Here is a 49,535-nt window from a genome sequence, read left to right on the forward strand (position 1 = left end):
CTCTAAGGCATAGAATAGCCATAGGGTACACTGGTATTTTTGAGAATCTACAGCCCTCTAATCTACATCATTCCGGCGACGCACCCGCCCGGATTGCGAGAACAAGGTCGTCGCCTGGTCCAAAGGCGGTGCCTTCACCGAGCACGTCTGCAAGTCCTGCGGTGGTGCCATGAAGCACTGCACCAGCCACTAGGCTTCGAATCCTTCAAGCCGTCCGGTTCGCCTAAAACCGGACGGCTTGAGCAAGCCGGTTGAAACTACGGTAGGGTTAGACCCCATAGGAAAAGCGCACCCGGCTACGCGATGTGAAATGACTCTGCTAACACTCGTTCCCAACAAACAACATTATGAAAGCCACTCACAAATCTATTCTGGCCGCGCTGAGCGTCGTCATCCTCGTTTCCTTCACCATCGCCAGTTGTGCGACTTCCCACCACAGTTCTGGCGGCGGCACGCATAACATGGCCACCGGTCCCAAAGACCGGATGATGATGCCCGATGCGAACATGCCCGGCAAACGCTGAACGACCTGTCAGCGAGAGCGGGCGCGGTGTGTGATCTCCAAATTTTTGCCTTTCCCAAAAAGCGTGAGCACCTTCTTTTTGCGCCCTCGTCATCCAAGGCCTCAGAGGTTCTGCCCTTCCACCTCTCCGCCCCTTGCGTCAAAAACGGGCGGGCATTTGCCACGCAGCAGACTTCAGGCAGCAGGCGGCGAAACAACTCAACCCTTCATCTTCCGGGTGTTCCGCGTGTCCCGTAGGCCGTCATTCCCGGATTTAGGGCAAGAGAATGGGTGGGCAAAAGATGAACGGACAGATGCTGGGCATCCGAAGCGCCAAAGCTCATCGGTTTCCAGCCGCAAACACCAGCCAGCGTTGTGCCAACGGCCTAGAGAAGTGTGCCGACGCGATCAAAGTACGTGCCGACGGCCTGGAGCGGCATGCCGCCGGGGTCAAAACGAGTGACGATGGCGTCGGGGCGGCGTTTAGATTCGTCGGCGCGCTTCTCCAACCCGTCGGCATAGCTCTGGAAGGCGTCGGCGGACCACTAGATGCCGTCGGGGCGGCTCTAGATGTTGTCGGAATGGTTCTGGCAGCCGTCAGGGTGGCGTTAGGACCCGTCGGCATGCCACTAGATGCCGTCGGAGTGCCTCTGGATGTCGTCGGTGACACCTCCTTATGGTAATTTTAGCCCCCTTTCCCCTGCCTAGGGGCCTCCTGGGGAGCTGGCTGAAACTTCTGGGTCGAATGACCGGACTTGGGAGTCGGGTCATTTTGAGGCGGCGCGCGGGGTCCTGGACACGCGGCTGGAGGCCATCCATGCGCTGACCCTGGCCGTGGTGGGCGTGATGCGCGTGCGGGCTCAGCGCCAGCCTAAATCGCAGCATGTGGTGGATGAGCTGAGCGCGCGAGCGGAGTCGCGCGACGGCAGGGAGAAGGAAGGCACGGCCTGCCTCTCGGCGTGGAAACTGGAGTTCGGCGGCGCTGCCTTCGCACCGGGGCCGGGCATGATGAATGAGGGTTTTCGCGAGCTGTTTTACGGACGTGCCGCTGATCCGGCCGCCACGCCGCCGGTGACGGCACTGCCTTCGCTACGCGAGCTGAAGGAAACGCACTCGGACAAGTCCACCATCGACCGGCGGGACGCGGGTCGGCTCAATGCGAGGCAAGCCACCGTGCAGCGTGACTGCCAGGACTGGTATGCGGAGGCCACCAAGGTCTTCGTCGCAGGCACCGAAATTGGTGATCTGATCCGCTCCGAGGTGCCCACCTCGGACGAGTACGGCACGCCCGGCACGCCAGCCCCGACGCCGACTCCTTGAGAGCAGGTCATGGTCTGATCAGTCACGGACAATGCGTGCCGCATAGGCTCCGTCCACACCGCTGTCTGGCGGGAAGCTGCGCTGCCCTTCCTCCAGACGGAAGCCGGGCACGCTGGCCAGCACGCGCTGCACCCGTTGCTCGGATCAATGCTGCAGTTCAAGGTTCCAAGTTTCAAGTTGGGCGGGGGAGGGCGTGACACAGGCAGCCTGCCAGTTGCGCCGAACCCACCGGCTGGCCCGCCTGCATCGCTACGCGAAGCGTTACGGGCAGGCAGCCGGTCACCCGAACTGGGGGCCGTGCGCGGTGGCGCGAGTCCTTACCTTTTAGCGGCGACCGGAGCTTTGCGTGTCGTCTTGCGAGCACGTGGCGCTGCGGCAGTGGGGTTACACCCCATCGTAATCCGTCTCCTGCTGGCACAACGTGGATGCATGCGAATCAGCAATAACTTGGTTCGCTGAACCAAACACATCCAACCAACACCACCATGACAACACTCGAAATCAAAGGCGACTGGAACATCACCAAGGGCAAGCTGAAGCAGAAGTGGGCCACGCTCACGGACGACGATCTGCAATACATCGAAGGCAAGAAGGACGAACTGGTGGGCCGCATCCAGAAGCGCACCGGCGAGACCCGTGAAGCGGTGGAACACGCCATCAAGGGAACTTCATCCTGCTGCAATTAAGCGGGCAGTTCAAACAACGCACCGATCATGCCGCGTCAGCGGCAATGAACCCGGCAGCATGGGCAGGCCCGTCACCCAGGTTTACCACGGCCAGGAGATCAAACTCAGGCTCGAATGCGCGGTGGGGTAACACCCCATCGCGCAGCCGCGCTCTGCGGCGCAAGTTGAACCATGGCCGCCACCGGCCAGCCATTCCAAACACCATGAAAACATTGTTTACAGCCGAAGCGATTTCCAAAGGCGGACGTTCCGGAACCATTGAGTCGCCGGACCAGTTGCTCAACATCACGCTGGGCAATCCGCTGGAGCAAGGCGCGGAAAAACTGGGGCCGAATCCCGAGCTGTTGTTTGCGGCGGCGTACTCCGCCTGCTTTCACGGCGCGGTGAGGGGCGCGGCTAAAAAACTCGGCACGCCGGTCGCGGATTCCACCGTGTGGGCGCAGGTGAGCCTGATCGAGGATGACGAAGGCGGCTATCGCCTCGCGGTGGAGCTGCGGGCGCAGCTCCTCGGCATCGACCATGCCCAATCTCAGCGCATCATGGAGGAAGCGCACCAAACCTGCCCCTATTCCAAAGCCCTGCGTGGCGACATCGCCGTCACCCTGGTGGTGGTATAACCGTAACAAAACGCGCATGCAAGACCACGTCTATAAACTCCTCGAACTCACCGGCACCTCGACCACGTCCATTGAGGATGCCGTTGAAAAGGCCATCAAACGGGCGCACAAAACGGTCAAGAACCTGAGCTGGTTCCAGGTGATCGAGACGCGCGGCAACATCGTCAAAGGGAAGGTGCAGCACTGGCAGGTGACCCTCAAAATTGGTTTCGCGGTGGAGGATTGAAGGCATGAAACCAGAGCCACCCGCAGTCGAAAAGAATCTCGGCACCGATCTGAAGACGTTTGAACAACTTCCCGCCAAAACCAAGGACCTCGAACTGCTCCAAGATCGAGCGGAGAAGGCGGCCGGCCCGGAACACGTGGCCCTGCATCAAAAGATACGGGACAAATCCAAGTAGGGCGCTGCACGCCAGCGGATGCCACGCTCGCAGGAAATGCCCGACCGGTGGCACATCCCGGCTGCAAGCGTGGAAACTTGCGCCATCATGCGCGGGTGGATTCCGCTACGCCTCTCTTTGATCAACTCATTCTGCATCTCGACCCCGCGCCGCATGATGGTGCTTGGAACATGGCGGTGGATCAGGCGTGGCTGGAGCAGAGCGAGGTGCCGGTGCTGCGGGTGTATCGCTGGAATGAGCCGACGGTGACGATTGGCTATGCGCAGAATCTTGCCAAGCTCGCCGATGCTCTGCCTAGCTGGCCGGTGGTGCGGCGCTGGACGGGCGGCGGTGTGGTGCTGCATGAGAATGATTTTACTTATTCGGTGATCGTGCCGGCGAGTCATGCATGGTCGCAAACGAACCCGCTGGACAGTTATCGGCTCATTCATGAGTCCCTGGCGGCGGCGCTGGCAGATGGCAGCAGGCTTGCGGGGCCGGAGGATTTGATCGAGGCACCGTTTTGTTTCATGGCACCGGCGTTGCACGATGTGGTGCGCGGCAAAGTGAAAATCGCCGGGGCAGGGCAGCGGCGTGGCAAGCTGGGGCTGCTGCATCAAGGCAGCGTGCAGCAGGTGCTGCTGCAGGATGATTTCTGGACACGTTGGGCTTCGCAACTGGCAAAAAACGTACTCGTGAAGCCAGGGATGACTGCTGCGATGATCGAACGTGCCGATGAACTCACCGCGAAGCGCTACCGCCTGAGTTCGTGGCTCAACGAACGGGAGGATCAGTTGGGATGACGCGGATTTTTGTCTATGGCACGCTGAAACGTGGCCGTGAGAACCACCACTGGCTCGCCGGGCAGCAATTCATCGCTGAAGCGCGCACGCAGCCGATTTATCGGCTGTTCGACATGGGAGGCTATCCTGGGATGATCCACGATGACCATGGCGTGGCGGTCGAAGGCGAGATTTGGGAGGTCGATGCAGGTGGTCTGGCACGCCTCGATGTGCTGGAGGACATCGACGGCGGCGAATACGAGCGCGTGCTGCTCGAACTCGAAGGCGATCGCGTCGAAGGCTATCTGTTCCTGCGCGATGTGAGCGGCAGGCCCGATGCGGGTGCGTGCTGGTGATCAGGCCGCGCCAAAGAAGCCGCCGAGCTTCCGAATGCGGGTGGGATGACGCAGTTTGCGCAGTGCCTTGGCCTCGATCTGGCGAATGCGTTCGCGGGTGACGCTGAACTGCTTGCCGACTTCTTCGAGCGTGCGACCTGCGCCGTCGCCGAGGCCAAAACGCTGCTCTAGCACTTCGCGTTCGCGTGGATTGAGCGTGTCGAGCACGTCTTTGAGCTTGTCGCGCAGCAGGTGCATGGCGGTGAGCTCCATCGGGTTGCTCGCCTCTTTGTCCTCGATGAAATCACCGAACTCGGTGTCGCCTTCACCTTCGCCGACTTTGGCCTGCATTGAAACAGGCTGTTGGGAAAGACGCAGCACGGCGTTCACGCGTTCGACGGGGAGATGGATCTCCTCGGAGATTTCTTCCGGCGTCGGATCGCGCCCAAGCTCTTGCAGCAGTTGCTTATGCACGCGCATGAGCTTGTTGATCGTCTCGATCATGTGGACCGGGATGCGGATGGTGCGCGCCTGGTCGGCGATGCTGCGGGTGATGGCCTGACGAATCCACCAGGTGGCATAGGTGCTGAACTTGTAGCCGCGCTGGTACTCAAACTTCTCCACCGCGCGCATGAGGCCCATGTTGCCTTCTTGAATGAGATCGAGGAAGGACAGGCCGCGGTTGGTGTATTTTTTGGCGATGGAAATGACGAGACGCAGGTTCGCCTCGATCATCTCAGTCTTCGCCTTGGTGGAATCACTGACATGCTTGAGGGTGTCGGTGATGAGGGTGCGGTAGTCCGCCGCCGTCATCCAACTGTCGAGTTCGAAGGCGCTCACGGCCTCTTTCGCGGCCTCGCTGCGCGGATGCTCCTTGATGTTGCGCTCCAAGGCACCCAGATCCGTCAGCCGCTGCTGCAGCAGCGTGACGAAGTCCTCAGTGATCTTGGATTTGAAGTAAAACTTCTCGCAGTGGCGGAAGAATGTCGTGCGGGCGGCCTCGAAGTCCTCCAGGCAGGCGCTGTGCTTGCGCGGACCGGCTTTGATGAGGGCTGCAAAGGTGTGGGTGGCCTGCTCATGTGCCTCGTGGGCTTGGTGCAGCAGCGGCTTCAGTTTTTTGAAGTAGGCGTCGCGTTCGTCGGCCTTGCGGTCGCTCACTAGGCGGTCGAAACGTTCGACGCCGTTGCCTAATGCCTCGGCAAACTGGAGGTAGGCCTGGCCGATGAAACCAATCGTGTGCAGGCACTGGCGCAGGCTGAGGTCGGCCTTTTCGATGCGCTTGGAGATGTGGATTTCCTGCTCGCGGGTGAGCAGCGGCACCTGGCCCATCTGGCGCAGGTACATGCGCACGGGATCGTCAAAGACATCCAGCTTGGCCGAGGCGGCGTCGCGTTCGGCGGAAATGCGCTCACGGGCGGCGGTGTGGCGTGCGGCCATGCCATCAACATCGTCGGTGATCTTGATCTCCATCGCGCGCAGGCGCGTGATGAGGGCGTCCATCAGGTCCGGCGTGACGAAGCCGGAAGGCAGGGCCTCATTGATGTCATCCCAGGTCAGATGGTCGTGCTCGCGGGCGGTGCGGATGAGATTACGCAGGCGTGCCTGCACGTCCGGCGAGTGGATGTCGTCGTGTGTGGTGTTCGCAAATTGTGTGATGCTGCCGCTATAGCTGCTCTTCGGCGGCCGACCGCGACGGCGCTTGAGCGGCTGACCATCGGCCCCGGCAGCGATGACGGGCCGTTCCTTGGGCGGATGAATGCGCGGCCTGCCGCGACCACGTTTCGCAGGAACGGCGGCATGGCCTGCGGCGGCGGTGTCACTCGCTTTGCTGGCTGCGGCTGGGGAATGGGATCCGTTAGGAGAACTTTTGGAGACGGCCATACATGCCTCGGGGGTTCCGGGAGCGTCGGTCAGGGAGCGCGACTATCTGGGGAGCCTTTCGCACGGTCAAGGCATTCTTTGAGCAGAGCGCTTAACCCGACCACCTGCTGCTGTAGGTCGTCGATTTGCGCAATGGTGACACCGGGCTGGCGCTGGCGTGCTTTGGACAGAGTGATCAAGCTCCGCAGTCGCACAATCTCCAAAGTGTAGAGCGCCTGCCGTGCCTCCTCGAGTCCGCCCGGTGGGTGCGGACGTGCCTGCAACTGCATGAACGCCGCCTCTTGATGCCGGTCCAGACCGGCCATGAAGGCGGGCTGCGAGGATTCATCCAGCGGATTGTAGCGGCTGTGTACGAGGAGGGTGAGCAGCTCCGTGCCCGGCACATCGCGCAAAATGTCCTCGCAGCCGGTTTCACGCAGCCAGTGCAGCACTTCGGCATCACCCAAGGCCATCTGGCAGAGCAGCACGGCGGTCTTGTGCTGGGAGGCGAGCAGTTTTTTGGCATCATCGGCGACGTTGAGCGCCGCATCCGGTGTGCGCTGCTGCGCGCCGCTTTTCTGCTCGTTGCCAGCTCGTTTGACCATTGCGTTGAGCTGCTCCTCGGAGATTTCGAGCAGCTTGGCGACTTTGTTCACGGCGGTGATGCGCTGGGCCACGCCGTTGAAGATGCTGATCGCGCTGGCCACCTGCTCCGCCATGCGCACGCGCTCGGCCATGCCGTCGCCTTTCGCGCTGGCGCGCATGTGGCGGATCTGATGCTCCAAGAACTCCGGCGCATCCGTGATGATGGTGCGCAGCGCATCTGCGCCGTCCTTGCGGATGAGCGAGTCCGGGTCTTCGCCCTGCGGCAGCGCCGCGACGCGCACGTTGATCCCCTGCGGTGAGAGAATGCGGAAGGCTTTCTCTGTGGCCTCGCGGCCCGCGTTGTCACTGTCATAGCAAAGAATGACCTCGTTGCAGACACGCTTGAGCATTTTCGCGTGATGCTCGGTGAAGGCGGTGCCTTGTCCCGCGACGACGTTTTGCAGCCCGGCCTCGAACACCATGATCATGTCGATCTGGCCCTCGCAGATGATCGCCTGGTCCGCTTTGGCGATGAAGCGCTTCGATTTGTCGAAGCCGAAGAGCACACGGCTTTTGCTGAACACCGGCGTCTCGGGTGAGTTGACATATTTGCCGGTGTTTTCCTTCTTTTCGAGCAAGCGGCCGCTGAAGGCGATCACATCGCCGTTGTCATTGCGGATGGGAAACATCAGGCGGTGTTTCCAGCGAGGGTAGCTCCAGCCGCCACGGCCGTCCTCGTCCTGCTTGAGCGCAAAAATGCCAGCCTCGATCATCGCCTGCTCGGAGAGCTGCTGCTGCGCCATCCATTCGCGGTAAAAGGCCCGGTTCTCCGGCGCGTACCCCATCTGCCAGCGTTTGGCCATCTCCGCGTTGATGCCGCGTGCTTTGAGGTAGCCACGGGCCGGTGCGGCCAACTGATGTTTCATCAGCAGTTGGTGAAACCACTCTGCCGCCTCACGGTTCGCCCGCAGCAGCAGCGTACGGTGTTTCGCTTCCGCTTCGGCATTCGCGTCCCAAACTTCTTCGACGATGCGGATGCCTGCCGCGTCCGCGAGACGCTTCACGGCTTCCACGAAAGAAAGGCTGTCATGCTCCATCACAAAACGGATCGCTGTGCCACCAGCACCACAGCCGAAGCAGTGATAGGTGCCGCGCGATGGACTGACGTTGAACGATGGCGAGCGCTCGGTGTGAAACGGGCAGAGACCCACATAATTTGTGCCCGCCTTGCGCAGCTTCACGGCACGCCCCACCAGCGCCACGATGTCCGTGGCGGCAATCACCTGCTGGATGGTTTCCTCTGGGATGCGCGACATGCGTACGAGTGTGCGGAGCGGCTGTGGTTGGTCAACCATTGCGGTGGGACAGTGCGTCAGTGCGTCAGTAAGCCGGTAACACGGTAGGTTAGCGCTAAGCCAAAGTGCGATGCACCGATCTACTGTCCCACTGCCCCACTGATCCACCGGCACACCACACTTGCTCCACACTCCAACTCCGCTTATAACACGCACACCATGCCAACCGCCCAGCACACCTTCTCACGTCGTCGCTTCCTGACCACCAGTGCTGCCGCGCTGGGCTTTCCCACGATCATTCCGGCCACCGCGCTCGGCAAAGGTGGCCGTCCGGCACCGTCGGAGCGCATCACGGTCGGCGCCATCGGCTGGGGCACCATCGCGGGTGACTGGACACCTTCCTTTTTGAGCAATCCGAAGTGCCAGGTCATCGCTGTGGCCGATCCGATGAAGGAATACAACCACTACGGCTACGACGGCAAGGAAGCCGGTGGACGTGAGGCCGGGCGCAAGATCATCGACGAGGCCTACTCGAAAGCGGAGCATAAGCCGACGAAAGTTTGCACCGCATACGCCGACTTCCGCGAGATGATGGAGAAGGAGGATCTCGACGCTGTGCAGGTCTCCACGCCGGATCACTGGCACGCCTACATGGCCATTTACGCCGCTCGCAAGGGCAAGCACATCTACGGCCAGAAGCCGCTCGCGTTGAACATCGCCGAAGGCCGCCGCATGAGCGATGAGGTGGCGAAGGCTGGCGTCACCTGGCAGACCGGCAGCCAGCAGCGCAGCGATGTCTATTTCCGCCTTGCCTGCGAGCAGGTGCGCAACGGCCGCATCGGCAAGCTCAAGAAGGTGCGGGTGGGTCTCCCCGGCGGCCACAAGAACTGGAACGGCATGGCCGACCAGATCAATCCCGCGCCGCTGCCGCCTGACTTCGATTATGAGATGTGGCTCGGCCCAGCGGAGCAGATGGACTATCGCCCCGCGCTGCTGCCGCTGAACTGGCGGCACAATTTCAACTTTTCCGGTGGCATGATCACCGACTTCGGCGCGCATCACATCGACATCGCGCAGTGGGGCATGGGCGCCGATTTGACCGGCCCCGTCGAAATCAACAACATCAGCGGCAAGATGGACGCCAAGGCGCTCTACAACACCGCCAGCGAGTTCACCTTCGAGTGCGTGTATGAAAGCGGCGTCGTCATGCACGTGGCCAGCGCCGAACATGCGCTGATGCCGGAAGTCGCAGCGTTGCAGGCGGACACGAAGAAGCCGTTCGATCACGTCGGCGTCTTCTTTGAAGGCGAGGATGGCAAGTGGATCTACGTCAACCGTGGCAAGATCCAGGCCAGCAACCCTGACATCCTGCGTGACAAGGCCCACGAAGGCGAAGTTCATCTCTATGAGAGCAAGGACCACACGGACAACTTCCTCTCCTGCATCTACGATGGCAAACCGACCGCCACGCCGATCGAGATCAGCCACCGCAGCATCAGCATCGCGCATCTGGCGAACATCGCCATCCGCAGCGGCAGTGCTGCGCTGAAATGGGACCCGAAGAGCGAGACGATTGCCGACAACGCTGCGGCATCGAAGCTGCTCAGCAAAGAATGGCGCAAGCCGTGGGCACTTTGATCGTCTCGTCTCGTATGTCACACCGTCGTTCGCTTCTCGCCTGCATGATCGCCGTCACGGCGACCTGCTGGCAATGCATCGCATGGGCGCAGGCACCGGAAACGATCAAGATCGGGCCGCAAAAACCGCTGGAGCGGCTGCCTTCCCTTGCGCCTCCTTCGCTGAATCTGCCTGCGGGGCCGCGTGTCGAGACGAAGCCAGAGGCACCTGTCACCAAGCCGTCGTCGGCACCACCGCCGCTCCCCACGAATGACTCACTCGTCATCACGGGCCCGATAGTGCAGGCTTATCTCTACGTGGAGCCCTATCAGACGCGCTTTGAAGTGCTGTTCGATGCCGCCACCATGCTGGCATGGCTCTCGCCCGACGAAGCCGTGCCGAAATCGCTCACGCCGGAGCAGCAGCAGCAGTTGTGTGAAAAGGCGGTGTCGCGTGCCGCCGAATGGTGTGCTCTCAGCACTGCGGATGAAACGCTGCCCGTGCCGCAGCCGCTGGTTAACGTGATCAAGGGGCTGCCGGGCAACACGCTGCCGCTCAAGGAAGATGAAGAGGTCGCGTTGAACCAGGCCATGCTGGGATTCATCTGGGAATTCGCCACACCACCCGGTCCGGATGAGCTGAACGTCACCTGGAAAGGCTGGATTAAAGGCACCACGAAACTGCCGGTGCGTGCGTTCTTTGGACCGTTGAGCGAAGTGGGTGAGATTCATTCCACCGTCAAAATCTATCGCTGGCGCAATCAGGGCCGTCTGCCGCGTCCTTCACCACTGGCGGCGGTGCCGCAGTTCGAGGTTCCAGCACCTACACGCGTGCCAATCGGCGGCATCCTCTGGCTTCTCTTCGGCATTGTTTTTTATGCTTATCTCAAGATCAAAGACCATCGGCTGCCCGGTGGCAGCCTGCCGTTTATTGCCGTCTGGCTGCTGGGGGCCGTGCTTATGAGCCAGCTCTTGGTGATGCCATATCAAACCGGCTCCAGCAGCCCGAAAGTCTCGCAGGTCGATGAGGCGCAAAAAATCGTCTCCCCGCTGCTGCGCAATGTGTACCGTGCCTTCGATCACCATGTCGAATCCGACGTCTATGACGTGCTCGCCCGCAGCGTCGATGGCGAACTGCTGCGCAAACTTTACCTCGAAACCATCCAGGCGCTCACGCTCGATGGCCGTGAAGGCACCCGTGTCACCATCGCTGAATTTTCCGCCACGGTGGACAAAGTCAGCGCCAATCCCAACGGCGAGGGTTTCATCGCCGATTGCAACTGGATGGCCCGCGGCATCGTCGGCCACTGGGGCCACAGCCATCCGCGCGTGAACATCTACAACGCCCGCATCACCATCACGCCAGCGAAGGGCGAGTGGAAGCTCACCGGCCTCGAAGTGCAGGAAGTGCGGCGTTTGTAGCTCTCCATGTCAGCCCGGTCTGATCCGTCCGAACTGACTGATCCGTCGAAAATGCAGCGTACATGGCTCATGCGCCGCCTTCTCCTCCTCATCGCCGTCCCCGCTCTCGCCGCCGATCTCCCGCCGGACAAATCCACCGAAATCCCCGCCAGCGGCAAACGTCCCGTCGTCGTCAAACTGAGCACTGAGCACTCCGCACTGGGCACTCCAGCTCACGACCTCCCCAGCGGCTACAAATTGGAGATCGCCGCCGCCGCACCCCTCGTCACTCATCCCATCATGGGCTGTCTCGATGACCAAGGCCGCCTCTTCATCGGTGATGGCGTCGGCGTGAACTGGAACAAGAAGCAGCTCGAAGCGAACCCACCGAATCGCGTCCTCATGCTCGAAGACACCGACAAGGATGGCAGCTTCGACAAGAGCACGATCTTCGCCGACAAGATGACCTTCCCGCAGGGCGCGTGCTGGCTCAACGGCAGCCTCTACGTCTGCTCCCCGCCCGGCCTCTGGAAGCTCACCGACACCGACAACGATGGCGTCGCCGACCAACGCGAGATGATCGTCGGCGGCTTCGAATACACCGGCAACGCCGCCGACGTCCACGGTCCCTTCCTGCATCCCAACGGCCGCCTCTACTGGTGCCACGGCCGCAAAGGCCATGATGTGAAACAGAAAGACGGCACACTCGTCGATGAATCCCTCGCCTGTGGCATCTGGAGCTGCCAGCCCGACGGCAGCGACATCGCCTGGCACTCCCTCGGCTGCGGTGACAACCCCGTCGAAGTCGATTTCACTCCTGATGGCGACATCATTGGCGTCCAGAACCTCTATTACTCGCAACCACGCGGCGACACGATCATCCACTGGCTCTACGGCGGCGTCTATGAGCGCGGCGACCAGCTCAAGGCCATCGCCCATCTCCCGCGCACGCTCGAAACCATGCCCGTCATGTACAACTTCGGCCACGTTGCCGTCAGCGGCTGCTGCTTTTGGCGCAACTACCGTAGCCACGCTCGCCAGAGCGTGGATCGAGCGTCCCCAGACCACGCTCTAGCGAGCGCGGCTACACCGCAGCAGTTCATGGTCACCCACTTCAACACCCAGCGCCTCGTCCGTATGGAACTCACCCCCGAAGGCAGCACCTACAAGGCCGTCGAAAACGAATTCCTCAAACTCCACAACCCCGACATCCACCTCACCGATGTCATGGAGGACGCCGATGGCTCCCTCCTCCTCATCGACACCGGCGGCTGGTTCCGCATCGGCTGCCCCAGTTCGCTGATGGCGAAGTCGGATCTGCTTGGTGCGGTGTATCGCATCAAGCCCATGAAGGCTTCTCGAATCGCTGATACGAAATCGAACACAGTGGCCCCGAGTCTCATGTTGAATGATCCTCAAGAACAACTTCGTGCCTGTCAGGCGATAGCCGAGTCACCTGTGCCTGATCGCTCACACAATCTCGAGCTGGAACGGCTCTTGGCTGAAGAAATCGATCCATCTCTTGAACATGCGGTCATTTACGCCCTCGCGAAGCTCAATCGGAATAAGATCGACAATTGGGTCATGGTTGCTCTGATGAAACATGCGGCGCCAAAAGGCAGCACCCCTGAATTCATCGCAAAGTTTGGGAAACTTCACTCCAAACTCTTCTTGGCGCGTTCCATTCACGTTGCATTGGCTGGAGGAATCAAGGGCAAGGCTTTGGAAACTGTGCTGCAAGTGGCGCTTCGGAGCCGTTCCGATCCTGTGGTTGATGCGGCTTTGTTCGCTTTGTTCATGCGCCCGGAACTGTCGAATGTCGTCGCTGACGGGCTAAAAGATCGTAGCACGCCATTGAAACCGCACCAGATCGCCAAACTTGAGCAACTAGCCGTGCGGGCCCTCGCTGACAAAGCATCGCAGGATTCAATCACCGAGGTGTTGAACAGTGGGAATCCTGATACCACCCAATCCACGCTTCGCATTCTCGCCGCTCAAACCACCGGCGTCAGCAACGACACATGGATCCCCGCGCTCGATAAGCTCCTCGCCGAGACTCCGACACCGCTCGTGCTCGACGCCATCAAGAAACTCAAGACCCCGCACTTCGACACCGCCCTCCAAGCCATCGCCAACGACACCAAACGTCCGCTCTCCATCCGCTTGAAGGCGCTTGATTCCGCCAAGAGTGTCAAGCTCACCGGCGAAACCTTCACGATGGTCAAAGGCGTGCTTGCCGATGCCACCTCATCTGCCGCTGCGAAGATTCAGGCCGCCGGCATGATCGCCGCCGCACCGTTGCAGAAGCCGCAACTGCTCGAACTTGCGCCACTCTTTGCCACGCTCGGCCCGGTCGAACTCAAATCGCTCCTCGCCATCGTGCGCAAATCGAAGGAACCCGAAGTCGGTCGCACCCTCGCCAGCGAGATCGCCAAAAACCCCGTCATCGCCAGCCAGCAGGAGAGTTTGTACCGCACCGCGTTCAGCGATCTGCCGCCCGACCTCTTTGAAACCATCATCCTGCCCGCCTACAACACCGCCGCCGCCGCCACCGAAGCCAAGAAACGCCAACTCGGCCCGCTGGCCGAAAAAGTCATCGCCAGCGGCAACGCCATGAATGGGCGGAAGCATTTCGACAGCGGCAAAGGCACCTGCATCGCCTGTCACAAGATCGGCGACATCGGCCGCCCCATCGGTCCTGATCTCTCCCACATCGGTGCCATCCGCACCGAGCGCGATCTGCTTGAAAGCATCCTCTTTCCCAGCAACACGCTCTCCCGCGACTACGAGGCTCATGTCATCGAAACCAGCGATGGTCAGCAGACCCTCGGCGTCATCAAAAGCCACACGGCTGAAGGCCTGCTCGTCATCGACATCGCCGGTCAGGAAAAAACCATCGCCCATCAGCTCATCACCGGCGACACGACGCTCCCAACGAGCCTTATGCCCCTGGGCCTCGATCAAACGCTGCCGGAGCCGGAGTTGCTCGATCTCGTGGCGTGGCTGCGCAGTTTGAAGTGAATCGGAATGTAGTCTTTTGGGTGCATCCCTTTGATCACTCCACCTCCGGCACCGGACGATCGAGGGAACCTTTGTTCCAGCGGCCGTCGAGGGTGAAGGAGAGGTGCGGGGTGTAGAGTTGCGGTTCGAGCAGGAAGGAGTCGTGGCCTTTGTCCGAATGCACGGTGATGTGCATGTTTGAGACCTCGGCTTGTTCGAGATGACTGACTAGTTCCGCCTGCTCCTCGGGGTAGAAGCAGAAGTCGCTGTCGATGCTGAAGACGAGGTAGTGCTGCCCGGCGGCGGCGCTGCGGGCGAACAGCTCGGCATACGATGCCACGCCGGCGTCGCGCAGCGGGTCGAAGCGCAGCCACATGTCGGCGATGCGCAGGTAGGTGTTCGCATCGAAGCGTTTCACAAATTTTTTGCCCTGATGCAGCATGTAGCTCTCGACGTTGTGCTGCACGCGATACCACGAGAGCGTGTCGCCGCCATGCTTCAAATCCTGCCGCGCACGGCGCTCAATGGTGTCGAGGTGGACGAAGGTCTTGTGGCTGATCATGCGGGCGAGGGCGAGGCCGTACTCGGGTGGTTCGCCGTCATAATAATCGCCGCCTTTGAAGTGCGGATCGTTCTCGATGGCGAGCACCTGCTCGAACAACGTGAGGCGGGTGAGCACCGTGGTGCGGCAGCCGCTGGCGATGGGAATGACGAGTTTCACCCGCTGCGGGTGCAGGGTGGCGAGATTGATGGCGAGCAGGCCGCCGATGGAGGAACCGATGACGGCGTGCAGCTTCTGAATGCCGAGATGATCGAGCAGGGCGAGGTGCGAGTTCACGACATCGCTGGTGCGCACCGCCGGGAAACTGCTGCCGTAGGGCTGGCCGGTGGCGGGATTGAGCGAAGCCGGGCCGCTGGTGCCGTAGCAGCCGCCGAGGTAGTTCGCGCAGATGATGAAGTAGCGGTTGGTGTCGAGCGCCTTGTCGGGGCCGATGAACAGATCCCACCAGCCGGTGTGGCAGTCCTCCGTCCAGCGGGCGTCGGTGCCCGCGACTTCGCGCGTGATGCCGGCGGCATGCTGGCTGCCGGAGAGGGCGTGGAACAGCAGGATGGCGTTGCTGCGTGTCGCGTTGAGTTTGCCGTAGGTCTCATAGGCCACCGTGATGCCGGGCAGCGTGTCGCCGGACGCGAACACGAACGGTTCCTGCGCGCTTCCGGTGTGGAAAAACTTGGTTTCTTCTATTTTGGCGGCCTTCGACATGTGGCGCGGAAGAAACAGGGTTTTGGAGATGCGGCAAGCTGGATCACTGGATGCTCGATTCTGGATACTCGATGAATGGAGTGGTGGATTATTGGATGAGTGCGGCTTTGGTACCGTCAATGAATCGCCATCCAGCAACCAGTATCTAGTTCCCAGTCATCCAGCCCATGCTCGATCCCTTTGTCACCCTCGAAGAAGCCGGCTTTTCGCTGCGGCGGAGCGGTGGGGTGAACCGGCTGGACGGCTGGTCGCCGGAGTTGATCGCGGGTCTGGACTGGGCGCGCATGTCGGAGCTGGCGCGGGCGATTGCCGCCGAAGCAGGCTGCGAACTGGCAGGTTCGCGTGTGATGCCGGACGGCGCGGTGTTGTTTGGCATGCTGGAAGCGCCGAAGTCCGCGAAACCGCGTCGCGCGATGGTCAAGATCGCCCCATGGAACGAATGGGGCGCCACGCCGGAGACGGTGCAACGTTTTGCGCAGGAAGTGCGCACTGCACGCGACACACGTGGCATTTTGATCGCGCCGTCGGGCTTCAGTCCGGCGGCGTTGCGCACGGCTCAGGAACTGCGCATCGAGGCAGTGGATGCAGCCGGCCTAGAGGCCGCTGTGCGGGCGCTGCCGGGAGATAAGAGCGATTTCCTGTTCGTCATCACCACCGCAGGCGATTTTTCCACGCCATCGTGTCCGGTTTGTTTGAAAAAACTCCGCCGCATCGAGCAGGAGACGCTGGAGCTGCCCTCGCGCACCATCGACACGGACGGGCTGATCGCCGATTTCGTCGTATGCGACAGCCTGGAAGTGGCCGCAGGATGCGAGGTGACGTTTTTGCAGGAGGTGCGGGCGCGTTCGATCACGGTCTCCGGTCATGCGTCGGGTGATTTCGTGTGTGAGGGACCGGTGACGCTGGAGCCGGGCGGCACGCTGTCAGGCACGGTGGCGGCACGTTCGCTCGTCGTGCGTGATGGTGGTGAGCTGCTGGGTCAATTCCGCATTCTGGAAGGCGAACTCGGCTCCTTCGTGAAGCCGTCGGTGCGCTGGCACTGGCGCTGTGCGGGCACGGAAGGACAGGCGGGGTGCGCCGGTGTGATCTTTGAATCACATCAGTGAATGTGAGATCGTTCTTGGCACGCAGGCCCTGAATGTGGAATGTAGCGCGCATGTCTCCCAACTCCTCCGGCCCCGGCGCATTGCTTCGACTGGTGTTTTACGCCGCCGCCTTCGTCATGGCGCTGCTGCATGTGTTTGTCACGTTTCGTGGCCTGAGCAGTGCTGAAGGCATGAACCAGGCGCAGGTCGCACGGCAGCTCGCCCGCACGGGTTCGTATCAGACGCGCGTAGTGCAGCCCTATGCCTGGGCGCAGTTGGAAGCGGCGGAGAAACAGCCGACGCCACTCGCCATGCCGGAAACGGTGCAGCCGCCATTGCAGCCGCTGCTGTGGTCCGTGGCATTTCGCTTTTTGAAGACGTGGCAGGTTTATGATCCGGTCCAGGGTGGGGCGATTTTCATGCTTGATCGAGTGATCGCCTGCTTCGGGGTCGCCTGGTATCTGCTGACGATTTTTTTCACGCATGGTGCCGCACGGCGGCTGTTTGATGAGCAAGTTGCCGCCATCGCCGCCATCGCGCTGCTCGTGTGCGAGCCAGCGTGGGAGCTGATGGTCAGCGGCTCACCGCGTGCGATGCTGCTGCCATTGTTTGCACTGGCGTTCCGTTTGTATGCCGCCGCAGCGGGCCGTGCGGCAGAGAATCGCGGTTCACTCATGGTGCAGGCGCTGTTGGGCATCGTCTGTGCGTTCATGGTGCTTACGCACTGGATGGCGCTGTGGCTCGTGCTGGGCATCCTCATCGGCGTGGCGGCGTTTCTGCCGCGTGGCCGTGCGGGCGTGATCTTGGTGGCGCTGTTCCCCGCGCTCGCGCTGGTCGCCTGGGGCTGGTGGCATGCGCAGCTCTGCGGCGATCCGCTCGGTGGCATCAAGGCGCTGCTACAGGCCCAATCGTCCGCAGTCGCGCATGACTCGCTGCTGCGCGACTTTTCGCCCAGCGTGCCACTGCTGCAGGTGGATGATCTGCTGCGTCGCGTCGGTCTCGGCTGGCAGGAGCAGCTCGGGCATCTCTACGCGCACCTCGGCTATGTCGTGCCGGCGCTGCTGTTTTTCATCGCGCTCATGCATCGCTTTCGCAAGGCGGACGCCGCCTCCGCACGCTGGCTGCTGGCGGTCGTCTTTGCCTGCACAGCCCTCGGCATGGGCCTGCTCGGCCTCGTGGGGCAGGAGAAGGACGACAACGCGCTCTACCTCGTGCTCATGCCCGCCATGACCACCTTCGGCTCCGCGATACTCGTGGTGCTGTGGTCACGGTTTCAGATCAGCGGCGAATTCATGGCGCGCTGGGGCGCACCCATCGCCGCGCTGTTCATCACCGCATTGCCACTGGCGGTGAATCTGCCCGTGCTGATGAAGTTCGGTCTCACCATGGGCGGCAAAATTCCACCGCACTGGCCGCCCTTCCTGCCGGAGCGTGTCTTCCTCGTGCGTCTGCTCACCGAGAAGAATGAATTTATCATCTCCGACTCACCTGCCTTCGTCGCCTGGTATGCCGACGTGCCTTGTGTGAACCTGCCTGTGCAGCGTGCCGACCTCGAACTCATGAAAACAAAAGCCGAGGAACGCGGCGCGAAGCTCGCCGGCTTCATCATGACCCCGGTCTCCGCCAAAGTGGAACGCATCACCGATCTTTATACCGGACCTTACTCTGAATGGCGTGACCTCATCATGCGCGGCCCCATGCTCGCCTTCGACAAGGATTTTGTCCCGAGTCCCGAGTTTCCCTTCAAAATCCCCATCCCGCTCGTCGGCACGCCGATTGGCGACAAAGAAAATTTGAGCCTGTCGATGGTCTTCTACACCGACAAGGCGCGCACGATTCGGAAATAGCGTGTCAGACCTGAATGGCACTCGAAGGAGCGCCCTCATAGTTGGCCGGATGTGTTTGGCGCATGACGCGCCGCAACTTCTGCGGTGACCGCCGCCAAACTATTCGGCTCCGGGTGTGTTCGAAAGCTCCCCAACCAACCGGATTGTTCGGCGCAGGACATCTTCGACCAACTCTGCGCACGGTGCCGAACACATCCAACCTACGCCAATGCGGCCAGCCGCTCGGGGCACGTCCTTATCCGAGTGCCATTCGTGTCAGACCTTCAGAGAATACCCTGAAAAACCGCAACGTGTCCGCCAGATGCGCGTGCCAGTAGTCCCACGTGTGGCCGCCTGAGAACTCCTCATACACATGCGGAATGCCCACCGCCTCCAGATCGCGATGCAGCGTGCGGTTGTGCTCGATCAAGGCATCGTCGCTGCCGCAATCGAAACGCAGATGCGGCAGGCGCTGGCTCAGTTTCTCACAATCAATCACGGCCAGTGGGTCATGGTCGGTGAGATCGAACTCAGTCATCGTTTCTTCCTCGAAACCCTGCCTCATTGATGACCCGGTCCAGCACGCGATGCGCCCCGCCCTTGAACAACCACGCCCAGTGACTGCCATACTCACCGTGCAGCAAGATCACCAGCGGCAGTTACTCCGCCTTCACCTCTGGCAGCACATAAAAGCTGATGTCGGCCCGTCCGTGCAACACCGCAGACTTCACCGTGACGTGATGAATGCCGTCGCCGAGCAAGGTGGCGTCGGAGATCTCGATGGTGCGGAAACTCATGCCAGAATGTCCTTGATCACCTTCGCGCCTTCGACGCCGCTGAGGCGGGCATCGAGGCCCTGGAACTTGAAGCTGAAGGCATCGTGCTTGATGCCGAGCTGATGGAGCATGGTGGCTTGGAGGTCGTGGACGGTGGTGATTTTTTCCACAGCGGCATAGCCGAGGTCGTCGGTCGCGCCATGCACGATGCCGCCCTGAATCCCAGCACCAGCCATCCAAACCGACATGGCCTTGTTGTGATGATCACGCCCGCTGCCGCCCTGCGACATCGGCGTGCGGCCGAATTCACCGGCCCAGACGATGAGCGTTTCATCGAGCATGCCGCGCTGTTTGAGATCGGTGATCAACGCCATGCAGGCGCGGTCGATTTCCTTCGCCTTTTGCTCCACGCCAAGCTTCACACCACCGTGGTGGTCCCAGTCCTTGTGATAAAGCTGGATGAAACGCGTGCCGCGCTCCGCGAGTCGGCGTGCGAGCAGGCAATTCGACGCGAAGGAGCCATCACCAGGTTGGCAGCCGTAGAGTTCGAGCGTTTTGGCTCCTTCAGCGCTCACATCCATCAAATCGGGCACACTCGCCTGCATCTGGAAGGCCATTTCATACTGCGCGATGCGTGTGGCGATCTCGGGATCATCGACGAGCGCATCGTGCTGCTTGTTGATCGCATTGATCGCCGCCACATCGGCTCCTTGGCGGTCACGCGTGACGCCGTTCGGGTTCGTGAGATACAACACGGGATCACCCTTCGCCCTCAGTTGCACGCCTTGATACTTCGACGGCAAAAAGCCGCTGCTCCACTGCCGAGCCGCGATGGGCTGGTTCTGCCCGCCTTGGCCCAGTGATGTCAGTACGACGAAGCCCGGCAAATCCGCCGCTTCCGTTCCAAGTCCATACGTGATCCATGAACCCATGCTCGGCCGACCGGCGATTTGCGAGCCGGTGTTCATGAACATGTGCGCGGGGTCGTGATTGATCGCGTCCGTGGTCATGCTGCGAATGAGGCAGATGTCATCAATGACGCTGCCGATCTGCGGAAACATCTCACAAATCTCGATCTGGTTCTTCCCGAACTTCGCGAACTTGTGCTGCGGCCCGAAGCAGTTCAGCGGCTTGCCTTGAAGCTGCGCGAGCTGCTGTCCCTTCGTGAACGACTCCGGCATCGGCTTGCCATCCATCTCCGCCAGCTTCGGCTTCGGATCAAACGTCTCCAAATGCGATGGTCCGCCCGCCATTGTCAGCCAGATCACGCGCTTCGCCTTCTGCGGCAGCGGCAAGGTTTTTAAAACACCCGGCGTGGGCGCTGCGGAGGCCGGTTTGAGCAACGAAGCCAATGCAACGGCCCCGAGGCCTTGGGAAGTTTTGCCAAGAAAGGCGCGTCGATGAAGTGGGGAGGTCATGTCGCAGAATCAAACGTGGTTCGCTTCATTTTCCATACATCATCGCTCAACCCTCCCTGACAAAGTGTGGCGTCTTAGAACGTTTCGTTGCCATCTCTCATGCGATTTGCCGTTTTCACGCTGCTTTGGCTTTTCTCCTCCTTCGTCACCCTCCGGGCGGACGAGGCCAGTGCGCGGCTCGATGGCATTTTGGAGGCGCATTGGCAGAAAAGGGGCCTCAAACCGAACGCGCCGGCCGCGGACGAGGTTTTTCTGCGACGCGTGTACTTGGATGTGATCGGACGAATCCCGACGCTGGAGGAGGCGCGGGCGTTTTTGGCGGATTCGAGTGCGGACAAGCGAGCGCGGCTCATTGACCGACTGCTGGCCAGCGATGGCTATGCGCTGCATTGGTTCAATTACTGGGCGGACGTGCTTCGTGCGCAGTCCCAGCTCACGCGGCGCGGGCATCATGCCGTGTTTTGCGATCTCACCCGCGATTCACTGCGGACGAACAAACCCTATGATCAATGGGTGCGTGAGATGCTCGCGGCGCGTGGCGACATCTTTGATGCACCGGGCACGTCGTTCTACCTGCGGGACACCGGCATGCCGCTGGACAATTTGGCCAACCTCACGCGCATCTTCCTCGGCACACGCATCGAGTGCGCACAGTGCCACAATCATCCCTTCGACAAATGGTCGCAGATGGACTTCTACCACATGGCGGCGTTCACCTTTGGCAATGAGTTCAGTCACTGGAAGAAAATCCCTCTGTTCCGCGAGGCGCTCAACAAAGTCGGTCCCTACAAAGGTCCCGAGCGGCCCAAAATGGGCGTCGCCATCGAGAACTCGCTCAGCCCACAAACCTACACTGGCATGGTGTGGATGGACCATCCGCTGAAACTGCCGCACGACTATCAATACAGCGACGCCAAGCCGCACGACGAGGTGAAGGCCGCTGTCATGTTCGGCAAAGCGCCGCCGCAGGTCACGGGCGAGGCGCATCTCGACACCTTTGCCACCTGGGTCACCTCGCCGGAGAATCCACGCTTCACCATCGTCGTCGTGAACCGCCTGTGGAAGCGCTTGTTTGGCCTCGCCAACATTGAACCGCTCGATGAGCTCATGGACAGCACTGTGCCCGTCATTCCGGCGCTGCAAAAGGAGCTGGAGCAGCATATGAAGGTGCTGCGTTACGACTTGAAGGCCTTTTTGCGCACGCTGCTGAACACACGAGCTTACCAGGCCGAGTGTGTGCGTGCTGAGATCGCGGCGGGTGAGACCAGTCACTTCATCGGCCCCATTTTGCGCCGCATGAGCGCGGAGCAGGCCTGGGACAGCCTCGTCACGCTGATCAATGTCACGCCCGATGTGCCGAATCGCATCACTCGCGACTACCTGCGCCGCAACCGCGCCATCGGCCGCGACTCCATCGTCGCCCAGCGGCTCATGACCTCCGGCGAGATCTTTGAAGGCGTCAAAACCGCCGCTGCGACCTACGTGCAAAACGCGCAGACCACCCAGCGCCTGCAAAAGGAACTCGAAGCCGCCAAAGCCGCTGGCGACAAAGAACTCATCAGGCAGATCAGCAAGCAGATGACCACCGTCGAGAACAACCAACGTGATGCCGTGCGCACCCATGTCCACATTCCCGCCGCGAAGAAGCTCGCCGCCAAAGAGCAGCGCGTCATCGCTAACTTCGATGGCCCGGATGCTGGCCTGCAAGGCAGTGACTTGTTCGAGAAGGTGTATCGGGAGTTCCGCGATCTGCGGAAGTGGGACGACCTCTTCCCCGCCGATGCACAGCGCTGGAACATTCCGGAGAAAGACCGCGAGAAGTTCAGCCAGGCCCGCTTCATGCAATGCGCCAGCTACCTGCGTGCCTCCGAGATCGAGCAACCTGCCAGCGGTGGCCATTTCCTGCGCGAGTTCGGCCAAAGCGACCGCGAAGTCATCGAAAACGCCTCCACCGACGCTTCCATCACCCAAGCCCTGCAATTGATGAACAGCAGCCTCATCCCCGTCGCCCTCAGCGAATGGAGCGCACTGAGACTTTCGCTGAAAAATGCCCCGGAGCCGATTGAGGCCATCTATCTCGCTCTACTGACCCGCAAGCCCACGAAAACCGAGAAGGCGAAGCTTGCGGGTTTGAGCACGGAGGACGTCGTTTATGCGCTGCTGAACGGGCAGCAGTTTTTGTTCGTGCAGTGAGGTGAGCGTCACTTCTTCAGCAAGGCCGCCACATTGTCGAGAGACACGCTGAATACTTCGATCTGTGTCTTCAAGCGGGAGAGCGCGATCAGCAACCGGCCATCCTGCTCGATGACGTGCGGATATTGCAGCGTCGAAATGCCCGCGCGGAATTTGTGCTGGATTCGCGAGACCGATTCGGGGACCGGCGGCGGTGTGGGGACCTCGAGCAGGGCGAGACGTGTGAATGTTTTTCCGTCCTCGCTTACGGCGAGATGCAGTTCGCGCCGGCTGACCTTCGGGTTCGCGTTCAGCACCAGCACCCGGAAGCCGCGGCTCGTTTGAAGGGAGAAGATTTTGCTGGTTGCGTTGGGGAAATTTGTCAACGCGGGCACCGCCCAGGTGCGGCCCTGATCGGTCGAAGTGGAGTGGAAGAGGCGCGACGAGCCGCCGTTGTCGCGGAAGAGCGCCTGCAGCGTGTGGTCCGGCTGCATCCAGATGATAGGTTCGTCGGGGCGGAAGCCTTTCAGTTCGCCGATCTGCACGACCGGGAAGGTTTGCCAGTCATCGAGCGCCCTGCGACCGCCGATCATCATGGTGACGTTGAACCGCGAGTCGCGCCGGGTGACGATCCAATCGCCGGAAGGAAGCGGCTGCGGGGCAAAGTTGTTGATCGCATCGTCGTAGAGCTTGCCGCGGAACTTCCACTGCCCGCTCTTCTCGTTCCACACGAAGGCCTGCAACTGCAATTCCTTGTCCGCGCCGAAGGCGCCCTTGCCTTTGTAATGCGCGCCGAGCGCGAGCAGTTCGCCGTCGCGCACCCACAGTCCGCGCGCAATGAATGCGTAGGGCGCAGCGGGCGTGCCGGTCACGGATTTCGCCGCGCTCCAGGTCACGCCGTCCTTGCTCGTGGCGTATTTGATTTCCTGAGTCGGCTCATCCTCGACCTTGGGGCCATCGCTCCAGATGCACCAAAACTTGCCGTCGTGATGAACGAGGTAGTTGTGAAGATTCAGGCGCAAATCGAGCAAATCGATCTTGTCCGGCGTTCGCGCATAAGGCCCGGGCGCCGCGTGATTCACGACAGCAGCGGTCCCATTCAAACGCGGCAGATTCGCGTAGTCGATGGCAGCCGGATGCGTGCCGGAGCCGGGTAGATCGAGAATGGTGACTGGTGATTCTGCGAATGAGGCATGCCGGACAGCGAATGACGAAAGGGCGATCGCCAGAATGAGGAACAATTTCACGGGAGGAATACGACTGCCACGGAATTACTTTCTTTGGGTCGGCATTTTGGAGTGAAGTGTCCGAGTTCGAAAGCGGAAGGCGAAGTGTGAACGCCGTCACTTCCCGAGTTCGCTGAGGTAGCGGATGAGGTGGGCGAGGTCCTGCTCGGTGAGGCCGGCAGTGAGACCGTCGGGCATCAGGCTGCCGCCGGTTTGAATTTTTACTGTGTCAGCTTTTCGAACAGTCTTGATAGCGCCAGTGGTCATGTCTCGGATGGCGATGGCGTCGGCGGCGTCGACCTGCTTGAAGCCGGTGATGACGCTGCCGTCTTGCTTTGTGGCGGTGACGGCTTCGTAGCCCTCCTTCACGTTAAGCGCGGGCCACACGACTTCAGTGACGATCATGTCGATAGGCAGTCCGCGTGCGATGGCGCTCAGGTCCGGTCCGATCTTGCTCTGCGCGGCTCCAGGAATGTGACAGGCGATGCAGCCGGTCCGCTCGTAAATCGTTTTGCCTTCGGTGGCGGTGCCGGTGGTCTGCGCGACTTTCACGATGTGGGCGACGTAGTCCTTGGTGTAGACAGGCAGGGCGGTATTGATACCGGCGAGTTTCATGAGCAAGGGCGAGAGCTTCGCGTGGCTGTGTCCGATGCTATTGAGGGCTTGCAGAACGACTTTCGCGGTGGCGGCGGAGAGGGCGTCAGGCCTTTGTAAGACGCGGGTGAGCGCACCGTGGCCTGCGGTGCGCGCGACGATCGGGCTGAGCAACGATGCGGCAGCCTGCGGAGTCTTGACGGAACCAATTCGTTGCAGCACGTGGGTCACCACGGCATCCGGCTCGATGTTGAGGAGCGCATCGAGTGCCTCGGCTCGTTGCGATGCGTTGTCGTCGAAGGCGATGTTGCGGATGCGATCGGTGAACGCGGTGAGCTTCCACATTCCGGCGAGCCTCAACGCCTGAGCGCGCAAGGCGACATCAGGGCTGCCAAGCAGCGGTTCGACCCATTTCTCCGCGTCCGTTGGCTTGTGGGAATTCAATGCGGCGAGGACGGCAGCATTTTTTCCACCGTGCTCGAAGATGAGCGGGAGATCATCCGTGCTCGCGACGGCGGCGAGCGCCTTGAGCCAGGTCGCTTGTTTGGTGCCGTCGCTGCGATGCTTCTCGATCTGCGCGCGGATGATGGCGGTGACGTTTGCGGATGCGACGTTCGGCTTGTAGGCCACGGGCGCACCGGAGAGGGCTTTCAAATCATCCGGGTTATTTTCCACCCAGCCGTTTTGAAGGGCGAAGATGAGGTGCTCGTCCCTGTCGAAGGCAAATTTCCCAACTGCGAGCAACGGCGACCAGAGCGGATTCAGAGCATGAAGAGTTTTGGTGAGCGCGTGCAGGTGGTAGGCGTTGAATTCCTTGTCGAGCGCCCGAGCGGCCACGGTGGCGGAGTGAGGATCGCTCACATAGCTCGCGGCGACAATGGCCTCGAGCCGCACGAGCGCGTCTTCATCGGCGATCTGTGTCTCCAGCAGATTCAGAGCGCCGGGAAGTCGTCCATCGCGGGCCCAGGTGCTCAGCGTTCGCGTGGCGCAGGCGCGGATGCGGGCGTCCTTTGCGCGCAGCAGTTCTTTGAGCAATTGCGGCTGAGGCGACTCATGCGCTTCGTAAAGCGAGAGCGCCTGGAGTTTGCGGTAGTCGTTCTGATTCGGCGCCCATGTCTTGAGTGCGGCGAGCACTTCCTGGCTGTCTCGCCCGATGAGCAGACGCTTCGCCTGATACCACGCCCAGCGCTCTTTCGAATCCACCTGTTCTAGCAGCTCAACGACGCTCGCATGGGACAGTTTTACTGGCGTTACCTTCTCGCCGCGTTTCCACGTCACGCGCCAAACACGCCCGTGTTGCTTGTCGCGATCCGGATGCCGGTAGCTCGCCTGGTAGTGACCGATGATCGGGTTATACCAATCGGCCACGTAGATGCCGCCATCCGGTCCCATGCGGACTTCGACCGGACGGAAGACGTTGCTCTTCGTCTCGATGATGTTTGGCAGCAGGTTCGTGGAGAACATGCCGTTCTCGAGCTTCAGCTCATGCCACTCCAGCAGGTTCGCGTAGTAGCCACCGATGATCACACGGCCCTGCATTTCGCCCGGAAAATGGCTGCTGTGCAGAAACTCCATGCCGACCTGCTTGATCGGCGCGAGGCAGAGATTCATCGCCTGCGCGTTCACCGCGAGGCTGGAGCGCACGAGGCCCGGCGTGCTGAAAAATGCGCCGATGTTTGCGCCGCTCTTGTGAAATGGCTGGCCGTGTTCCGTGGTGACGACGCCCCAGCAATTCGCACTCGCGGAGGAGAACTGGAAAAACGGATCGAGATGCCCCGTGCGCGGGCGCAGACGCCACACGCCGGCGCGGTTCAGCGTCTCCACGCCGAACGGAGTCTCCACGCGCGAGTAAATGTGATGCCCCTGCGTGAACCACAGCTCGCCGCCGAAGCCCCAGTTGATGCAGTTGATCATCTGGTGCGAATCCGCCGTGCCGAATCCGCCGAGCATGATGCGCTTCGTGTCCGCGCGGCCGTCGCCATCGGTGTCCTTAAAATGCAGCAGCTCCGTGCCTTGCGCGACGTAGAGTCCGCCGTCGCCGAATTCGAGTCCGCTGGGCATGAACAGTCCCTCGACAAACTTGCTGAACTTGTCCGCGCGACCATCGCCGTCCGTGTCCTCGCACACGAGCACGTAGTCGTTCGCCTTTTCGCCCGGCTTGATCTGCGGGTAGCTTACCGCGCACGCGACCCACAAGCGGCCGCGCTCGTCCCAGCGCATCTGGATCGGCTTTACGACTCCATCCGCCTCGCTGGCGAAAAGATTCACCTGAAAGCCATCGAGGATCTTGAAGCTCGCGAGTTCCTCTTCGGGCGACAGCGGTTTCGCGGTTGGCGGGTCGACGGGAATCGACGAACGGATGCCGATAGGCTTCACCGGTTTCCCCACGAGCGCGAGTGCGATGTTTTCCTCGGCCTGGCTGAGCAGCGGCAGGAAGTCCTGCATCTCCTGCGGAAAGATGCGCTTCGAGGGATCCTTCCAGTCCTGCGAGTAAGGCTGCGTGGTGCGGTCGCCGCTGAGGAAGGCCCAGTTCATCGGCCGCCAGTAGTCGAACCACAGGCGCTCAAACTCGACGACTTCCTTGCGGACGGAGTCGTTCACGACCGTCGAGAAGCCGAGCCCCAGCGCGATGCGATCGGCGACAAAGCGATGACCCGCTTCGGAAAGTTGATAGCCATTTTCCGTGAGCGGGCCCCGGTCTGCTCCCAAGAGATCGATCTCGATGAATGGAACTCCCAGCTTAGCCGCCAGCTCGCGAATCGCATTCGTGTAACCAGCGAGGCTCTCGTTGTGCATCGCCATCTTCCCCTCGAAAGCCACCGGCGCGACCAGCACCACGCGGCGCGCTTCGTCGGCAAACTCCGCGATCAGCTTCTCATACGCCGCCATGAACTGCGGCAGCTTCTCCACGCCATTGAGCGATTCCATCTGCCCAAACTGCGCGATCACCACAGTCGCGCCGACTTCTTTGAGTTGCTGCCGCCAGTCGCGCTGCTGCCGCCAGCTCGTCGAGCCCGTCTCCGCCTGGATGCGGCGCTCGGCCTCCTGGCGTTTCGCGTCGAGTTGCTCGACATTGCCGCCATCGCGCCACTGCTCGAAGACCGTGTCACCCTCCCAGCCGAAGTTGCGAACCTTGATCCTCAGTTCCGGCTTCGACGCGACAAGGTGCGTCTGCAGGAATCCATTAAAGCGTGTGCGCTCGATATTTGATCCGCCGGTGAGTGCGATGACATCATTGGCCTTGAGTCGAAATGCTCCGTGGGGCGCGGGCTTCACGTCCAACTCTTCGATGGTGATGTTCCGATACCGAATCTCAGTCGCCTCGCTGTGGATCTGAATCGCGATCTTGCCGGTGCGCGGGATGCCCGCGTCTGTCTCCGTGTAATCCACCGCGAGCACATCATTGATCCAAAGCTGGATGCGTGGCCCCTCGGTGCGGATACGGTAGCGATTCCACTCGCCGAGCCCGAGCTTCTTCGCGTTCTCCGCCTTCGAATCGAGCGCCTGCTTGATCAGAGCGCCCGGACGTCCCGCCTCACTCGAGAGATCCACATCCGCCACGCCGAACACAGCGAGAAAGCGGTTCCGCCGCGACTCATCGTAAAGACATCCATCGATGCCCGGCGCGAAGTCCGCCTGATAGCCGCTGACTTCGTGGTGATTCGGCACGCGCTCACTGCGGAACTGGATGCCGCCGTTGTTCTCACCGCGGCGGTATTCGAGACGCAGTTCAAAATCCGCGTAGTCGCGAGTGGTGCAGAGAAACTCGTTGCGCGGCTGCTTTACGTCCGGTTTGCCGGCGATGATCTGGCCATTCTCGATTCGCCACGTTTTCGCCGTGTCGCCCTCCCAGCCGGTGAAAGTCTTGCCGTCAAAAAGCGGGACGGGTGCAGCGGACGATCGAATGATCGTGAGCAGAAGCGCGAAGAGCATGGCGAATGGTTTCATGGTTGATGTTAATTTCACCTATTTCATCCGAAACACGTCGCTTTGCACGACGCCGTGCACCAGCGACCGCAGCCCGTATTTATCTTTGGCGGTGGATTTGACGATGGTTTGGATGGCGGGGGTGTCCACGGCGGTAGCGGGTTGGCCGGTGGCGTAGGTGATGAGGTGGCGGACGACGCCGTGGGCGAGCCGAGCGGGATTTTCGGCAAGCTTTTCACGGAGGGCGGTGATGCCTTTGAAATCCTTGCCATCGGGCGTGGTGCCAGCGCTGTCCACGAGGAGGCCGTTTTTCCAGGTGGGGGTTTTGCGCTGATGGGCGTGCAGCTTGATAACCTCGGGGTCGGGAACGCGATAAGCGGTGCGGTAGGCTCCGGTGACATCAAAGCTCTCCAGCGCGAACCCATACCCGTCGAACTTGGCATGGCAGGCCTGACAGGAGCCTTTGCTGCTGTGGAGGGCGATTTGTTCGCGCAGGGTTGTGGCACCACTGATGTCGGGAGTGACGCTACCGGCGGCGGGCGGGGGCGGTGGGATCTTGATGCCGAGGAGGCGCTCGGCGACCCAGACGCCGCGTTTGATGGGCGAGGTGAGTGTGCCGTTGGCGGTGACCTTCATGGTGGCGGATTGGGTCCACACGCCGCCGTAGGGCGTGTCGGCAGGCAGATCGACGCGGCGGAGATCGAAGCCTTCGCACGCGGGCAGTCCGTAGTGCCTGGCGAGACGCTCATTGAGGAGCGCCCACTTCGGCGCGACGAAATCCACGACGCTGAGGTTCTCGGCGAGCATGTGGCGGAAGGTGGCCTGTGTCTCCATCGTGCTGGAGAGCTTCAAGTAGTCGTCGTATTCGGGATACACGTAAGCGTCGGGTGAGGTGCTGTCCATGGCCCAGAGGCCGAGCCATTGATCGGTGAAGTCCTTGATGAAACGCTCGGCTTTTGGCGACTTGAGGAGGCGCTCGGTTTGCTCACGCAGGGTCTGGGAGTCGCTGAGCTTGCCCTGGCGGGCGAGGGTGAGCAGTTCCTCGTCGGGAGTGGAGTTGTTGAGGAAATACCCGAGGCGGGTGGCGAGGGCGAAGTCGCTGAGACGGCCCGGCTGTTCGATGATGGAGAGGCTGTCCGGCGCGGTCATGAGCTTGACGATGGACTCGGCGAAGAGGGCGCGCGGTTGTTCCCCGTTATCGAGGCGCTCCAGGAAGGACTGCGCGGGACGCGTGGCTTCGGCATCCGTGAGGTCGCGGCGGAAAAAACGTGCCCCGACCCGGCGGATGGTTTTTTCCAGTGACTGGCGAAGCTGCTCGCGATCCACGGCGGCGAGGGCTTTCTTCAGATCCCAGGGCTCAGCCTCGATCAGCTTGCGCATCGGTTCGGAGAAATCTGCCATCAGGAAGCGGTATCCGGGCAAGGGCAGCTCCGGCTCGATGATGTCCACCCATTGCACTGCGAGGCCGGGGCCGGTGCCCAGCTTGCTGGCGAGGTTATTTTTCGGCACGGGCACGCCGAGGCCAAAGGGCACGAGGCGAAAGCTGTCTGTGACGGGCGAGAGGTCGTTGTTCGGAGTGGTGCGGAAGTAAATCTCCGTCTCCAGCACCGTGGGTTTGCCGGGCTGGGCGCTGAGTGTGCCTGCGAGGCTCACCATCTGCGGGTAGGCCCCTGTATGCCCGGCATAGATGCCAAAGGGGAGCGGCTTGTCGGTTTGATAGCCATAGACGGACAGGCGCAGCTTGTGCACGCCGGGCACGCGGATGGGGATATACCTGAAATTGCCCTTTTCGTCCTTGGTGCCGAGCGGCCCAGAGCTCAGGTCGGAATTGAACGAGACCACCGTGCCATCGGGCAATTCCAGAAGATGCCCCGGCGACGCCTGGCTGGGCATGGCAAAGGCTCGCACGGTGCCGTTGGTTTTCGGGTCGGCGGTTTTGGGCGCGGTGAGGAGTGTGTGGATGGTGTCCTCGGCCGTTTTCATGAAGCCTTCCATTCCGGCGGCGGAAAAGGGGAGCGCCTCGCTGATCTTGTCGTAACCATCCACGCGGCCATCTGGCGGCAAATGACGGTTCACCGCGGGGCGGATGCCGAGGATGTCGAGCACCGTGTTGCCCCACTCTTCCCGGGAAAGGCGGCGCAAATGGCTGCGGCCCTCGCGTTGGCGGATGCTGGCGAGTTCGGCGGAAAGCGGACCACGCACCCAATCGAGGACGGCCTGGCGTTGTTTGGGCGTGAGAGGCGCTTCATCATCGGGCGGCATGGTTCCGGCCTCGATTTGATCCGCCATGCGCATCCACAGCTCGGCATCGGTGCTGAGTTGCTCGGGCGTGCGGGCCGCGGCGAAGTTGATGTTTGCCTTCTGCTTCGTCTTGCCGTGGCAGCTCGTGCAGTGCTCTTTGAGCACGGGTTGCACGTTTTTCTTGAAGGAGTCGGCCGGGTCGGCGGCGAGTCCGCTCTGCGTGGTGCTGAGCAGGGACAGGACGAATAAGGAAAGGAGCGATGTTCTCATGGTTCGCAGAGATCAAGCGGATCAAATCAGAGCATCGATGGTTCCCTCGCCCGAGCCGAACTTGCCGGCCTCGACGCCGAAGCGCTGCAGCATGTTGACGAAGAGTTTGGCGAGGGGCGTGTTCTTGCTCACATCACCGGCGATGTGCCGGCCGTGCTTGTAGCCGCCGCCCGCGAGCAGGATGGGCAGGTTGCTGGTGCCGTGGCCGCTGGCATCGCCGAGATTGCTGCCGATGAGCACCTGAGTGCTGTCCAGCAGGCTGCCGCCGCCTTCCTTGGTTTCCTTCAATCCGGTCAGCAGTTCGCGGAAGGCATTCATTTTCACTGTCTCGATGATCTTCAATTTGGCGATCTTTTCCTCGCTGCGGCCGTGATGCGAAAGGTCGTGATGGCCCTGATCGACACCATTGATGGGTGGTTTTGCATCCGAGCCGCGGATGAAGACACTGACCACGCGGGTCGAGTCGGTCTGCACGGCGAGTTTGGCCAGTTGAAACATGATCTTCGCCCGGCCGATGGAGTCGCTGAGATCGGCGAAGGGGCTGGGGTAGCCTTCCGTGGGCTGAGGATCGGTGACCGTGGGCTTGGGGCGATGGATCCAGGCCTCCTCGGCCACCAGTTGCTTTTCCATCTCGCGCACGGCTTCCGCGTAGTCGGCAAGCTGCTGCTGGTCGTGCTTGCTGACGGTGCGTCCCAGGTCGCCGAGGCGCTCTTTCATGTTGTCGAGCAGACTGTGACCGCTGCGCAGGCGTTGAAGTTCCTTTTCCATTTCCGCCTTGGTGCCCGCGAGGAACATTTTCGCGTAAATCTGCGACGGCGTGGTCAGGGCCGGGATGTTTGCCCCGGTCATGGTGTAGGAGAGCGGGCTGCCATTCAGCGTGCTGAAGGTCAGCAGCGGAAAGCGCGTGGCACCGGCGGCATGCTGGGAGGCCAGCACATCCATCGACACCGTGTTGCGAAAGCCCGGCTGGGTGGGGCGCTTGGCGCTGGTGAGGAAACAGGACTCCGACGCATGATCGCCGCCGATGTCCGGATGCGAGATGCCGGAGAAGACGGTGAAGTCATTGCGAAAGTCCTTCAGCACCTGCAGATACTCGCTCATCTCGTAATCCGCCCCTGCCGTGGAGGGAAAGAACGATGGCCCATAAAGGCCAAAATTGGTGCACACAGTGATGATGCGCTTTGGCGGCGTGGGAGAGCCACCTTCGGCAAAAGTCTCCAACCACGGCAGCGCGAGCAGCGTGGAACTGGCGCGAAGAAATTGGCGGCGATTGGTTTTCATGAGTGGGATCGAGAATGGTGTGATACGGCGCGTCATCAAGAACGGATGGACCTTCAAGTTACCCGAGGTCCGCCTGGATTTCCACCCAGGCGCGTTTCTCGAATGACTCCAGCACCGCGTCGGCCACGGCTTGGGCGGTGGCCCCATGGTCGAAGCCTGGCACAGCATCGCGGCCCTCCACAATGGCGGAGACAAACTCCCAGACAAGGTCGTAGCGGAACACGGTGCTGGGCACGCCTTGGGTCGGATCGCGCGGGCTGCCAGGGATCACCAGGAACTCCTTGGGGACCGGCACCTTTTCCATCGTGCCGCCGTATTTGCCCAGGATCACGTTGTTCGGGTCCGTGAGCTGATACGCCGCTGAGCCTTCCGAGCCATTCACTTCCGCCCATTCGTAACCAAAGCCATTGTTGTGGTGGCCTTTCATGAGGGTGCTGCCTTCCCAAACGCCGGTGGCACCATTGTCGAACAGGCCGATCAAAGACGACCAGTCATCGACCTCGGACGGAGCACAAGGCTGCCCGTCCACCGTCTTGTCACGTGGGGCGAACTGAGCCACCGCGCCGCAGATGGACTTGATCGGCCCCATCAGATCCTGGGAGAAATCAATGCGGTGAATAGTCATGTCGAAGAGGTCGCCTGCGCCGGCAAGCTTCTTGTATTGGCGCCAGCCCCAGCTGGTTTCCGGCCAGTCGAGAAAGCGCTGACTGCGGAAGTGGCGCGGCGTGCCCAGCGCACCACTCTTCACCAAATGCCGCACATAACGCATGGACGGCGCAAAACGGTAGGTGAACGCCGTCATGTGCCGCAGTCCCCGATCCCGCGCCGCCCGAAACATCTGGGCCGATTCCTCGAAGCTCAGCCCCAGCGGCTTTTCGCACATCACATGCTTATTGCCCTCCAGGCAGGCCAGCGTCTGCGCGAGGTGAGTGAAATTCGGCGTGGCAATGATGACCGCATCGACCTCCGGATCACGGGCCAGATCTTCATAGTTCGCATAAGCCCGCGTTGGCCCCCAGTCCTTCTGCCGCTGCTGCAGCAACGCCTCATTGGGATCCGCGATCGCGACCAGTTCACAACGCGGATCAAGCCGAATGCCGGGAACATGATGATAATCCGAAACCGCTCCGGCTCCGATGATGCCTATTCTGACTTTGTTTGCCATAGTCTGATGATTGGGTGGTGAAGGTGGAATGCAGGACGGGAAAAATCAAGCGAGTGAGCAAGAACGAGCCGCGACGCAGCCTTATGAAAGGCCAGAAGGCTGACAGGGCATCACTCCATCCAAAACGAAAACAGCCGCCCGTTTTTCACACTGAACTCCAGCCTCACCGGCTGGCCTTTACGAGCGCTGAGCTTCGTCAACTCGGGGACGGCGATGTCGATGGCATCGCGTTCGTTGATCGTGATTTTTTGAATCGAAGTGCCTGACTCATCGAGCAGGTTCACAGTGACGCGGCCAAACTTCACCGCCGCATTCACGTGCAGCACGCCGCCATCGTGAATGAAGGGCTTCGTGCGCAAGATGCCGGGCCGGTAGTTGCCCTCCATCGCGACAAAGCGGTCGCGCTTGATCGTGGCGAGGCCCAGCGAGCCGCGAAACGGCGACACACCGGGCAGCAGCTTCGGATTGTCCTCAGGAATCCAGCGTGTGCTGTGCAGGCCGTTTCGACCCGTGTAGTAGAACCACAACTCATCACTGACGACGAGCGGATCACTCGTCGGCGGCGAGATCACGCTGCGATCCCACTCGCCGAAGCCGCCCTGCGCGAGAAATGGCGAGCGGTCGCTGATTCGCTGCCACGTTTTGTTATCGCGGCTGATGCCGAGTTGGATCGGCAGCGTGACGCCGTCGGGATCATTCAAAAAAATGTGCACAAGGCCGATGTGCAGCCCCTCATACGGAATGCTGCGCATGTCATAAATCTCGGTGGTGGGCGAGTCCTTGGCATCACTCGCCAAAACGAGATCGCCCTTCGCCGGCGTCCAGTGGATGAAGTCCGTGCTCTCGCAGCGGATCACGGCGCGGCCCGCGTTGTATTGCAAATTTGGCTCAGCAGCATGCGCGGCCTTCTTTTCATCCGATACGACACCAAAGGCCCGGCCGAGCATGATCCAGCGTTGGCGTTTCTCATCCCAGTTCACATGGATCGGCGCATCGAGCGTGGCGTAGCTCGCCGGTTCGTTGTGCGGCGTCCACTGGATGCCATCCGGGCTAAAGGCCACGCCCAGCGCGGTGAGTTTGCCCGGCTTCGATGTGGGAGTGCGCTGAAACTTTCGGTCAATCCACAGGTAGGCCATCTTGTAGCGCTTCTGCGGGTCCGTTTCGCGCTTGTCTTTGATGACACCGCTCGCATAGCAAAAATAAGCCCACCCACGCTCGCGCGAGCGCAGGTAGGCCAACTTTTCCTGTGGTGCTTCCTTTTGATCAAACTCAAAACCGCTCAGGATCACCCGATTCGTCGGCTCCGCGTCGAACTGCGGAAACAAATGCAGCTTCGGCCGCTCCCACGCGATACCGTCCTTGCTCGTGAAGTAAAACACACCCGGCCCACCGCCATCGATCCACGCTTTGCAGATGCGCTCCTCCTCATCAAAGATCACCGAAGGCAAAAAGTAACCCTCCGGCTCCCACTTTGCGCGTGGCACGATCATCGGATTCGCCTCATGCTTTCGCGCCTGCTGCACCCGCCGCGTCAGATGTTCCGTGTGCTCAATGAGGTGATCATCAAGGAAAAGCTGATGCGTCTTGCCGATTCGCGGCGGTTCTCCGCCAAAAGCGGAGACAGCAGTGGACGTCAGGATCAGAGTGATGAGAGGGCGCACGACCTTCCATACGTCTGGCAGAGGCGGTTACTTCTTCTTTCCCACGCTCTTCAGGTTTCATCTGCACGGTCAGCGATTCGGTCCTCACACCATCTCCAGACCCTTCATCGTGCTCTTGCCTGTGGAGAACTCGCCAGCCTTGATGCCGATGCGCTGGAGCATGGAGACGTGCAGATTGGTTAGCGGGTGATTGTTCACTTTGTCGAAGGCGAGATGCTGGCCGTGCTTGAAGCCGCCACCGGCGAGCAGGACGGGCAGGTTGACGTTGCTGTGCGAGTTCGCGCTACCCATGCAGGTGCCGTAGAGCACTTGAGTGCGTTCAAGCAGGTTGGAGTCCTGTTCCTTCGTGTCGCGCATGGCGTTGAGGAAGCCGTTGAGGGCGTCGAACTGGCGTTCTTCATGCCCGCGCAGCTCACCGAGCACTTCGGGGCGATTGCCATGGTGCGTGATGTTGTGGATGACGGTGGTGTCGATGAAGAGCGAGATCACGCGCGTGCTGTCGGTCTCCAGCGCGAGCTTCATCACGTCAAAGGTCTGCTCCGTGCGGCGGACGAATTCCTTCGCGTCGGTGATTTCGTCGGGCGCTTTGGCGGCGACGGCGGGCTTGGGCTTGGTTTCCCACTCCTGGGCGCTGTGCAGGCGCTGCTCCAGTTCACGCACGGCGGTGTAGTATTGATCGAGACGGTTCTGGTCGTTCTTGGAGAGCGTTTTGCCAAGGCGTTTGGATTGATCGCTGACGAAATCCATCAGGCTGCGGCCACGCTGCAGCGCTTCGACGTTGCTGGCGACTTCTTTGGCGTTGCCTTGGAGAAACAACCGCTCAAAAAGCTTCTTCGGACTCTGCTCGGAGGGAATGGAGGCGCCGTTGCGTGTGAAGCTCATCGTGGCGTTCTCGTTGGTGACGGCGAGCACGAGCGAAGGATGCCGCGTTTGATTGCCGACCTCTTCAGCGGCGAATTGATCGAGCGAGATGCCGTTGCGGAAGCCGCCGCGTGCCGGATGCGGTGTGCCGGTGAGGAAACACTTCTGCGCGGTGTGGCCGCCATCGACACCGGGATAGCTGACGCCGGAAAACACGGTGATTTGATCGCGATGCGCCTTCAAGCGCTCCAAATAGGGACTGGGGGCGTAATCACGTCCGGCTTGCTCAGGGAAGAAAAACTGCGGCAGGATGCCCATGTTCGTCTGGATGCAAACCATGCGGCGCGGGATGCTCAATTTGGCCTGGGAGCCAAACACAGGCTGCATGGCTTCGAGCAACGGCAGCGTGAGCGTGACGCCGGCTCCACGCAGGAAGGCGCGACGGTTGAGAGGAGTGCGGGGGATGTGCATGACGTCAGTTCTTGGGCTTGGGTTCTTGCTTGTCAGTAGTTTCTACGATCTTGATGTCTTTCTTCTTCAAAACCTCCGCCACAGCCTCACGGCTGGTTTTGGCGGGATCAATGAAGGCGATGAGTCTGCCATCGTGAAAGCTGGCGGTGGCGCGCTCGACGCCCTCAATCGCGACGACGGTGGAATACGCGCCATAGGAGCAGCCGAGGCAGTCCAGACCTTCGATGGTGAACTCGATGCGCTTGAGCTTGTCATCGGCAAGAGCGCGCGGTTGCTGGAGTGTGAAGGTGTGGTTGGTGGCGTTGCGGACCTGGTTGTCGATCTGCTGGAGGATCTGCTCCGGCTTGGCCTTCTTGAAGCCCTGTGCTTCGTCATCGTAGGCGAAAGTGGCACGGGCGAGATCGTAGTTCACTTCGATGAGGCGGCAGTTTTCGAGCGCTGTGGCGGCCTTGATGAGCGCGTCTTTGCGATCGGGCTGAAACAGGCCGCGCACGCTGTATTGGACGGTTTGCTCGGCGGCGGTCGCCGACAGCGTGAGCATGATCAAGATGGCAAGAGGCTTCATCGGGTTTGGAAGAGCGGGCTTTGAATGATGGCGTGAATGAGCGTGCGAACGCCGCCTTGCGGGCCGGTTTTATCAAGGATGGCCTTGAGCGCGGGGCGGTCGCTGAAAGCGACTTCATGGCCGGTGCTGTAGCTGAGCAGGTTTTGCGCGAGGGCGCGCAGCAGCAACTCAGGTTTTGCGGCAAGAAGGCGCTGCATGTCGCGAATGTCGGTGAAGGTCAGGTCGCCGATCATTTCGCCGGCGGGATCGACCTTGGGGCCGAGCTTGAAGCTGATGCCGATGAAGGGATCAATGCTGCCGCGTGGTGCGGGATCGCCCGTGCCTTCGACAACGATGCGGTAGCGGTCGCGCTGACCGCCGATGACATCGAAGGATTCGAGAGCAAATCCCGGCGGATCAATCTTGGCGTGACAGCTTGCGCAGATGGCGTTGTTGCGATGCTGCGCTAGCTGCTCGCGGATCGTCGTGGTGCCGCGCACGTCGGGTTCGACGGCAGCAACACTGCTTGGCGGCGGATCCGGCGGCTGACCGAGCAAACGATCGAGCACAAAAGCCCCGCGCACGACCGGCGAGGTGGTGGTGCCGTTCGCGGTGATCTTCAAAATGGCCGCCTGAGTGAGGAAACCGCCGCGTGGGCAATCCTGTGGCAATTCAACGCGACGAATCTTTGGCCCGACGACGCCGTCGATGCCGTAGTGCGTGGCGAGCTTCTGATTGAGCATGGCGAAGCCGGATTTCACTAGATGCGTGGCGTTGAGATCCTTGTTGATGAGTTCGCGGAAGTAGGCGCGTGTTTCTGCGACCATGCTGTCCTGCAAATACGGGCTGAACTCGGGATACAGCTTCTTGTCGGGATCATTCGCGGCGATGAGGCGGAGCTTGAGCCATTGGCCAAGGAAGTCTTCGACAAAGCGCTGCGATTTCGCGTCGCGCAGCAGACGCTCGGTTTGCGCACGCAGGATTTTGGCGTCGTGCAGATTGGCGGCGACGAGTTCGGCATCAGGCGCAGAGTTCCAGAGGAAGTAGCTGAGGCGGCAGGCCAGCGCGTGCTGCGCGAGCTTGATTTCCGGCTCGGCATGATACAAAAAGTCCGGCGAGCACAGCGCCGAGCGGTAGGCCTCGCGCATGGCCGATTCGAAGCATTCACCGGCTTGCAGGCGGCCCGCGACGATGTCGATGTAGGCCTTGAGCGTAGCATCAGCGACGGGTTTGCGGAATGCTTTCGGCAAAAAGGCCGCCAGCAATCGCTGCGCATCGGCGAGTGGGTTGTCGCTGCGGACCGTCCAAATACCCGTGACCGGATCAGCCTTGTTCTTGCCACCACGCAGCCATGTTTTCTCCCAGTTCTTGCGCGCAGGCACGCGGACGTCGGGATGATCCTTCGCGATGAATTCCTCGATCGGCAGATCGCCAAACAGCAACTGGTGCGAGCGTGGTGGCCACACATCATGGATCGGTCCTTCGACATCCATCCAGTCAACCGCGATGCCCGGGCCGGTGAAGCCCATGGCGCGGTCTTTACGGCTGTAGTTTGCCGCCGGTGCGAGCGAAGCGACATCAAAGCCCATCAACTCGTTGTGATTCATCCACACTTCGAGTTCATGCTCAGTTGGTTTGAGCGAAGGTGCGTCGAAGTAATCGAGCGTGTAGTTCGGGTGCTGGCCGCCGCGCCCATCGGAGGTTAATTGCACCACGGCGAGCCGTGCCGCCTCGGTGCCGCGTGCGGGCAGCACCTTGCCCTTGTCCCATTGAAACGACCAAAGCGACGTGCGCACGCGATAGCGGCCAGGATAGATCGTGGTGTGGCCGCGAAAGTAGTAGTTCACCGATTCATCCTCGCGGCGGAAGACACCGACGGAACTGTCTGTTTCAAAACTGCTGATGCGCTCGTGTGCACCCTGATCGAGGTGACGGTGCTCGCTGGCGGGCGGGAAAGCGGGATCGGCTTTTTGATCCCGCAGCACGACCAAATCGCCCTGCATCGACAGATACGCGCCCTGGCCGCCGCGATTGAGCAGTGAGAGATGCACCTTTTGCGATGCAGGTGCCTTGGGCCGGGTGGCAATGGCCAGATCGAGCGCGAGATCAGCCGCTTCAACATACTTGGCGACGTTGACGTGCGAGACCTCAAGTGCGTCAGCATTTTTGTCAAAACCATGCGCGGTGCCATCGGCAGGCAGCAGGATTTGTAGCGCGAGGCCCGGCATGTCGAAAAGATCGCGCACCGTGTTCTCATACTCGACCCGCGTCATGCGCCGCACGCTCGTGCGGCTGGTTGCATCCAACTGGGCACGCTCCGCAACGATGAGGGATTGCGCCAGTGCCGCCGTCATCGCCTTCGTTTCCGCCTCCGCAGGACGCTTCTCCTTCTTCGGCGGCATCTCACCGGACTGGATGCGATCATGAATCTTCACCCAGTGCGCAAAGTTTTCTGCATTCGCATAGTCCGCCTTGAGTGCCGTGAGATCGAGATTGCCCTTCTGCGTGTCCGCATCGTGGCATTTCACACAGTGCTGCTCCAGAAACGCCGGCAGTTCTGCCAGAACGGGCAGGTTGAACAAAAACACGAGCGGGAGGACGATTGTGGGACGCATGTAAAAATGAATCGCCCTTACTTCCTTATCTTTTTCAACCCATCTTTGGCACACCTCAGCGCCCGGCTTTTGGTTGCATCACGAGTGGAATCCACGCCTTGGCTTCGATCGGCTGGCCATTGCATTCCCATTCGCGGCAAGCGTAGGCTCAATCAGCACGGTCAGCGCTTTAGCTTTCACGCCATCTCCAGCCCCTTCATCGTCGTTTTGCCGGTGGAAAACTCTCCGGCTTCGATGCCGAGGCGTTGCAGGATGGAGACGTAGAGGTTGGTGAGCGGGTAGTTGTTTGTTTTGTCGAAAGCGAGGTGCTGGCCGTGCTTGAAGCCACCGCCAGCGAGCAGCGCGGGTAGATTGACATTGCTGTGGGAGCTAGCGCTGCCCATGCAGGTGCCGTAAAGCACCATCGTGCTCTCCAGCAGTGAACTTCCGCCTTCCTTCGTCGTGGCGAGCTGAGTGAGGAAGTCGTTCAAGGCACCGAACTGGGCGGATTCATGCTCACTGAGTTCCGCGAGTGCCTCGGGACGATTGCCGTGATGCGTGATGGCGTGGATGACGGTGGTGTCGATGAAGAATGTGATCAGCCGCGAGCTGTCGGTCTCCAGCGCCAGTTTCACCACATCGAGCGTGAGTCGTGTGCGCTGGACGAACTCCTTTGCGTCGTCGATGTCCTGCGGTGGCTGCGCCTGCACGACGGGCTTCGGCTTGTATTCCCAGGCCTCGGCACTGCTCATGCGCTGCTCCAGTTCACGCACGCTGGTGAAGTATTGATCGAGCCGCTGCTGATCGCTTTTGGACAAAGTTTTGCTCAGGCGCTTCGATTGCTCGCCCACGAAGTCGAGCATGCTGCGGCCCTGGCGCAAGGCTTCGACGTTGGCTTCGATCTCGCCGGGCTTGCCTTGCACAAAGAGCTTCTCAAACAGCTTCCGTGGACTCTTGTCCGGTGCCACCGGCGCACCGCTGCGCGTGTAGCTCAAAGTCGGCCCACCTTCGTTGCTGCAAGCGAGACTGAGCGACGGAAACCGCGTCTCATTGCCAATGTGCTCCGCCGCGAACTGATCAAGCGACACCGTGTTGCGGAAGCCGCCGCGATCTGGATGCGGCGTGCCGGTGAGGAAGCATTTCTCCGCCGCGTGGCCTCCGGTGACGCCGGGATGACTGCAACCGGAGAAGATCGTCATCTGCTGCCGATGCGCGGCGAGCTTCTCCAGATACGGGGTGAGTTTGTAGTCCGCGCCCGCCTGCTCGGGGAAGAAATACTGCGGGATGATGCCCATGTTTGTCTGAATGGCCACGAGACGGCGCGGCAGCTTCCGCGCCTCATCTGCTCGGGCAAAGGACGGCAGCATCGCTTCGAGAAAGGGCAGGCCGATGGTCGCCCCGGCTGCGCGGAGCAGTGTGCGGCGGGAGAGGTGCTTTTGAGTGCTGATGTTCATGGGATACAAGTTGAGAGAAGTAAAGGTTCAGGGGTTATCACGAAAGGGTAGTAACCTGGCCGCGCTGGCCGTGAGTGTACGCATCTGGCGGATGGCGATGGCGTTGAGCTTTCGCAGCCGATCACCTGAAGGCAGGGCCATGTGAATGAGTTCAGCATTGAGACTTTCCATGTTTGCCAACACAAGCAATTGCTCAATGGAGGCATGGTCACGCATGTTGCCATCAAGTTTGGGATTGGCGTCGCGCCATTGGCGGGCGGTGCGGCCAAAAAGAGCCACGTTCAACAGATCGGCCTCGTTCGCATACATCATGGCCGCTTGAGCGGCAGTGACCTCTGGCGGGATGAGGTTCGCCTTGATCGCGTCGGTGTGGATGCGGTAGTTCAGCTTGGATAAGGTGCGGTTGAGGTTCCAGGCTAGAGACAACCTGCGGCTCTCATCCTCTTTCAACCTCTGAAACTCCTTGATGAGATAGATTTTGAACTCAGGGCTGATCCACATGCCGAACTCAAAGGCCAGATCAGGGTGGGCAAAGGTGCCTCCATAGCGTCCTGCGCTGGCGCGGAGACCGATGGCTCCCGTCTTTTCCACCCAGTCTTTCACACTGAGCTTGTAGCTGTTCAGACCTGCCTGACTTCTAATTATGGCGAATTCGCCGGAATTAAAATGTGGGTTATGAACCGTTTCCCAGATGCCCAGAAATTCGACGGTGTTGCGGTTGCGCAGCCAGTCGGAGATGAAGAAGTCGCCGTCCTTGGCCTTTAGCATGTCTGTCAGGGAGATGAACTGACCATCAGATGTGTTCAGCACGGTGATTTCCGTGCCCTGGACTTCAATGCTGGTTTTGACTGGCTTTTTCATGGCCTCAGTGCAGCTCCACCCGCGCCTTCTTCAGCGCGGCTTCGATGGCTTCTTTGTTCGTCTTCGTGGCATCGATCCACGCGGTGAGCGTGCGGCTGTCGGAGTTCACGCTGGCACGCTCGACGCCCTCGATCTTGGCGATGGCGATGTAGGCTCCGTAGCGGCAGCCTTTGCAGTCCAGCACGCCGACTTTGACCTGCACCTGCGTCAGTTTGCCGTCTGCGATGCCGGTTGCTTTCGTCGCGGTAAAGGTGCGCACGCTGGCTTTGCCGATCAGGTTATCGATGCGCTCCAGAATCTTCTCCGGCGCGAGTTCTTCGGGCTTCGGCTTCGGTTTACCAAGCAGGACCAGCGGGTCGTAGCTCAGCGTCGCGCTCGCTTTGTCGGCGTCGAGTGTGACGAGCTTTAGCTCCGGCAAGGTGGCGATCATTTTGTGAAAATCCGCGATACGTTCCTCATGGCTGAAGCCGAGGATGCGCACGGTCATTTCCTCCGCATGCAGCGAAGTGAGCGCGAGGCATAGAATGGCGGTGTAGAGTCTCATCGTGTTTGAAACAGGGTGCTGTGGGCGATTTCGTTCATGAGCGTGCGGATACCGCCGCCGTTTTTCTCCGCACGGGTCACGGTCTCCTCCAGCGCGGCGCGATCACCAAACGCGGTGTCCCGACCGGTCGCGAAGACGAGCAACTGCCGTGCGAGATTGTGCAGCAGACGATGTTTGTCCGCGCTGATGATCTCTTTGAATTCCCGGATGTCTTTGAAGGGACGTCCGTCGGTCAGCGCACCGGTTGCATCGACTTTCGGGCCCAGCTTGAACTTGATCGGGATTTTCGGGTCGATGCTGCCACGCGGCGCAGGCTCGGCTTTGTCATTGAGCGAGCGGTAACGGTCGCGGAAGCCGCCGATGACATCAAAGGCCTCCAGCGCGAAGCCCGGCGGATCGATCTTCGCGTGGCAACCAGCACACGCAGCGTTGTTGCGGTGCTTGTCCAGCATCTCGCGGATCGTCGTGGTGCCCTGCACGTCCGGCTCTACGGCGGGCACATTTGGCGGCGGCGGATCAGGCGGCTGGCCGAGCAGGCGGGCCATCACAAAGGCACCACGCGGCACAGGCGAGGTGGTGGTGCCATTCGCCGTCACCTTCAAAACCGCAGCCTGGGTGAGAAATCCGCCGCGCTCACAGCCGTCCGGCAGTTTCACACGGCGAATCTTCGGCCCGCTCACGCCTTTGATGCCGTAAAGCACCGCGAGCTTCTCATTGAGCATGGCGAAGTCGCTTTTGATCAAGTATCCGGCGTCGTAATTCTTTTCGATCAGTTCGCGGAAATACGCCCGCGTCTCTGCCACCATCGAATCCTGCATGTAAGGGTTAAATTCCGGGTAAAGCTGCTTGTCCGGGTCATTCGCGGCGATGCTGCGCAGCTTTAGCCACTGGCCGAGGAAATCGTCGATGAAGCGCTGCGCCTTCTTGTCCTTCAAGAGCCGCTCAAACTGCGCTGTGAGCGTTTTCGCATCACGCAGGCCGCCCTGGGCTGCCAGCGCAGTCAGTTCATCATCCGGCTGCGATCTCCACAGCCAATACGAAAGCCTCGAAGCCAGCGCGAAGTCATCCAATCGGCCAGCAGGCTCGATGTGATATAAAAAGTCCGGCGAGCACAAGGCCGTGCGATAGGCGAAGCGCATCGCCGTCTCAAAGCAATCGCCCGCTTTCAACCGAGTCTCCACCAGCCCGAGATAACCCTGGCGCGTGGCAGCTTCGACCGGACGACGAAACGCCTTCGGAAGAAAACTCGCCAGCAGCTTGTCCGCCTCCGCCAGCGCATCCTCCGGCTGCACGGTCCAGATGCCTTTGATCGGCGTGGGCCGGTTGTCCGCGCCGATGACTTCCTGTTTCAGCGGATTTCGCGTCGGCGCACGCACGCTCTTTTGCACGGCTGTTTTGAACTCCGTAAGCTTCCGCTCCCCAAAGAGCACCTGATGACTGCGCGGCGGCCACACGTCATGAAACGGCCCCTCCACATCCAGCCAATCACTCACGATGCACGGCCCGGTGAAGCCCATCGTGCGATTCACCTGCCCCCACGTGCCCACACGATACAGCACCACTGGCGCGAGTGAGGCGGTGTTGAAGCCAAAGGCCTCCTTCGGATTCATCCACAGCTCCAGCTCGTGAATTTTCGACTCCAGCGACGGCGCATCGTAATAACCGAGCACATAACTCGGATGCTGCCCTCCACGGCCATTTTCATTGAACTGCACCACCGAGAGCCGCGCGGCCTCCACACCGCGAGCGGGCAAAATTTGGCCCTTATCCCACCACAGGCTCCAAAACGAGGCCTTGGCGCGATACATGCCCGGATGCAGCACGACGAACTTCTGAAAGTAGGAGCTGAACGACTCATCCTCATGCCGGAACACGCCCACGCTGCTCATGCGATCAAACATGCCGATCTGCTCATGCGCACCATGATTGATGTGCGCATACTCACCCGCAGGCGGGAACTCAGGATCGATCTTCTTGTCGCGAAACAGCATCGCATCGCCCTGGATCAACATGATGTCAGGATGGTAGTTCCGCGCCAGCGAGAGCCGCACCGACTCCACCGGCGGAGCCTCCGGCTGCACCGCGATGGCCATGTCCAGCGCCTTGTCCGCCGCCTCAATGTATTTCGACAAATTGACGTGCGACACATCCAGCGCATCCGCATTCGTATCAAAGCCCAGCGCACTGCCATCCGTCGGCAGCATCATCTGCAAAGCGATCCCAGGCATGTGAAACAGATCCCGCAACGTGTGTTCATACTCCACCCGCGTCATCCGCCGCACGCTCGTGCGGTTTGCTTGATCATTCCGCGCCCGCTCGGCTGTGGTGAGCGATTTCGACAGCTCTCCGACCACCGCCTTGACCGCGCCCGCCTCCGGCCGCTGCTTCTCCTTCTTCGGCGGCATCTCCCCCGACTGGATGTGATCATGAATCTTCACCCACCGCGCGAAGTCCTCCGCATTCGTATAGTCCGCCTTGAGCGCCGTGAGATCGAGATTGCCCTTCTGTACCTCCGCATCGTGACACTTCACGCAATGCTGCTCGAAAAAAGCAGCGGGGTCTGCCTGCGAGGGCAAACCGGGAATCAGTAGGAACAGGAAGAGAAATGGCAGACGCATGTGAGGAAGCAATCGCCCTCAGTTCTAGCTTTTTTTCACTTCTGGGTCCACATCATCAGGCGCTCATTTCTAAACGCGACGGCTGAGTGCTGCGGAGGCGGTTGTGTGAATGCTACTCAATAAACAGGAACGCCTTCGTGTTCAGCAGCGCATGGATGGTGTCTTCGGCGCATGTGAGCTTTCGTGCAGCACAGAGGGCTTTTTCTTCGGCGGTGGGTTTACGGCTCAAAAGGGCCAGGTAGGCCGCTTCGAGTTGTCGGTCGGCTGTCGTGGCTTGGGTCACGTTGAGCATCAGTGGCGACCACGGGGAAAGCAGGGCCTTGTCGGTCATGATCTCGTTGTTCATGAGCATGAGGGCTTGTGGTATGGAGGCTTGGAGGTTGGCGTTTTCGACGAAATCGCGGTCGCTTTGGCCCAAGGTGCGGAGCGGATGACCGCGAGGCGCGGGAGAGTCGAGTTCGGAGGCGCGATGCCAGTCGGCGAGGATTTTCTTCGTGTGCGTGATGAAGTCGTTTTGCTTTTCGGCGGGGATTTGCAGGCGCTGGGCCAGTTCGGTGAACTGCACGACCTTTTGAGCCTCTACGGCCTTCAACTCGGCTTCAGTAGCCGGTTTGGGACCGTAGCCGGGGAGCCACATACGCCGCCAGGTTTCGCTCACCAACACGCCAGGGTTGGGATTGATCTTGTAGAGCGTGTCTTCAAAGACCTGGACGCCTTTTTGCTCAGCTAGGCCGTTCAAGACGGGTTTGATGAACTTCTCGACCATCTTCGTCGCACGCTCGCGGCGGATGTCTCCCTGGGCGTGACGCAGGGTCAGCACTTTCGCGTCGTCTTTGGTGCGGTTTGCCTGCGTCATCTCCTCCATGATGGCGGCATCTTTGGCCTGCAGCTCCATGTCAGGCCCGAGCGCCTCGTAGGCGATATCCACGAGCTTTTTGCCGTCAAAGGCCAGATAGGCATCGCAAACCATCTGCGAGATGCCGACGCGGCGCGCGTCGTTGAACTCGCGCTGCGTGTCACGCGCGTCTGGATCATGCGAGATGAGCGCCACGAGCGAATCCCACACCTGCTCCGCGCTCATGCGGCGCAATAAAGGGCCGGGGAAGTGGTAAACTGATCCCAGTGAATGTGCCTCGCTGCTGGCCTGCGCCTGATACACCCGCGTGCGTGCGATGGTGCCAAGGAATGCCTTCATATCGTAGCGCAGCGTGATCATGAGTTGGATGAGATGCTCCTCGAGTTCGGGAATCATCGCCTTGGTATCGTCACGCAAGTTGTCGAAGCGTTCCGCGACCGGCAGGCCAAGCATCTGCCGCCACAGGCGGTTCACGATGACGCGTGTGAAACGCGGATTCTTCGGCGAGGTGACCCAGTTCGCAAAAGCCTCGGCAGAGTCCTGACCCACAGTAATCGACGCAGCCTCGCCCATGAGCGAGGCGGGCATCATCACATCGAAAGGCTTGCCGTCATCCTCTTTGAAGTCGTGCGGCAGCTTCAAAACGCTGTCCGCTTTCCGATTCAGGCCGATGGGGCTCAAAAGCTGGCCCACGGGGTTCTTGATCACGCCAACCACGGGCCGGTAGTGCATGTCATCGAGGCGCTGCTGCTTTCTCGCTTCCGCCACTTTGCCGCCATCGGTGGCGGTTTTCTTTTCCGCTTTGAAATCGGCCTCGATGAGGTCCTGGCGGCGTTTGATCTCGACGCGCGCGCCTTCAAAGGCCTCGTTCACCGACTTGTTGGCATGCGTGTAGGCGGCGAGCTGGTAGAAATCGGTTTGCAGCCATTTGTCGAAGGGATCGTTGTGACACTGCGCGCACTCAATGCGCGTGCCGAGAAAGATGCGCGAAGTAAGTGCCATGTTGTCCAGCGGCATGTCGGGATCGCGCTGGTAGTAGCCGATGGCTGGATTGTCCCACGCGTAGCCTTTGGCGGAGAGCATCTCGCGCACGAAGACATCGTAGGGCTTGTTGTCGCGCAGGCTCTCGCGGATGTAGCGGCGATAGGCGGATGGGATGACGTTCGACGTGTTGACGTAGTGCGTCTTGAAGCGCAGCACATCGGCCCACACGTTGAAGAAGTGCGAGGCGTAGCTCTCGCGTTGGAGCAACTCGTCGATCAAAGCGCTACGCTTGCTACTTGCACTTGAGTTGAGAAACTGCCGCGCCTCCGCCGTCGTTGGGATGCGTCCAGCGAGATCGAGATAGATGCGCCGCAGAAAGGTCTCATCACTCGCCGGCGGGTTCGGCGTGACCTTTTTCACCTGCCAGTGCGTCTCCAGCACACGATCAATGGCTGCGGCGTGCTGCTGGAGCGTCGTTTCTGCGAGCGAGGCAGTGGTAAGGAGAAGCGGGAGGAGAATAGCGAGCTTCATGGCAGGAGAAATGGGTTGGAACGCCTGCGCTGTGGCGCACAGAGCGACGAATTGACAAAGCCACGCTCAGCGGGAACACTGCGCAGCATGATCAAGAGCAAACTCACTCCGCACCCACGAGATGTGGCGACACGGCAGGCTTTGGCGAAGCAGCCTCCGCCCTCGCTGGAGCTTGTGCTGCGCCAGGCGAAAGCCTCGCACAAAGTCAGGTTCGGCGGCCCATCGAGTGGGCCGAAGCCCGCCAGTGCCTGATCCGCGAGGAGGATTTTGAGGCGCTTCCTCTGGTTTCGGATGAGACCAGCGAACATGAGGTGCGCTTTCGACCGAGTGACCAGCGCGTGGTGAAGCGCACCTGGAATGGCACCTTTGGTATGACGCCTGTGCGGTCGGCGGATGGATGGATTCCCGCGATGGCGACGCCGCTGCAATACCTTCAGCGGTTTGCCGCGCTCAGCCAGCTCTTCGATGATGACCTCCGCTTTGAAGGCATCATCTTGTCCGCCAAGGAATCGCAACTCGTCGATGCCGTGCCGGGTGGATGCTCGATGGTCATCTCGCAGCAGTGGTTGATCGCCGCAGAGCCGGATGATCCCGCGCCTTCGCTCGAAGAGATCGCCGCTTACATGGCTGAACGCGGCTTCGAGCCGATCCCCAACTCGTTTTTCGGCTGGATACGCGGGACGGACGGCCTGCTTATTTTGGACGCTAAGCCGGACAACTTCGTCAAGACCGTCGCAGGCATCCTGCCATTCGATTTGATGATCGGTTGAAGGTCTCATGCGAAGAGGCTCGTAGCAGGCTTGCCCTTGTTCGCGACGGTGAAGGGACGCATCGTGGGCGAGTGCACGATCTGCTCCAGCGGCAGGCCGAGCGCGTAGGCGAGCGTGGCATTGAAATCGGGAACGCGGAGCGCATCGGACTCAATCTCAGCACCTGTTTTGTCGGTGGAGCCGAATACGCTGCCGCCTTTCACGCCGCCGCCGAAGAGCGCGGAGGAAAACGCCTTCGGGTAGTGATCGCGGCCCTGGTTCACATTGATCTCCGGCGTGCGGCCGAACTCGCTCGTGACGACGACGAGCGTGTCCTTGAGCATGCCGCGCTGACGCAAGTCCTCGACGAGCGTAGCAAGGCCAGCGTCGAGCTTTTCACAGAGATCCGGCGTGCCGACGAAGTTGTTTGCGTGCGTGTCCCAGCCATGCAGGCTGACTTCGACGAAACGGATGCCATGCTCGACCAAACGCCGCGCCAGCAGGCAGCCCTGACCAAAGGGATCGCTGCCGTAGCGCTCGCGCAGCTCTTTTTTCTCCTGCGTGAGATCAAAAGCGGCAATGTCCGCGCTCTTCATCATCTTGAAGGCTCCATCGTAGGCCTCGGCATAGGCTTTCACCTCGCGCTGCGGATACTTTTTGAGAAACAACGCATCGAGATCGCCAGCAAAGTCCATGCGAGCCTTGTGGGAGTCAGGCGTGAGTCCCTTTGGCAGTTCAATGTCGCGCAAACCCGCCTCGGGGTTGTTCACGAACAACGGCGTATGCACTGGAGGAAAGAAACCCGCGCCAGAATGACGGCTAGAATTGCCAATGTAAGCACTAGAGGGCAATTCGGGATTGCCCGGTCCCTGAAACACGCTGAGCCACGCTCCAAGACTGGGATGCAAAATGGTGCCGCGCTCCTCATAGCTGGTGTGCATGAAGTAGTTCCCCGGCCCATGCGCCCCCTGCGTGGAGGTGATGCTGCGCACGATACTGCCGTGGTGCATCTGCTTTGCAGTGCGCGGCAAGTATTCGGCGATCTGGATGTCGTCCACGCTAGTTCTGCTTTGTTAGAAAAATTCATTGACATTTTTGGTGGACGCGAGCATTAGGACGGACCGCGTGCGCGCATTCTGTGCGCACGCGAGCAAAGACAACAACCAGCCCAGGCCGACGTACGTCG

The 49,535-nt window shown here is 60.8% G+C and carries 38 protein-coding genes; 16 read left to right on the forward strand and 22 right to left on the reverse strand.

Annotated features, from left to right (window positions below):
- Nucleotides 1–347 precede the first annotated feature (347 nt).
- Nucleotides 348–524 (forward strand): hypothetical protein, encoded by a 177-nt coding sequence (locus tag ACKVY0_RS12265; protein WP_409215107.1) that lies wholly within the window; start codon nucleotides 348–350, stop codon nucleotides 522–524.
- 364 nt (nucleotides 525–888) lie between these two features.
- Here ACKVY0_RS12265 and ACKVY0_RS12270 read toward each other — a convergent pair whose 3' ends face one another.
- On the reverse strand, nucleotides 889–1,011 hold the full coding sequence (locus ACKVY0_RS12270) for a hypothetical protein (protein ID WP_409215108.1): 123 nt from the start codon (nucleotides 1,009–1,011) through the stop codon (nucleotides 889–891).
- A 337-nt stretch (nucleotides 1,012–1,348) separates the two neighbouring features.
- Here ACKVY0_RS12270 and ACKVY0_RS12275 point away from each other — a divergent pair, with 337 nt between their 5' ends.
- The 7 genes from ACKVY0_RS12275 to ACKVY0_RS12305 all read left to right on the forward strand — a co-directional run bounded on the left by ACKVY0_RS12275 (nucleotide 1,349) and on the right by ACKVY0_RS12305 (nucleotide 4,643).
- On the forward strand, nucleotides 1,349–1,822 hold the full coding sequence (locus ACKVY0_RS12275) for a hypothetical protein (RefSeq protein ID WP_409215109.1): 474 nt from the start codon (nucleotides 1,349–1,351) through the stop codon (nucleotides 1,820–1,822).
- 485 nt (nucleotides 1,823–2,307) lie between these two features.
- Nucleotides 2,308–2,508 (forward strand): CsbD family protein, encoded by a 201-nt coding sequence (locus ACKVY0_RS12280; protein ID WP_409215110.1) that lies wholly within the window; start codon nucleotides 2,308–2,310, stop codon nucleotides 2,506–2,508.
- Between the two features lie 203 nt (nucleotides 2,509–2,711).
- Complete coding sequence (locus ACKVY0_RS12285; protein WP_409215111.1) at nucleotides 2,712–3,125, forward strand: Ohr family peroxiredoxin; 414 nt, start codon at nucleotides 2,712–2,714, stop codon at nucleotides 3,123–3,125.
- A 16-nt stretch (nucleotides 3,126–3,141) separates the two neighbouring features.
- Complete coding sequence (locus tag ACKVY0_RS12290) at nucleotides 3,142–3,351, forward strand: dodecin (protein ID WP_409215112.1); 210 nt, start codon at nucleotides 3,142–3,144, stop codon at nucleotides 3,349–3,351.
- 4 nt (nucleotides 3,352–3,355) lie between these two features.
- Nucleotides 3,356–3,526: a hypothetical protein gene (locus tag ACKVY0_RS12295; protein WP_409215113.1), complete on the forward strand. Its 171-nt coding sequence runs from the start codon at nucleotides 3,356–3,358 to the stop codon at nucleotides 3,524–3,526.
- A gap of 95 nt (nucleotides 3,527–3,621) precedes the next feature.
- Entirely contained in the window at nucleotides 3,622–4,308 is a 687-nt protein-coding gene (locus tag ACKVY0_RS12300; protein WP_409215114.1) for a biotin/lipoate A/B protein ligase family protein, read from the forward strand.
- Nucleotides 4,305–4,643: a gamma-glutamylcyclotransferase gene (locus ACKVY0_RS12305; protein WP_409215115.1), complete on the forward strand. Its 339-nt coding sequence runs from the start codon at nucleotides 4,305–4,307 to the stop codon at nucleotides 4,641–4,643. Before ACKVY0_RS12300 ends, ACKVY0_RS12305 begins: the two co-directional genes overlap by 4 nt.
- On the opposite strand, the gene rpoD is transcribed toward ACKVY0_RS12305, so the two are convergent.
- Both rpoD and dnaG read right to left on the reverse strand, forming a co-directional pair.
- Nucleotides 4,644–6,503 (reverse strand): RNA polymerase sigma factor RpoD, encoded by a 1,860-nt coding sequence (rpoD, locus tag ACKVY0_RS12310; RefSeq protein ID WP_409215116.1) that lies wholly within the window; start codon nucleotides 6,501–6,503, stop codon nucleotides 4,644–4,646.
- Nucleotides 6,504–6,532: 29 nt separating this feature from the next.
- Nucleotides 6,533–8,383, reverse strand: a complete 1,851-nt coding sequence (gene dnaG, locus ACKVY0_RS12315; protein WP_409215117.1) for a DNA primase — start codon at nucleotides 8,381–8,383, stop codon at nucleotides 6,533–6,535.
- Between the two features lie 198 nt (nucleotides 8,384–8,581).
- On the opposite strand from dnaG, the gene ACKVY0_RS12320 reads away from it, so the two are divergent.
- The 3 genes from ACKVY0_RS12320 (at nucleotide 8,582) to ACKVY0_RS12330 (ending at nucleotide 14,400) form a co-directional block, all read left to right on the forward strand.
- Nucleotides 8,582–10,000, forward strand: a complete 1,419-nt coding sequence (locus ACKVY0_RS12320; RefSeq protein ID WP_409215118.1) for a Gfo/Idh/MocA family protein — start codon at nucleotides 8,582–8,584, stop codon at nucleotides 9,998–10,000.
- A gap of 14 nt (nucleotides 10,001–10,014) precedes the next feature.
- Nucleotides 10,015–11,400, forward strand: coding sequence for a hypothetical protein (locus ACKVY0_RS12325; RefSeq protein ID WP_409215119.1), 1,386 nt, complete (start codon nucleotides 10,015–10,017; stop codon nucleotides 11,398–11,400).
- Nucleotides 11,401–11,469: 69 nt separating this feature from the next.
- Nucleotides 11,470–14,400, forward strand: coding sequence for a PVC-type heme-binding CxxCH protein (locus ACKVY0_RS12330; protein WP_409215120.1), 2,931 nt, complete (start codon nucleotides 11,470–11,472; stop codon nucleotides 14,398–14,400).
- 34 nt (nucleotides 14,401–14,434) lie between these two features.
- Here ACKVY0_RS12330 and ACKVY0_RS12335 read toward each other — a convergent pair whose 3' ends face one another.
- Nucleotides 14,435–15,640 carry a homoserine O-acetyltransferase MetX gene (locus ACKVY0_RS12335; protein ID WP_409215121.1) on the reverse strand — a complete coding sequence of 402 codons (1,206 nt, stop codon included), beginning with the start codon at nucleotides 15,638–15,640 and terminating at the stop codon, nucleotides 14,435–14,437.
- A gap of 167 nt (nucleotides 15,641–15,807) precedes the next feature.
- Between ACKVY0_RS12335 and ACKVY0_RS12340 the strand changes: the two genes are divergently transcribed.
- Both ACKVY0_RS12340 and ACKVY0_RS12345 read left to right on the forward strand, forming a co-directional pair.
- Nucleotides 15,808–16,746, forward strand: a complete 939-nt coding sequence (locus tag ACKVY0_RS12340; RefSeq protein WP_409215122.1) for a polymer-forming cytoskeletal protein — start codon at nucleotides 15,808–15,810, stop codon at nucleotides 16,744–16,746.
- A gap of 50 nt (nucleotides 16,747–16,796) precedes the next feature.
- The gene (locus ACKVY0_RS12345) at nucleotides 16,797–18,572 is read left to right on the forward strand and encodes a hypothetical protein (RefSeq protein WP_409215123.1); all 1,776 of its coding nucleotides are present in this window, start codon (nucleotides 16,797–16,799) and stop codon (nucleotides 18,570–18,572) included.
- A gap of 235 nt (nucleotides 18,573–18,807) precedes the next feature.
- Here ACKVY0_RS12345 and ACKVY0_RS12350 read toward each other — a convergent pair whose 3' ends face one another.
- The 3 genes from ACKVY0_RS12350 to ACKVY0_RS12360 all read right to left on the reverse strand — a co-directional run bounded on the left by ACKVY0_RS12350 (nucleotide 18,808) and on the right by ACKVY0_RS12360 (nucleotide 20,745).
- A complete protein-coding gene (locus tag ACKVY0_RS12350) occupies nucleotides 18,808–19,089 on the reverse strand; it encodes an alpha/beta hydrolase-fold protein (RefSeq protein ID WP_409215124.1) in 282 nt (93 codons plus the stop codon).
- A gap of 121 nt (nucleotides 19,090–19,210) precedes the next feature.
- On the reverse strand, nucleotides 19,211–19,348 hold the full coding sequence (locus tag ACKVY0_RS12355; RefSeq protein ID WP_409215125.1) for a hypothetical protein: 138 nt from the start codon (nucleotides 19,346–19,348) through the stop codon (nucleotides 19,211–19,213).
- On the reverse strand, nucleotides 19,345–20,745 hold the full coding sequence (locus ACKVY0_RS12360; RefSeq protein ID WP_409215126.1) for a DUF1501 domain-containing protein: 1,401 nt from the start codon (nucleotides 20,743–20,745) through the stop codon (nucleotides 19,345–19,347). The genes ACKVY0_RS12355 and ACKVY0_RS12360 overlap by 4 nt, the downstream gene beginning before the upstream one ends.
- Before the next feature lie 99 nt (nucleotides 20,746–20,844).
- Between ACKVY0_RS12360 and ACKVY0_RS12365 the strand changes: the two genes are divergently transcribed.
- Entirely contained in the window at nucleotides 20,845–22,938 is a 2,094-nt protein-coding gene (locus tag ACKVY0_RS12365) for a DUF1549 domain-containing protein (RefSeq protein ID WP_409215127.1), read from the forward strand.
- An 8-nt stretch (nucleotides 22,939–22,946) separates the two neighbouring features.
- Here the strand turns inward: ACKVY0_RS12365 and ACKVY0_RS12370 are convergent, their stop codons facing one another.
- The 14 genes from ACKVY0_RS12370 to ACKVY0_RS12435 form a co-directional block, all read right to left on the reverse strand.
- Nucleotides 22,947–24,164: an exo-alpha-sialidase gene (locus tag ACKVY0_RS12370; protein WP_409215128.1), complete on the reverse strand. Its 1,218-nt coding sequence runs from the start codon at nucleotides 24,162–24,164 to the stop codon at nucleotides 22,947–22,949.
- Nucleotides 24,165–24,260: 96 nt separating this feature from the next.
- A complete protein-coding gene (locus tag ACKVY0_RS12375) occupies nucleotides 24,261–28,685 on the reverse strand; it encodes a PVC-type heme-binding CxxCH protein (RefSeq protein WP_409215129.1) in 4,425 nt (1,474 codons plus the stop codon).
- A gap of 18 nt (nucleotides 28,686–28,703) precedes the next feature.
- On the reverse strand, nucleotides 28,704–31,175 hold the full coding sequence (locus ACKVY0_RS12380) for a DUF1592 domain-containing protein (RefSeq protein WP_409215130.1): 2,472 nt from the start codon (nucleotides 31,173–31,175) through the stop codon (nucleotides 28,704–28,706).
- Between the two features lie 21 nt (nucleotides 31,176–31,196).
- Entirely contained in the window at nucleotides 31,197–32,456 is a 1,260-nt protein-coding gene (locus tag ACKVY0_RS12385) for a DUF1552 domain-containing protein (protein WP_409215131.1), read from the reverse strand.
- 58 nt (nucleotides 32,457–32,514) lie between these two features.
- The gene (locus ACKVY0_RS12390; protein WP_409215132.1) at nucleotides 32,515–33,621 is read right to left on the reverse strand and encodes a Gfo/Idh/MocA family protein; all 1,107 of its coding nucleotides are present in this window, start codon (nucleotides 33,619–33,621) and stop codon (nucleotides 32,515–32,517) included.
- 110 nt (nucleotides 33,622–33,731) lie between these two features.
- On the reverse strand, nucleotides 33,732–35,282 hold the full coding sequence (locus ACKVY0_RS12395; RefSeq protein ID WP_409215133.1) for a hypothetical protein: 1,551 nt from the start codon (nucleotides 35,280–35,282) through the stop codon (nucleotides 33,732–33,734).
- Nucleotides 35,283–35,366: 84 nt separating this feature from the next.
- Nucleotides 35,367–36,614, reverse strand: coding sequence for a DUF1552 domain-containing protein (locus tag ACKVY0_RS12400; protein WP_409215134.1), 1,248 nt, complete (start codon nucleotides 36,612–36,614; stop codon nucleotides 35,367–35,369).
- Between the two features lie 4 nt (nucleotides 36,615–36,618).
- Nucleotides 36,619–37,179 (reverse strand): heavy-metal-associated domain-containing protein, encoded by a 561-nt coding sequence (locus tag ACKVY0_RS12405; RefSeq protein ID WP_409215135.1) that lies wholly within the window; start codon nucleotides 37,177–37,179, stop codon nucleotides 36,619–36,621.
- Nucleotides 37,176–39,773 (reverse strand): DUF1592 domain-containing protein, encoded by a 2,598-nt coding sequence (locus tag ACKVY0_RS12410; protein WP_409215136.1) that lies wholly within the window; start codon nucleotides 39,771–39,773, stop codon nucleotides 37,176–37,178. The genes ACKVY0_RS12405 and ACKVY0_RS12410 overlap by 4 nt, the downstream gene beginning before the upstream one ends.
- Nucleotides 39,774–39,949: 176 nt before the next feature.
- The gene (locus tag ACKVY0_RS12415; protein WP_409215137.1) at nucleotides 39,950–41,206 is read right to left on the reverse strand and encodes a DUF1552 domain-containing protein; all 1,257 of its coding nucleotides are present in this window, start codon (nucleotides 41,204–41,206) and stop codon (nucleotides 39,950–39,952) included.
- Between the two features lie 27 nt (nucleotides 41,207–41,233).
- Entirely contained in the window at nucleotides 41,234–42,067 is an 834-nt protein-coding gene (locus ACKVY0_RS12420; protein WP_409215138.1) for a KilA-N domain-containing protein, read from the reverse strand.
- Between the two features lie 4 nt (nucleotides 42,068–42,071).
- Nucleotides 42,072–42,611: a heavy-metal-associated domain-containing protein gene (locus ACKVY0_RS12425; protein ID WP_409215139.1), complete on the reverse strand. Its 540-nt coding sequence runs from the start codon at nucleotides 42,609–42,611 to the stop codon at nucleotides 42,072–42,074.
- Nucleotides 42,608–45,229, reverse strand: a complete 2,622-nt coding sequence (locus tag ACKVY0_RS12430; protein WP_409215140.1) for a DUF1592 domain-containing protein — start codon at nucleotides 45,227–45,229, stop codon at nucleotides 42,608–42,610. Before ACKVY0_RS12430 ends, ACKVY0_RS12425 begins: the two co-directional genes overlap by 4 nt.
- 112 nt (nucleotides 45,230–45,341) lie before the next feature.
- Nucleotides 45,342–47,600 carry a DUF1549 domain-containing protein gene (locus ACKVY0_RS12435; protein WP_409215141.1) on the reverse strand — a complete coding sequence of 753 codons (2,259 nt, stop codon included), beginning with the start codon at nucleotides 47,598–47,600 and terminating at the stop codon, nucleotides 45,342–45,344.
- Between the two features lie 87 nt (nucleotides 47,601–47,687).
- Between ACKVY0_RS12435 and ACKVY0_RS12440 the strand changes: the two genes are divergently transcribed.
- A complete protein-coding gene (locus ACKVY0_RS12440) occupies nucleotides 47,688–47,852 on the forward strand; it encodes a hypothetical protein (RefSeq protein ID WP_409215142.1) in 165 nt (54 codons plus the stop codon).
- A gap of 89 nt (nucleotides 47,853–47,941) precedes the next feature.
- Nucleotides 47,942–48,370: a hypothetical protein gene (locus ACKVY0_RS12445; RefSeq protein ID WP_409215143.1), complete on the forward strand. Its 429-nt coding sequence runs from the start codon at nucleotides 47,942–47,944 to the stop codon at nucleotides 48,368–48,370.
- Nucleotides 48,371–48,375: 5 nt separating this feature from the next.
- Here ACKVY0_RS12445 and ACKVY0_RS12450 read toward each other — a convergent pair whose 3' ends face one another.
- Entirely contained in the window at nucleotides 48,376–49,407 is a 1,032-nt protein-coding gene (locus tag ACKVY0_RS12450; RefSeq protein WP_409215144.1) for a DUF1501 domain-containing protein, read from the reverse strand.
- Nucleotides 49,408–49,535 lie beyond the last annotated feature (128 nt).

Origin of the sequence: Prosthecobacter sp. (genome assembly GCF_046154365.1) — a bacterium.
Classification (GTDB): domain Bacteria; phylum Verrucomicrobiota; class Verrucomicrobiia; order Verrucomicrobiales; family Verrucomicrobiaceae; genus Prosthecobacter.

Excerpts from the sequence above, each read along its gene's own strand:
- ACKVY0_RS12265 (WP_409215107.1), top strand. The coding sequence starts at position 348 with ATGAAAGCCACTCACAAATCTATTCTGGCCGCGCTGAGCGTCGTCATC.
- ACKVY0_RS12275 (WP_409215109.1), top strand. The coding sequence starts at position 1,349 with ATGCGCGTGCGGGCTCAGCGCCAGCCTAAATCGCAGCATGTGGTGGAT.
- ACKVY0_RS12280 (WP_409215110.1), top strand. The coding sequence starts at position 2,308 with ATGACAACACTCGAAATCAAAGGCGACTGGAACATCACCAAGGGCAAG.
- ACKVY0_RS12285 (WP_409215111.1), top strand. The coding sequence starts at position 2,712 with ATGAAAACATTGTTTACAGCCGAAGCGATTTCCAAAGGCGGACGTTCC.
- ACKVY0_RS12290 (WP_409215112.1), top strand. The coding sequence starts at position 3,142 with ATGCAAGACCACGTCTATAAACTCCTCGAACTCACCGGCACCTCGACC.
- ACKVY0_RS12295 (WP_409215113.1), top strand. The coding sequence starts at position 3,356 with ATGAAACCAGAGCCACCCGCAGTCGAAAAGAATCTCGGCACCGATCTG.
- ACKVY0_RS12305 (WP_409215115.1), top strand. The coding sequence starts at position 4,305 with ATGACGCGGATTTTTGTCTATGGCACGCTGAAACGTGGCCGTGAGAAC.
- rpoD (WP_409215116.1), bottom strand. The coding sequence starts at position 6,503 with ATGGCCGTCTCCAAAAGTTCTCCTAACGGATCCCATTCCCCAGCCGCA.
- dnaG (WP_409215117.1), bottom strand. The coding sequence starts at position 8,383 with ATGTCGCGCATCCCAGAGGAAACCATCCAGCAGGTGATTGCCGCCACG.
- ACKVY0_RS12320 (WP_409215118.1), top strand. The coding sequence starts at position 8,582 with ATGCCAACCGCCCAGCACACCTTCTCACGTCGTCGCTTCCTGACCACC.
- ACKVY0_RS12325 (WP_409215119.1), top strand. The coding sequence starts at position 10,015 with ATGTCACACCGTCGTTCGCTTCTCGCCTGCATGATCGCCGTCACGGCG.
- ACKVY0_RS12330 (WP_409215120.1), top strand. The coding sequence starts at position 11,470 with ATGCGCCGCCTTCTCCTCCTCATCGCCGTCCCCGCTCTCGCCGCCGAT.
- ACKVY0_RS12335 (WP_409215121.1), bottom strand. The coding sequence starts at position 15,640 with ATGTCGAAGGCCGCCAAAATAGAAGAAACCAAGTTTTTCCACACCGGA.
- ACKVY0_RS12340 (WP_409215122.1), top strand. The coding sequence starts at position 15,808 with ATGCTCGATCCCTTTGTCACCCTCGAAGAAGCCGGCTTTTCGCTGCGG.
- ACKVY0_RS12345 (WP_409215123.1), top strand. The coding sequence starts at position 16,797 with ATGTCTCCCAACTCCTCCGGCCCCGGCGCATTGCTTCGACTGGTGTTT.
- ACKVY0_RS12350 (WP_409215124.1), bottom strand. The coding sequence starts at position 19,089 with ATGACTGAGTTCGATCTCACCGACCATGACCCACTGGCCGTGATTGAT.
- ACKVY0_RS12355 (WP_409215125.1), bottom strand. The coding sequence starts at position 19,348 with ATGAGTTTCCGCACCATCGAGATCTCCGACGCCACCTTGCTCGGCGAC.
- ACKVY0_RS12360 (WP_409215126.1), bottom strand. The coding sequence starts at position 20,745 with ATGACCTCCCCACTTCATCGACGCGCCTTTCTTGGCAAAACTTCCCAA.
- ACKVY0_RS12365 (WP_409215127.1), top strand. The coding sequence starts at position 20,845 with ATGCGATTTGCCGTTTTCACGCTGCTTTGGCTTTTCTCCTCCTTCGTC.
- ACKVY0_RS12375 (WP_409215129.1), bottom strand. The coding sequence starts at position 28,685 with ATGAAACCATTCGCCATGCTCTTCGCGCTTCTGCTCACGATCATTCGA.
- ACKVY0_RS12380 (WP_409215130.1), bottom strand. The coding sequence starts at position 31,175 with ATGAGAACATCGCTCCTTTCCTTATTCGTCCTGTCCCTGCTCAGCACC.
- ACKVY0_RS12385 (WP_409215131.1), bottom strand. The coding sequence starts at position 32,456 with ATGAAAACCAATCGCCGCCAATTTCTTCGCGCCAGTTCCACGCTGCTC.
- ACKVY0_RS12390 (WP_409215132.1), bottom strand. The coding sequence starts at position 33,621 with ATGGCAAACAAAGTCAGAATAGGCATCATCGGAGCCGGAGCGGTTTCG.
- ACKVY0_RS12400 (WP_409215134.1), bottom strand. The coding sequence starts at position 36,614 with ATGCACATCCCCCGCACTCCTCTCAACCGTCGCGCCTTCCTGCGTGGA.
- ACKVY0_RS12405 (WP_409215135.1), bottom strand. The coding sequence starts at position 37,179 with ATGAAGCCTCTTGCCATCTTGATCATGCTCACGCTGTCGGCGACCGCC.
- ACKVY0_RS12410 (WP_409215136.1), bottom strand. The coding sequence starts at position 39,773 with ATGCGTCCCACAATCGTCCTCCCGCTCGTGTTTTTGTTCAACCTGCCC.
- ACKVY0_RS12415 (WP_409215137.1), bottom strand. The coding sequence starts at position 41,206 with ATGAACATCAGCACTCAAAAGCACCTCTCCCGCCGCACACTGCTCCGC.
- ACKVY0_RS12420 (WP_409215138.1), bottom strand. The coding sequence starts at position 42,067 with ATGAAAAAGCCAGTCAAAACCAGCATTGAAGTCCAGGGCACGGAAATC.
- ACKVY0_RS12425 (WP_409215139.1), bottom strand. The coding sequence starts at position 42,611 with ATGAGACTCTACACCGCCATTCTATGCCTCGCGCTCACTTCGCTGCAT.
- ACKVY0_RS12430 (WP_409215140.1), bottom strand. The coding sequence starts at position 45,229 with ATGCGTCTGCCATTTCTCTTCCTGTTCCTACTGATTCCCGGTTTGCCC.
- ACKVY0_RS12435 (WP_409215141.1), bottom strand. The coding sequence starts at position 47,600 with ATGAAGCTCGCTATTCTCCTCCCGCTTCTCCTTACCACTGCCTCGCTC.
- ACKVY0_RS12440 (WP_409215142.1), top strand. The coding sequence starts at position 47,688 with ATGATCAAGAGCAAACTCACTCCGCACCCACGAGATGTGGCGACACGG.